General features: G+C 62.0%; 51 protein-coding genes, 1 tRNA gene, 2 pseudogenes and 1 riboswitch (1 of these 55 running past the window's edge). Of the genes and pseudogenes, 12 read left to right on the top strand and 42 right to left on the bottom strand.

The features are described 5' to 3' along the window. The 3 genes in view from paaK to paaG are tightly spaced (at most 15 nt apart) and all read right to left on the bottom strand, a layout consistent with a single transcriptional unit that may run on beyond the window. Positions 1-282, bottom strand: the beginning of a protein-coding gene (gene paaK, locus AQUI_RS0111540) for a phenylacetate--CoA ligase PaaK (RefSeq protein WP_027257657.1). It extends 1029 nt beyond the left edge of the window; the window shows 282 of its 1311 coding nt (coding positions 1-282); it begins with the start codon at positions 280-282; its stop codon lies off the left edge, out of view. A 15-nt stretch (positions 283-297) separates the two neighbouring features. Continuing rightward, positions 298-723: a hydroxyphenylacetyl-CoA thioesterase PaaI gene (paaI, locus tag AQUI_RS0111535; protein ID WP_027257656.1), complete on the bottom strand. Its 426-nt coding sequence runs from the start codon at positions 721-723 to the stop codon at positions 298-300. Positions 724-725: 2 nt separating this feature from the next. Beyond that, positions 726-1511: a 2-(1,2-epoxy-1,2-dihydrophenyl)acetyl-CoA isomerase PaaG gene (gene paaG / locus AQUI_RS0111530; protein WP_027257655.1), complete on the bottom strand. Its 786-nt coding sequence runs from the start codon at positions 1509-1511 to the stop codon at positions 726-728. 126 nt (positions 1512-1637) lie between these two features. On the opposite strand from paaG, the gene paaZ reads away from it, so the two are divergent. From paaZ to AQUI_RS29900, 5 genes and pseudogenes are all read left to right on the top strand, one after another. After that, positions 1638-3668: a phenylacetic acid degradation bifunctional protein PaaZ gene (paaZ, locus tag AQUI_RS0111525; RefSeq protein ID WP_027257654.1), complete on the top strand. Its 2031-nt coding sequence runs from the start codon at positions 1638-1640 to the stop codon at positions 3666-3668. 84 nt (positions 3669-3752) lie between these two features. Then, positions 3753-4553 carry a PaaX family transcriptional regulator C-terminal domain-containing protein gene (locus tag AQUI_RS0111520; RefSeq protein WP_035920291.1) on the top strand — a complete coding sequence of 267 codons (801 nt, stop codon included), beginning with the start codon at positions 3753-3755 and terminating at the stop codon, positions 4551-4553. Positions 4554-4745: 192 nt separating this feature from the next. Further along, positions 4746-4822: transfer RNA gene (locus tag AQUI_RS0111515), tRNA-Met, on the top strand. 343 nt (positions 4823-5165) lie between these two features. Then, positions 5166-6164, top strand: a complete 999-nt coding sequence (locus AQUI_RS30690; protein WP_051371879.1) for a calcium-binding protein — start codon at positions 5166-5168, stop codon at positions 6162-6164. Between the two features lie 173 nt (positions 6165-6337). Beyond that, a pseudogene (locus AQUI_RS29900) lies at positions 6338-7184 on the top strand (IS5 family transposase). A 75-nt stretch (positions 7185-7259) separates the two neighbouring features. On the opposite strand, the gene AQUI_RS27685 reads toward AQUI_RS29900, so the two are convergent. The 3 genes from AQUI_RS27685 to AQUI_RS0111490 form a co-directional block, all read right to left on the bottom strand. Beyond that, positions 7260-8243: a GlxA family transcriptional regulator gene (locus tag AQUI_RS27685; RefSeq protein WP_051371878.1), complete on the bottom strand. Its 984-nt coding sequence runs from the start codon at positions 8241-8243 to the stop codon at positions 7260-7262. A gap of 22 nt (positions 8244-8265) precedes the next feature. Further along, entirely contained in the window at positions 8266-10740 is a 2475-nt protein-coding gene (locus AQUI_RS0111495) for a GcvT family protein (protein ID WP_035919927.1), read from the bottom strand. Positions 10741-10893: 153 nt separating this feature from the next. Beyond that, positions 10894-12414, bottom strand: a complete 1521-nt coding sequence (locus AQUI_RS0111490) for a trimethylamine methyltransferase family protein (protein ID WP_027257650.1) — start codon at positions 12412-12414, stop codon at positions 10894-10896. A gap of 93 nt (positions 12415-12507) precedes the next feature. Between AQUI_RS0111490 and AQUI_RS0111485 the strand changes: the two genes are divergently transcribed. Further along, positions 12508-13422, top strand: coding sequence for a LysR substrate-binding domain-containing protein (locus tag AQUI_RS0111485; RefSeq protein ID WP_027257649.1), 915 nt, complete (start codon positions 12508-12510; stop codon positions 13420-13422). 1 nt (position 13423) lies between these two features. On the opposite strand, the gene AQUI_RS0111480 is transcribed toward AQUI_RS0111485, so the two are convergent. The 4 genes from AQUI_RS0111480 to AQUI_RS0111465 form a co-directional block, all read right to left on the bottom strand. Next, on the bottom strand, positions 13424-14284 hold the full coding sequence (locus AQUI_RS0111480) for a metal ABC transporter permease (protein ID WP_035920288.1): 861 nt from the start codon (positions 14282-14284) through the stop codon (positions 13424-13426). After that, on the bottom strand, positions 14284-15162 hold the full coding sequence (locus AQUI_RS0111475) for a metal ABC transporter permease (protein ID WP_027257647.1): 879 nt from the start codon (positions 15160-15162) through the stop codon (positions 14284-14286). The genes AQUI_RS0111480 and AQUI_RS0111475 overlap by 1 nt, the downstream gene beginning before the upstream one ends. Further along, positions 15162-16067, bottom strand: a complete 906-nt coding sequence (locus AQUI_RS0111470; RefSeq protein ID WP_281172003.1) for a manganese/iron ABC transporter ATP-binding protein — start codon at positions 16065-16067, stop codon at positions 15162-15164. Before AQUI_RS0111470 ends, AQUI_RS0111475 begins: the two co-directional genes overlap by 1 nt. Positions 16068-16164: 97 nt before the next feature. After that, the gene (locus AQUI_RS0111465; protein ID WP_027257645.1) at positions 16165-17067 is read right to left on the bottom strand and encodes a metal ABC transporter substrate-binding protein; all 903 of its coding nucleotides are present in this window, start codon (positions 17065-17067) and stop codon (positions 16165-16167) included. A gap of 280 nt (positions 17068-17347) precedes the next feature. Here AQUI_RS0111465 and AQUI_RS0111460 point away from each other — a divergent pair, with 280 nt between their 5' ends. Both AQUI_RS0111460 and AQUI_RS29245 read left to right on the top strand, forming a co-directional pair. Continuing rightward, a complete protein-coding gene (locus AQUI_RS0111460; protein ID WP_027257644.1) occupies positions 17348-17752 on the top strand; it encodes a hypothetical protein in 405 nt (134 codons plus the stop codon). A gap of 27 nt (positions 17753-17779) precedes the next feature. Continuing rightward, positions 17780-20890, top strand: coding sequence for a M10 family metallopeptidase (locus AQUI_RS29245; RefSeq protein ID WP_051371877.1), 3111 nt, complete (start codon positions 17780-17782; stop codon positions 20888-20890). 83 nt (positions 20891-20973) lie between these two features. Here the strand turns inward: AQUI_RS29245 and AQUI_RS0111450 are convergent, their stop codons facing one another. The 6 genes from AQUI_RS0111450 to AQUI_RS0111425 all read right to left on the bottom strand — a co-directional run bounded on the left by AQUI_RS0111450 (position 20974) and on the right by AQUI_RS0111425 (position 27663). Continuing rightward, positions 20974-22545: an alkaline phosphatase family protein gene (locus AQUI_RS0111450; protein ID WP_051371876.1), complete on the bottom strand. Its 1572-nt coding sequence runs from the start codon at positions 22543-22545 to the stop codon at positions 20974-20976. A gap of 139 nt (positions 22546-22684) precedes the next feature. Beyond that, complete coding sequence (locus AQUI_RS0111445; protein ID WP_027257642.1) at positions 22685-23443, bottom strand: maleate cis-trans isomerase family protein; 759 nt, start codon at positions 23441-23443, stop codon at positions 22685-22687. 13 nt (positions 23444-23456) lie between these two features. Next, positions 23457-24623 (bottom strand): M24 family metallopeptidase, encoded by a 1167-nt coding sequence (locus tag AQUI_RS0111440; protein ID WP_027257641.1) that lies wholly within the window; start codon positions 24621-24623, stop codon positions 23457-23459. Continuing rightward, the gene (locus AQUI_RS0111435; RefSeq protein WP_027257640.1) at positions 24616-25806 is read right to left on the bottom strand and encodes a diaminopropionate ammonia-lyase; all 1191 of its coding nucleotides are present in this window, start codon (positions 25804-25806) and stop codon (positions 24616-24618) included. Before AQUI_RS0111435 ends, AQUI_RS0111440 begins: the two co-directional genes overlap by 8 nt. 2 nt (positions 25807-25808) lie before the next feature. Further along, positions 25809-26954 carry an amidohydrolase gene (locus tag AQUI_RS0111430; RefSeq protein WP_027257639.1) on the bottom strand — a complete coding sequence of 382 codons (1146 nt, stop codon included), beginning with the start codon at positions 26952-26954 and terminating at the stop codon, positions 25809-25811. A 166-nt stretch (positions 26955-27120) separates the two neighbouring features. Next, positions 27121-27663, bottom strand: a complete 543-nt coding sequence (locus tag AQUI_RS0111425) for a polysaccharide deacetylase family protein (RefSeq protein WP_027257638.1) — start codon at positions 27661-27663, stop codon at positions 27121-27123. Between the two features lie 234 nt (positions 27664-27897). Between AQUI_RS0111425 and AQUI_RS0111420 the strand changes: the two genes are divergently transcribed. Beyond that, positions 27898-28377, top strand: a complete 480-nt coding sequence (locus tag AQUI_RS0111420; protein WP_027257637.1) for a YHS domain-containing (seleno)protein — start codon at positions 27898-27900, stop codon at positions 28375-28377. 106 nt (positions 28378-28483) lie between these two features. On the opposite strand, the gene AQUI_RS0111415 is transcribed toward AQUI_RS0111420, so the two are convergent. The 12 genes from AQUI_RS0111415 to miaB all read right to left on the bottom strand — a co-directional run bounded on the left by AQUI_RS0111415 (position 28484) and on the right by miaB (position 40308). Next, positions 28484-29116, bottom strand: coding sequence for a (d)CMP kinase (locus AQUI_RS0111415; protein WP_027257636.1), 633 nt, complete (start codon positions 29114-29116; stop codon positions 28484-28486). Next, positions 29113-30459 carry a 3-phosphoshikimate 1-carboxyvinyltransferase gene (aroA, locus tag AQUI_RS0111410; RefSeq protein ID WP_027257635.1) on the bottom strand — a complete coding sequence of 449 codons (1347 nt, stop codon included), beginning with the start codon at positions 30457-30459 and terminating at the stop codon, positions 29113-29115. The genes AQUI_RS0111415 and aroA overlap by 4 nt, the downstream gene beginning before the upstream one ends. Positions 30460-30559: 100 nt before the next feature. After that, on the bottom strand, positions 30560-31336 hold the full coding sequence (gene trmB, locus AQUI_RS0111405) for a tRNA (guanine(46)-N(7))-methyltransferase TrmB (RefSeq protein WP_027257634.1): 777 nt from the start codon (positions 31334-31336) through the stop codon (positions 30560-30562). A gap of 90 nt (positions 31337-31426) precedes the next feature. Continuing rightward, positions 31427-32071 carry a COG3904 family protein gene (locus AQUI_RS0111400; protein WP_425411814.1) on the bottom strand — a complete coding sequence of 215 codons (645 nt, stop codon included), beginning with the start codon at positions 32069-32071 and terminating at the stop codon, positions 31427-31429. A gap of 280 nt (positions 32072-32351) precedes the next feature. Continuing rightward, positions 32352-33533 carry a methionine adenosyltransferase gene (metK, locus tag AQUI_RS0111395; protein ID WP_027257632.1) on the bottom strand — a complete coding sequence of 394 codons (1182 nt, stop codon included), beginning with the start codon at positions 33531-33533 and terminating at the stop codon, positions 32352-32354. 6 nt (positions 33534-33539) lie between these two features. Beyond that, positions 33540-33589: riboswitch (SAM-SAH riboswitch) on the bottom strand. A 61-nt stretch (positions 33590-33650) separates the two neighbouring features. Beyond that, positions 33651-35150 carry an apolipoprotein N-acyltransferase gene (gene lnt, locus AQUI_RS0111390; RefSeq protein ID WP_027257631.1) on the bottom strand — a complete coding sequence of 500 codons (1500 nt, stop codon included), beginning with the start codon at positions 35148-35150 and terminating at the stop codon, positions 33651-33653. Beyond that, a complete protein-coding gene (locus AQUI_RS0111385) occupies positions 35147-36046 on the bottom strand; it encodes a hemolysin family protein (RefSeq protein ID WP_027257630.1) in 900 nt (299 codons plus the stop codon). Before AQUI_RS0111385 ends, lnt begins: the two co-directional genes overlap by 4 nt. Before the next feature lie 22 nt (positions 36047-36068). After that, the gene (gene ybeY / locus AQUI_RS0111380; RefSeq protein ID WP_027257629.1) at positions 36069-36581 is read right to left on the bottom strand and encodes an rRNA maturation RNase YbeY; all 513 of its coding nucleotides are present in this window, start codon (positions 36579-36581) and stop codon (positions 36069-36071) included. Positions 36582-36661: 80 nt separating this feature from the next. Beyond that, the gene (locus AQUI_RS0111375) at positions 36662-37672 is read right to left on the bottom strand and encodes a PhoH family protein (RefSeq protein WP_027257628.1); all 1011 of its coding nucleotides are present in this window, start codon (positions 37670-37672) and stop codon (positions 36662-36664) included. 141 nt (positions 37673-37813) lie between these two features. After that, the gene (locus tag AQUI_RS0111370) at positions 37814-38119 is read right to left on the bottom strand and encodes a hypothetical protein (protein WP_027257627.1); all 306 of its coding nucleotides are present in this window, start codon (positions 38117-38119) and stop codon (positions 37814-37816) included. A gap of 11 nt (positions 38120-38130) precedes the next feature. Beyond that, on the bottom strand, positions 38131-38703 hold the full coding sequence (locus AQUI_RS0111365) for an OmpA family protein (protein WP_425411813.1): 573 nt from the start codon (positions 38701-38703) through the stop codon (positions 38131-38133). A 282-nt stretch (positions 38704-38985) separates the two neighbouring features. Next, positions 38986-40308, bottom strand: coding sequence for a tRNA (N6-isopentenyl adenosine(37)-C2)-methylthiotransferase MiaB (gene miaB / locus AQUI_RS0111360; protein WP_027257625.1), 1323 nt, complete (start codon positions 40306-40308; stop codon positions 38986-38988). Positions 40309-40436: 128 nt separating this feature from the next. Between miaB and AQUI_RS0111355 the strand changes: the two genes are divergently transcribed. Continuing rightward, positions 40437-41306, top strand: coding sequence for a glycosyltransferase family protein (locus tag AQUI_RS0111355; protein ID WP_027257624.1), 870 nt, complete (start codon positions 40437-40439; stop codon positions 41304-41306). 61 nt (positions 41307-41367) lie between these two features. Here the strand turns inward: AQUI_RS0111355 and AQUI_RS0111350 are convergent, their stop codons facing one another. After that, positions 41368-42702 carry an aminotransferase-like domain-containing protein gene (locus tag AQUI_RS0111350; protein WP_027257623.1) on the bottom strand — a complete coding sequence of 445 codons (1335 nt, stop codon included), beginning with the start codon at positions 42700-42702 and terminating at the stop codon, positions 41368-41370. Between the two features lie 90 nt (positions 42703-42792). Here AQUI_RS0111350 and AQUI_RS27675 point away from each other — a divergent pair, with 90 nt between their 5' ends. Next, on the top strand, positions 42793-43971 hold the full coding sequence (locus AQUI_RS27675; protein ID WP_051371875.1) for an MFS transporter: 1179 nt from the start codon (positions 42793-42795) through the stop codon (positions 43969-43971). Between the two features lie 26 nt (positions 43972-43997). Here the strand turns inward: AQUI_RS27675 and AQUI_RS0111340 are convergent, their stop codons facing one another. From AQUI_RS0111340 to gstA, 13 genes and pseudogenes are all read right to left on the bottom strand, one after another. After that, positions 43998-44792, bottom strand: a complete 795-nt coding sequence (locus AQUI_RS0111340; protein ID WP_035919925.1) for a hypothetical protein — start codon at positions 44790-44792, stop codon at positions 43998-44000. Next, positions 44792-45172, bottom strand: a complete 381-nt coding sequence (locus tag AQUI_RS0111335; RefSeq protein ID WP_027257621.1) for a hypothetical protein — start codon at positions 45170-45172, stop codon at positions 44792-44794. The genes AQUI_RS0111340 and AQUI_RS0111335 overlap by 1 nt, the downstream gene beginning before the upstream one ends. Before the next feature lie 65 nt (positions 45173-45237). Further along, complete coding sequence (locus AQUI_RS0111330) at positions 45238-46197, bottom strand: dynamin family protein (protein ID WP_027257620.1); 960 nt, start codon at positions 46195-46197, stop codon at positions 45238-45240. After that, positions 46194-48239: a dynamin family protein gene (locus AQUI_RS0111325; protein WP_027257619.1), complete on the bottom strand. Its 2046-nt coding sequence runs from the start codon at positions 48237-48239 to the stop codon at positions 46194-46196. The genes AQUI_RS0111330 and AQUI_RS0111325 overlap by 4 nt, the downstream gene beginning before the upstream one ends. Before the next feature lie 88 nt (positions 48240-48327). Then, positions 48328-49521, bottom strand: a complete 1194-nt coding sequence (locus AQUI_RS0111320) for a hypothetical protein (RefSeq protein WP_027257618.1) — start codon at positions 49519-49521, stop codon at positions 48328-48330. Then, complete coding sequence (locus AQUI_RS27670) at positions 49518-50501, bottom strand: PP2C family protein-serine/threonine phosphatase (RefSeq protein WP_035920284.1); 984 nt, start codon at positions 50499-50501, stop codon at positions 49518-49520. Before AQUI_RS27670 ends, AQUI_RS0111320 begins: the two co-directional genes overlap by 4 nt. Next, on the bottom strand, positions 50485-51834 hold the full coding sequence (locus AQUI_RS29240; RefSeq protein WP_245596908.1) for an FHA domain-containing protein: 1350 nt from the start codon (positions 51832-51834) through the stop codon (positions 50485-50487). Before AQUI_RS29240 ends, AQUI_RS27670 begins: the two co-directional genes overlap by 17 nt. An 11-nt stretch (positions 51835-51845) precedes the next feature. After that, a complete protein-coding gene (locus AQUI_RS0111305) occupies positions 51846-53204 on the bottom strand; it encodes a serine/threonine protein kinase (protein WP_027257617.1) in 1359 nt (452 codons plus the stop codon). Positions 53205-53839: 635 nt separating this feature from the next. Next, positions 53840-54178 (bottom strand): TetR family transcriptional regulator C-terminal domain-containing protein, encoded by a 339-nt coding sequence (locus AQUI_RS27660; protein WP_245596997.1) that lies wholly within the window; start codon positions 54176-54178, stop codon positions 53840-53842. Beyond that, positions 54165-54488, bottom strand: a pseudogene (locus AQUI_RS29895) (beta/alpha barrel domain-containing protein); the annotation flags it as partial. The pseudogene AQUI_RS29895 and the gene AQUI_RS27660, both read right to left, overlap by 14 nt. Beyond that, on the bottom strand, positions 54485-54706 hold the full coding sequence (locus AQUI_RS0111285) for a tautomerase family protein (protein ID WP_027257616.1): 222 nt from the start codon (positions 54704-54706) through the stop codon (positions 54485-54487). The gene AQUI_RS0111285 and the pseudogene AQUI_RS29895, both read right to left, overlap by 4 nt. A gap of 3 nt (positions 54707-54709) precedes the next feature. After that, a complete protein-coding gene (locus AQUI_RS0111280; RefSeq protein ID WP_027257615.1) occupies positions 54710-55090 on the bottom strand; it encodes a nuclear transport factor 2 family protein in 381 nt (126 codons plus the stop codon). Further along, positions 55087-55698: a glutathione transferase GstA gene (gene gstA, locus AQUI_RS0111275; RefSeq protein ID WP_027257614.1), complete on the bottom strand. Its 612-nt coding sequence runs from the start codon at positions 55696-55698 to the stop codon at positions 55087-55089. Before gstA ends, AQUI_RS0111280 begins: the two co-directional genes overlap by 4 nt. Positions 55699-55806: 108 nt before the next feature. On the opposite strand from gstA, the gene AQUI_RS0111270 reads away from it, so the two are divergent. Then, positions 55807-56691, top strand: a complete 885-nt coding sequence (locus AQUI_RS0111270) for a LysR family transcriptional regulator (protein WP_027257613.1) — start codon at positions 55807-55809, stop codon at positions 56689-56691. Positions 56692-56797 lie beyond the last annotated feature (106 nt).

Genomic DNA, 56797 nt, shown 5'->3' with positions numbered 1-56797 from the left:
CAGGCGCATGATCTGCTCACGCGGCACCGCGAACAGACCAAAGGGGTAATTGTCGCGCAGGTCATTCTTGTAGGTGAAGGGGAATTTCGCCAGATCCGACAGCTGCTGCAGGTCGTCCGGGTGCACGCCCGCCTCATCGAACCGCTGCTTGTACATCGGCACGTTGTCATAAGCATGCCGCAGCGACCACTTCAGCCGCTCCAGCTGCAGGGCGCGGATTTCGTCGATCGAGGCGATCTCAATCGGATCCAGATCAGCCTTGTTGGGGGTCAGGTCTTTCATGGCATCCTCCACGCCTTATTCGTCAAACAACTGGCCTTTGACCGCCCGGGAAAAGCCCCGGAATTCGGCAATCTGGCGGCCGTCCTGATTGGTCACCGCCACATCATAAATGCCGCTGCGCCCGGTCAGGGAAATCTCGCGGGCCTTGGCAATCAGCCTGTCGCCCAGACGGCCCGGCGCGGTGAAACTGATCACATTGTGCTGCGCCACGGTCGCCTGGTTGCGGCTGTTGCAGGCAAAGGCAAAGGCGCTGTCGGCCAGCATAAACGTGACGCCGCCGTGGCAGATACCGTGGCCGTTGCAATGGTGCTGGGCGATGGTCAGCTCCAGCGCGGCCTCGCCCTCGTCCATATGGGTGATCTCCATCCCCGCCCACTTGGACGCATGATCTTCCGCCCACATGGCGGCAGCGGATTTTTCTGCACGTTCCTTGGGTGTCATGATCATTTGCCTTTGAACGCAGGCGCGCGCTTGTCCAGGAAGCTGGCAACGCCCTCGGCATAATCCGCGCTCTCGCCGCAAGTCTTCATCGCGTCCGCCTCAATCTCCAGCTGCTCCGACAGCGTGTTGACCGCCGCCGCCTGGATGCACTGCTTGGTCAGACCCAGGCCCAAGGTTGGTCCGTTTGCAAATTTCTCTGCCATCGTGCGCGCCTCTGCCATCAGCGCGTCATCCGGCAGCGCCTTCCAGATCAGGCCCCACTCCTCGGCCTTCTTTGCAGGCAGCGGCTCGGCGGTCAGCGCCAGCCCCTTGGCCCGTGCTTCGCCCATGAGCCGCGGCAGATGCCAGCTGCCGCCGGTGTCCGGGATCAGGCCGACCTTCGAGAACGACTGGATGAACTTGGCGCTCTCACCCGCCAGCACCACATCGCAGGCCAGTGCCAGATTGGCCCCGGCCCCGGCCGCCACACCGTTCACAGCGCAGATCACCGGGAAGTTCAGGTCACGGATCAGCCGCACCAACGGTGCATAGAAAGTGCGCACGGTCTGGCTCAGATCCGGCGGGCCGTCCATCTTGCGCGGATCGCGGTCGCCCAGATCCTGGCCGGCGCAAAAGCCTCGGCCTGCCCCGGTCAGCAGCACCGCACGGGCACCGCCATCACGCGCCGCCTCCAATGCGGAACGCAAGGCGTTGTGCATGTCTTCGTTGAAACTGTTCAGCCGGTCCGGGCGGTTCAGAGTGATCTCCACCCAGGTCCCGTGATCCTCCACCAGAATTGTATCGCTCATCGCTCCCTCATCCTGTCAGCGGCGCATTTGACAAACTCCTTGCATAAACCGACCGGACGGTCAATATATCTCAGCATCGGATTCCAGCCAGCCGGCCCCCGCCGGCCTGACGAAAAGGACAGCATGATGAGCCTTCTTGAGATTTCCAGCTTTGCAGCGGGTCAATGGGTCGCACCGGGTGCAGGTGCGCGCAACATCGCCAGCGCCATCACCGGCGAGGTCATGGCCACAGCGGGCAATGACGCGCTCGACGTGCAGGCAATGCTGGACCATGCCCGCACTGCGGGCGGCGCAAACCTGCGCCGGCTGACCTTCCACGACCGCGCCCGGATGCTGAAGGCGCTGGCGGGCCACCTGAACCAGCACAAGCAGGCGCTCTACGATCTCAGCTTTGACACCGGCGCCACCCAAAGCGATCACATGATCGACATCGACGGCGGCATCGGCACCATGTTTGTCTTTGCCTCCAAGGGCCGCCGCGAAATGCCGGACGGGCATGTCTACTTGGACGGCGAGGTTGAGCAGCTCAGCCGCAACGGCACCTTTCTGGGCCAGCACATCTGCACCCCGCTGCGCGGCGTTGCGGTGCATATCAACGCCTTCAACTTCCCGGTCTGGGGCATGCTCGAAAAACTGGCCCCGACCCTGCTGGCCGGTGTACCGGCCATCGTGAAGCCCGCCACCAACAGCTGCTACGTGACCGAACTGGCGGTCAAGTTGATGCTCGGTTCAGGCATCCTGCCCGAAGGCGCGCTGCAGCTGGTTTCCGGCGGCTTGGGCGACATGCTGGACCACCTGACGATGCAGGACGTGGTCAGCTTCACCGGCTCTGCCAATACCGCGCTAAAGCTGCGCGCAAACCCGGTGGTCCTTGAAAACTCGATCCGTTTCGTCGCCGAACAGGACAGCCTCAACGCCTCGATCCTTGGTCCCGACGCGGCCCCCGGCACGCCGGAATTCGACCTGTTCGTCAAGGAGGTCAGCCGCGAGATGACCACCAAGGCAGGCCAGAAATGCACCGCCATCCGCCGCATCATCGCACCGCAAGCGCAAGTGGACGCGGTGATCGAAGCGCTGTCGGGCCGGCTGGCGAAAACCAAAATCGGCGACCCGCGCCTGGAAACCACCCGCATGGGTGCGCTGGTCTCCAACAGCCAGAAACGCGACGTGCTGGAAAAGGCCAAGGTCATCGGCCAGGAAGCCGAACGTGTCTTTGGCAACCCCGACAGCTTCAACGTGGAGGGCGCCGACGCCGAAAAAGGCGCCTTCGTGCCGCCGATGCTGTTCCATTGCGCCGACCCGGACAAGGCGAGCCGCGTGCACGACACCGAGGCCTTTGGCCCTGTCTCCACCATCATGGGCTACCGCGACCTGGGCCATGCGATTGACCTCGCCAACCGCGGCCAGGGTTCACTGGTGGCCTCGGTCATCACCCATGACCCTGCCGTCGCCCGCGAGGTCGCCATCGGCGCCGGCGCCTATCACGGGCGGCTCTATTTCAATAACCGCGACTCTATGAAGGAATCGACCGGCCACGGCTCCCCCCTGCCCCACATGGTGCATGGCGGCCCCGGCCGCGCCGGCGGCGGCGAGGAAATGGGCGGCGTGCGCGGCGTCAAACACTACATGCAGCGCACCGCAATCCAGGGCTCGCCCGACATCCTGTCGGCCATCGGCGAGAAATGGGTCCCCGGCGGTAGTGAGATCAAGGGCCCGGCCCATCCCTTCACCCGCAAGTTCGGCGAATTGTCCATCGGCGAGACGCTCCATACGGCGCCGCGCACCGTCACGCTGGAAGATATCGAGACCTTCGCCCATTTCACCGGCGACACCTTCTATGCCCACATGGACGACGAGGCTGCCAAGCGGAACCCGTTCTTCCCAGGCCGCGTGGCGCATGGCTACCTGCTGCTGTCCTTTGCTGCGGGCATGTTCGTGCAACCGGACGAAGGCCCGGTTCTGGCTAACACCGGCCTCGACTCCTTACGCTTCATGAAGCCCATTTCCGCAGGCGAAAGCATCAAGGTCCGCCTGACCGTTAAGAAGAAAACACCGCGCAACGAGGAATACGGCGAGGTCCGCTGGCACGTCAACCTCACCAATCAGGACGACGAGATTGCAGCAGAGTATGAGCTGCTGACGATGAACGCCTTCTGAACCTGTGCAAAAGTGGTAGGCAGCGGTAACGCTGCCGTGCGCCCGGACTGGTCTAACCGGTCCGGGCGCACTATGTTTATCCCCATGAACGAACAGCAAAACCCCTGGTTTGACACCACCGTCCAGCAGCTGAACGACCCGCAGAACCAGCGGGTCTGGTCGGTAATCGTGTCGCTGTTCGGCGATCTGGCCCAGGACAAAGGCGCCCAAATCAGCGGCAGCGCCCTGACCCGCATCATCACTCCGATGGGGATCAAGCCCGAAGCAATCCGGGTGGCGCTGCACCGGCTGCGTAAGGATGGCTGGATCGAAAGCGCCCGCGCAGGCCGTGCATCTATCCACTATCTGACCGAATACGGCCGCAACCAATCCGCCGCAGTGACACCCCGGATATATGGCCGCAGCGCCGCAGCGCCTGGCGACTGGCATGTGCTCATCGCCGAGGATGGCACCGGCCAAGCCACCCTGGACGAGGCTCTACTGCTACCCAACTACGTGGCCGTGAACCGCACTACTACCCTGGGACATGGGCCGATACCGCACAATCTGGATGACATATTGGCCGCAAAGGTCAGCAGCATCGCCGTTCCAAGCTGGCTGAAGAAACGTCTGTTTCCCCTGCAACTATGTGAAGCCTGTCAGGAATTGCAGCAGGATCTGGAACAAATTGCTCCGCCGCCAACCCGGCTGACTCCGGCTCAAACCGGCACTCTGCGCACCTTAATCGTACACCGCTGGCGCCGCGTCGTTCTGCGCCACCCGGATTTGCCCTCCGGCTTCCATCCTGAAAACTGGACCGGCGAGACCTGCCGCACGCTGGTGTTTGCCCTGCTGGACAAACTGCCCCGCCCGGATCTGGCAGAGTTCGACAGCCTGTCCGAATAAACCGTGCTGCCGGCAGCCCTCGCTCCCGCGACAGTGGTTGTGAAGGGTTCCCCGGACAAAAAAGAACGCGCAAATGTTTGAAGTTACGGCGCTTTTTCACGTGGTTTGAAAAATGTCCGAAGAATCCGTTATTCTCCCCCTTTTCTGCTTGACCCGGCGAGCCGCATTCCGTAAATCGCGTCCACACAGAGCGGCGGAGTAGCTCAGTTGGTTAGAGCAGCGGAATCATAATCCGCGTGTCGGGGGTTCAAGTCCCTCCTCCGCTACCACCCTTCCCCTTATAAATCAGGCTACTGAGTTCAGTGGTCAAAATCCTCCCCGCGGTTTATCCACCGGGACTGCAGTGGGACTGCACCCTGCCGGCAGAGGCATTGTAATTGCCCTCCGAATTGATCTCCATAGACACGCAACAGTTTCTCAACTCCTTTGAAAGATGGACATGACCTCCATCTGCGTGGCGACAGGAGCAAAAGTCATATTGTATTAATCACTTACACCAATCAAAGATCGACAAGGCATGGTTTTCCATACTCACGCAGGCGTCAAACCGCACGCTAAACGTGTGCAGGCGGCACTTAGCCCAAATGCATGATTACTAAACGGAATTTATTGATGCGCGACATCTCAACCCTCCCCGATGAGACCCTCCAGACAGAACTTCAAAACGGGACTTTCAACTTTGTCAAAGAAAACCTGGTGAGCAAACTTGGAGGCGCTGTCCCACCCGGCTCCGATGACCCAGTGATGACCGTTGACGGGACAGCTTATTGGGAGGGCGTCGTTTTCAACTACTACGACGCTTACTCTGCTGGGGACGGACTGGTCAGCAACAGCGGCTGGAATCGCAAGCTTGTGCTGCTGGGAAGCAATATGGAGTTTGACTCTGAAGGTCTGCCGACGTCTGGAAGCATCGAGGTGATTGTCTTCATGAACGTGTTTGAAGAGGTACTGGTTGGCGCTGTCGACATAGAAGGTGTATCGGCCGCAGATTTCTATGCCGCCTGGACCAGTGCCTCGACTGCGGACGACACAGCGTTTCTAAACTCGTTGTTTGAAAATGACGAGCTGGTGATCGACGAACCAGAGGACGAAGTTATCACCGGGACAGACGGCCACGATGTCATCATGGGCACTGCTGACGCTGACATTATCAACGCAGGCGCTGGGAGAGATAGGGCCGAAGGTGGTTCCGGGAATGATACCATTTCCGGTGAAGGCGGTGGCGACAAATTGACCGGCGGGGCCGGCAGGGACGTCCTGAAAGGAGGAGGCGGACGCGACAAACTCTTCGGCGGCAGCGGCAAAGACCTGCTGAAAGGCGGCGGCGGCAACGACAAACTGAATGGCGGCACAGGCAACGACAAGCTGATTGGAAACAGCGGTGCCGATGACTTTATCTTCTCATCAGGGTTTGACCTAGTGGTGGATTTCGGCGGCAGAGATCAAGTGGACTTACGCAAAGCCAGCGGCATCAGCGATTTCGACGATCTCATCTCCAACCACGTCCGCCAAGGCTCGAAAGGCGTTGTGATCACAGACGATGATGGCGATGCAATGCGTTTGAACGGAATCGAAATTTCCGATTTGGACCAAGGCGATTTCATTTTCTAACTCCTGATGCCCTCCGCTTCTCGGCATTAGAAAACACTGAACTCGCGGCGCCAAGCCGCGAGTTCAATTTGTTTGGGCGCACCATGAACGACACTCAACAGATCCAGACTGCTTTGTTGCACAAATGAACTGAGGGGATTCATGTTGTGAATCCAGCGTGATAGCTGGAGCGCATGAGCAGCTGGGCCCCTACGAAGTATAAGACCACGAACTGGCCGTCTTGCAATGACAGCTTGAGGCAGCGTGGATCGCTGTCGATCTGGTTTGATCCTGAGATGATCTGGACACCTCGACCGGCTGGCAAACGCGGCCGGCACCCGCAATTCAGCGATGCGGCGATCCAGGCCTGTCTGACCTTGAAGGTGTTGTTCGGGATGCCGCTTCGGCAGACGAACCGGGTTCGTTGAAAGCCTGCTGCGGCTGGTTGGACTGGACTGGGCCGTGCCGGATTTCAGCACCTTATGCCGGAGGCAAAAGACCCCAAACGTGAGCCTCCCATTTCGTGGCAGCAAAGGCCCGCTGAATCTCCTCATCGATAGCACTGGCATCAAGTCAGAGGGCGAAGGCGAGTGGAACGCCCGTAAGCCCCCTATCGCAATGCGGTGCATGTGCTGCCGGGCAACGGGCGGGGCGTATGACACCTGTAAATGCCATGATGCGATTGCGTCGCGTGGCGCTCACGCCGTCATCCCGCCCCGCAAGAACGCCAAGCCATGGAAGCCAACAAGCCCAGGAGCCATTGCCCGAAACGAGGCCGTAAACGCTTCGCGATATCTGCGTCGCGTCCTTTGGAGGCGGTGGAGCGGAAATCACCGCCGAAGCCGCGCCGAGATTTGAGGAGGGTCAGAAAATGATCGGGGGGATCATTTTCCCGACGAAAGGATGCATTGCGTGAAACTGCTGGGGCAGCGCCTCTCGGCGCGAGACTTCGACAGGCAGGCCGCGGAAATCCAAACCCGTATCGCCGTGCTCAACCGCTACACCGCTCTTGGCATACCCGCAACAGAGGCTATCGGGTAAGTCCTTCAGGGCAAAGGGGAAGTCCGCCCGCCACCCGATTTGTGCAACAAAGCCGGTCTGGGGCATCAGGAGCGTTCAGAATGGCCGTTCCTGATGCGGCGACTTGCCGAAATAGCGGCGGTAGACCTTGGCGAAATGGGTCTGGCTGTTGAACCCCGCGGCCAATGCCACATCGATGATCCGCATGTTGGTCTGCAACAGCAGGCTGCGGGCATAATCCAGCCGCAGTTTGGTGTAATAGACCTTAGGTGTGGTTTGCAGGTATTTCGAGAAGAGCCGCTCCAGCTGGCGCACTGACAGGCCAACCAGGTCTGAGATGCCGCCAGGCGTCAGCGGCTCCTCCAGGTTGCTCCGCATCAGGCTGAGCGCAGCGGCGAGTTTTTCATGCCGAACGCCAGTCCGGCCATATTCGGAAACCGTCTGATCCTGATTCCCCTTGCGCGCCGAGGAACAGACCATCAGATCCGCCGCTCCTGTTGCGACGGCAGCCCCGTGATGATCCGAGATCAGGTTCAGCATCATGTCGATGGTGGCAGTGCCGCCGGCGCAGGTGATCAGTTTACCGTCCATGGTGAACAGCGAATTCTTCACCTCCACATCCGGATGCGCCTCGGCAAGAACGGCCCGCAGCGCCCAATGGGCCGAGACCTGGCGCCCCGTTAGCAGCCCGGAGCGCGCCAGCGCCAGCACACCGCCACCCAACGCTCCAAGGGCCGCCCCCATGCGCTGCGCTTTTCGCAGCCAGCCCAGAACCTTGAGCGATACCCCCGGCTCCTGCCCCTGGCCACCGCAAACAAAAATCATATCGCCGCGCAGCAGGCCCGGCAGGCCGCCGTCTACCGCCACGCCAAGCCCGTTCGGCGCGGTGACGGACAAGCCGTCTTCGCTGACCACGCGCCAGTGATAGCGCGCGGTCCCGTCGTGTTTGTTGGCCGCCTCCAGCGCCGCCACCGCGCTGGACAGATCCAGCGGCGAGAAGGTGGGCAGCAGCAGGAAGATACAGCGGCAGGCCGACTCGGCCTCAGCCGCTTCGGGGAACGTCCGAATGGGGCTGGTCATGATATCCGTTCCCCTGATCCGGTCAGGCGCGCATGTTGGCGCCGTTGGCGTCATAGACCGGCGCGCCCAGCACCTCGGCGTCATACATCTCGCCCAGGATCTCGACCTGCAGCCTGGTGCCCGCCGCGGCGTGTTCCGCCGAGACATAGCCCATCGCCATCGAGGCCTTTGCGTGATGCGCATAGCCGCCGGAAGAGATGTAGCCCACCGCTTCACCGTCTTTGAGGATCGCTTCGTCATTGGACACATCAATGCCGTCCACGCCGATGGTCATGGTGACCAGCTTGCGGCTCGGCCCGGCTTCCTTGGCCGCCAGTGCGGCCTCCTTGCCAACAAAGTCCTTCTTCCAGTTGATGAAGACATCCATGCCGCTCTCCGCCGCATCGAAATCGGGGCGGAAATCCAGCGTCCAGACACCCCAGCCCTTCTCCAGCCGCATCGACATCAGCGCTCGCGCCCCGTACCAGCGGTAGCCGAGATCAGCACCGGCCTCCTCGACCGCTTCCGCCAGGCGCAGCAGGTACTGCGGTTTGCAGTAAAGCTCATAGCCCAGCTCGCCCGAGAAACTGATCCGGTTCAGGATCACCGGCACGCCGCCCACAAATGTCTGGCGCAGATCGCGGAACTTGAACGCCTCGCCCGAGACATCCTCGCGGGTGATCCGCTGCAGCAGCTCGCGCGATTTCGGACCCGACAGCGCGATGCCATGCCAGTCGTCCGAGACATTCTGATAGGTCACATCGGCAGGCAGATCCTTTTCAAACCAGCGGCGATGCGCCTCCTGCATGGCACCGGAGCCGAACAGCATGAAATGCTCCTCCCCGAGACAGGCCACGGTCAGATCGCCATAGAGCTTACCCTTGGGCGTCAGCATCGGCGTCAGGGTCAGGCGGCCCGGTTGCGGCACATAGCCTGCCAGCACGTGATCCAGATATTCCCGCGCGCCCGCGCCCTTGAACTCATGCTTGGCAAAGTTGGCAACCTCGATGCCGCCCACCGCCTCGCGCACCGCCTTCACCTCGCGTGCCACATACTCATGGCTGCGGTTGCGCTCAAACGTCGGCTCCTCATGCGCGTCCTCAGGTCCATCCGCAAACCACAGCGCGCTTTCCAGGCCAAAGCCCTGCCCCATCCGCGCACCCTTGGCGACCAGCCGGTCATAGAGCGCCGTGGTCTTCTGCATCCGCCCCTTCGGCAAGGTCTCATTCGGGAAGGTCATCACAAACCGGCGCTCGTAATTCTCGGTCGACTTCACGGTGCCCCAATCGGGGGTCGCAAAATCGCCGAACCGCGCCACGTCCATCGCCCAGACGTCGATGGACGGCTCGCCGTCGATCATCCACTCGGCCATGGTCAGGCCCACGCCGCCGCCCTGGCAGAAACCAGCCATCACCCCCACGGCGCACCAGTAGTTCTTCATGCCCGGCACCGGGCCGATCATCGGGTTGCCGTCGGGGCCGAAGGTGAAGGGACCGTTGATCATGTCCTTGATGCCCGCCTCGCCAATCGCGGGGATGCGCTCAAACGACATCTCCAGACGGTCGGCAATCCGGTCCAGATCGGGCTGCAACAGCTCATGCCCGAAATCCCACGGCGTGCCATCCACCTTCCACGGCGTGCCTTTGGGTTCATAGGTGCCCAGCAGCATCCCCTGGCGCTCCTGCCGGAAATAGATGTTGGCCTCGTAATCGATCCCGGCCGGCAGGCGGGTCGGGTGGTTCGCCACCGCGTCGATCTTGTCGGTGATCAGATAGTGGTGCTCCATCGGCTGCACCGGCAGGTTGACGCCCTGCATGTGGCCGACTTCCCGCGCCCACAGGCCGCCGCAGTTCACGATATGCTCGGCATTGATCACGCCATTTGGCGTTGTCACGTCCCAGCTGCCATCAGCGCGCTGGGTGGTGCCGGTCACCGGCGTATGGGTGAAATACTTTGCGCCATGCACCTTCGCCGCCTTGGCAAAAGCATAGGTCGCACCCGAGGGATCCAGATCGCCATCCTGATCATCCCACAGGGCGGCATGGTAATGTTTCGGATCAATCAGCGGGTGGCGTTCAGCCACTTCCCTGGGGCTGATGAATTCCTGGTTCAGGCCCATATACCGCGCCTTGGACCGTTCGCGTTTCAGGTAGTCGTACCAAGTCTTGTTCGACGCCAGGTAAAACCCGCCGGTGATGTGCAGGCCGACGGAATGGCCCGACAGTTCCTCAATCTCCTTGTACAGGTCGATAGTGTAGGACTGCAGCCGCGAGATGTTCGGATCAGAGCTGATGGTATGGATCTGCCCCGCCGCGTGCCAGGAGGAGCCGGAGGTCAGCTCGTCACGTTCCAGCAGCACCACGTCCTTCCAGCCGAACTTGGCCAGGTGGAACAAGATCGAGCAGCCAACCACACCGCCGCCGATGATCACCGCCTTGGCGTGGCTCGGCAGTTTCTTGTCGCCGGTGCTCTCCTCCTTGTGGATGTTGAGCGTCGATTGGGCAAAATTGTCTGACATGGGTTTTGTCCTCAGGTCTGCGGCAAAGCGCGGGAATTGCGGCAAATGGCACCTAGGGGGTGCACAGGGGGTATACGGGGGGTGCACAGGGGGTGCCGGAGCAATCCGGCACATCCTGCATCAGCTGAGATTATGCGTGAAGAAAGTGTTAACTCAGTACCACGCATCCGGAATCTCCTCCTTGCGGCGGGCGACATAGGCGGCCAGTTCCTCTTTCACCGCCTCATCCATCGGCGGCGCTTCATACTGGTTCAGCATCTGGTTCCAGCGCTCATAGGCGCGCTGGCGCATGTCCTTGCAGCCGCCCTCCTCCCAGCTTTCAACATTCTCGCTGTCGCTCAGCTTGGGTTCATAAAACGCAGTCTGGTAGTTGCGCATGGTGTGGCCGGAGCCGAGGAAATGGCCGCCCGGCTCCACCTCGGTGTAAGCATCACGGGCAAAGGCTTCGTCGCTGGTGTCCAGACCTTGGCTCAGCACCTTCTGATAAGATCCCAGCCGGTCCGCATCCATGATCAGTTTCTCAAACCCGGTGCACAGACCACCTTCCATCCAACCGGCTGAATGCAGGACAAAATTCGCGCCCGCCAGCATGGTGGAATGCATCGAATCGGCACTCTCATAGGCCGCTTGCGCGTCCTCGATCTTGGATGCGGTCAGCGAGCCGCCGCAGCGCAGCGGCAGGCCCGCACGGCGCGCCAGCTGGCCGATCGCATAGTTCGACACCACCGGCTCCGGCATCCCGAATGTCGGCGCGCCGGATTTCAGCGACATGGAACTCAGGAAGTTGCCTAGGACAAACGGCGCGCCTGGACGCACCAGCTGGGTGAAGGCGCAGACCATCATCGCCTCGGCCATCGCCTGCGCCACAGACGCCGCGGTGGACACCGGCCCCATCGCGCCGGTCAGGATAAACGGCACCACGATCATACCTTGCCCGCGGGCAGAATAGGTGCGCACGGCCTCGGTCACCACCTTGTCCACCAGCAGCGGCGAGTTGGTGTTCACGTTCCCCATGATCACGCAGTTGTTGTCCATGACGTCTTTGCCAAAGACGATCTCGGCCATGTCGACGCTGTCCTGCGCGCGGGACATCTCGGTGATTGCGCCCAGATGCGGTTTGTCGCTCAGCGTCATATGCGCGTACAGCATGTCGAAATGGCGTTTGCTCACCGGCACATCGCAGGGCTCGCAGATCACCAGCCCGCCATGATGCAGATTCGGATGCATGTAGGTGAGCTTCACCAGTTTCTCAAAGCTCTCCATGTCGCCATACCGGCGGCCGCCCTCCAGATCGCGCACAAACGGCGCGCCATAGATCGGGGCAAACACCTGGTTGTTGCCGCCGATAGTGACCGACCGCGCCCGGTTGCGGGCCAGCTGGGTAAACTCCCGCGGGGCCTTGGCACACAGGGACCGGATCCACTGCGCATCCGCACGGACGGTGTCGCCGTCAATCCGCGCGCCGGCCTCTTTCCAGATCCGAAGCGCTTCGGGATCATCGCGGAACGCAATGCCGACGTCTTCAAAAATCCAATCGACCTGGGCCTCCAGTTTGACCAGTTTTTCCTCGTCCAGCACATCGAAGAACGGCAATGTGCGTTGGATAAAGGGCGATGCCGGGGCACCCGCCGGGGCGGTGTTTCTATCGCGGGATGCGCGGGCGCGTCGGGCCATGGGGATCTCCATCTTCAGGCGTTGCGACACAATAAGACCCGGCACAGGCCTTGTGACGGTTGAAAATTCTGATGGTTTGGATAATTCACAGTTATGCAAGAACTTTGGAAGCTCCTCACCAGCCCCCGCCACCTGATCGTCTTCGAGGCCGCCGCCAGGCATGCTTCCTTTACCCGCGCGTCGGAGGAACTAAATGTTCAGCAGCCTGCTGTCAGTGCGGCGATCAAGCAGATGGAATCGTCTTTGGGCGTTGTTTTATTCCGCCGCGGCCATCGAAAAGTGGAGCTGACTGGGGCGGGAATGCGGCTTTACACCGATGTTTCCAAGGCGCTGGAGGACATTCTTTCGTCAGCCAAGGCGGTGCGGCAGTTCGGGCGGAATGACCATGTCACGCTCAATTGCTCCTCTGCTTTTGCATACTACTGGGTGATGCCAAAACTGCCCCGGCTGCACGAGGCTCACCCCGATATCGACCTGCGGCTGCAAAGCTCTGACCGGGAGCCGGACATCAATACCGAGGGCATCTCGCTGGCGGTGCGGCGCGGTGATGGGAACTGGCCGGACTGTCACTCGGCCTTGATCGCGCCCGAGGTAATTTATCCGGTGGCCAGCCCGCTCGTGATGGCCTCGGCCGTCAATCTGGCAACAGTGCCGAATCTGCTGCACGAACGTTTGATCCACTTGGAGGAGCCGATCCGCGAACGCCCCAGCTGGCAGCAGTGGTTTTCCCATTTCGGGGTGACGGGCCGGCTGCCCGCGGCAGGTCTGCGGCTCAACGACTATGCGCTGGTGCTGCAGGCGGCGATTGCCGGCGAAGGCTTCGCCTTCGGCTGGCAGCATGTGACGCAGCCGCTGATCAAACAGGGGCTGCTGGCCGCACGCACGGAATGGTCCTGGACCACCGGGGCGGGGTTTTATCTGGTGTGGTCCAAGAGCCAAGACCTGGTTCCTAACGCCGAACTGGTGCGGCAATGGCTCTTGGAGATGGTGAAGCCCGGCGCCGCGTGACTTATGCGATCCCGGAAGAATCCTTGGCACGCTGCATCGAGGCCTGGCGGGTCAGGTGGAGCCGCCGCACGAAGGCGAGAATAAACAGCGCGGTCAGGATCAGCACAATGGTCGGCGCGGGCGCGCTGTCGAGGAAGAAACTGGCATAGGTGCCCGCCAGCATTGAGAACATACAAACCACGACAGCAACCCACAGCATGGTGCTGAACTTGCGCACCACCAGAAATGCGATTGCCCCCGGCGCAATCAGCAACCCGATGGCCAGGATCAGCCCCGCCGCCGACAGAGTTGCGACGATGGTCAGCGACAGCGCCGCCAGCAGCCCGTAATGCAGCACCGTCACCGGCAGGCCGGAGGCTTGCGCCTGCGCCGGGTCAAAGCTGTGCAGCAGCAGGTCTTTCCATTTCAGCACCAGCGCCGCACCAACGCCCAGCGAAATGATCCCGGCGGTCAACAGCTCATGCCCCTCCACCCCCAGCATGTTGCCGAACAGGATGTGATCCAGATGGGCGTTGGTCTCCACCGAGACATACAGCACGATGCCAAGGCCGAACATGCCAGAGAACACCACTCCCATCACGGTGTCCTGCTTGACCCGGCTGTTGCCGGCCAGAAAGCCGGTGGCAACCGCGCAGAGCATCCCAGCGGCAAAGGCACCAAGGATCAGCGGCAAGCCCACGATATAGGCCAGCACGATGCCGGGCAGCACTGCATGACTGACCGCATCGCCCATCAGTGCCCAGCCCTTCATCACCAGAAAGCAGGAAAGCAAGGCAGTGGGCACAGAAACGATGAGCGAGATCAGAAAGGCGTTCTGCATGAACGCAAACTGAAACGGCATCAGCAAAATATCGAGATCCATCATGCAGCCCCTTCTTGTGCGGCAGGGCCGCGCTTCAGTGCCTCTCGCGCCTTGCGTTTGGCGGCCAGCAGCCCGTGTTTCGGAGCGAAGACAAAGACCGCCAGGAAAATCAGCGTCTGCAGTGTCACGATGATGCCGCCGGTGGCACCGTCCAGGAAGTAGCTGGCATAGGCGCCAAAGAAGCTGGTGAGGGCGCCGATCAGCACCGACACCATGATCAGCCGCGGGAAGCGGTCGCACAGCAGGTACGCCGTCGCGCCGGGCGTCACCACCATGGCGATCACCAGAAAGGCACCGACGGTTTGCATTGCCGCGACCACCGATGCTGACAGCAAAACAAAGAACACTGCCTTCAGCAGCCCCGGACGCAAGCCAATGGTGCGGGCGTGGTTTTCGTCAAAGAAGGTGACCATCAAGTCCTTCCACTTGGCCAGCAGTACGGCCAGCGAGACAAAACCGATGATCGCCAGCTGCAGCGTGTCCTCCGGCGTGATCGCCAGGATATTGCCCATGGTGATGGTCTGGACTGAGACCGACATCGGGCTGATCGAGACGATGAACAGGCCAAGCCCGAAAAAGGAGGTGAAGATCAGGCCGATAATCACATCAACCTTGAGGCCGGAGCGTTCCGACAGGAACAGCATCGCCCCCGCCGCCAAACCGCCGGCAATAAACGCGCCCAGCGCAAACGGCAGGCCCAGAATGTAGGCCCCCGCCACACCCGGCACCACCGAGTGCGAGAGCGCATCGCCGATCAGCGACCAGCCCTTGAGCATCAGGTAAGCCGACAGGAAGGCGCAGACGCCGCCGACCAGGGCTGATACCCACATAGCATTGGTCATATAACCGTAGGAGAACGGCTCCAGCAGGTATTCCATCATTCCTGTTCCCGGCTCTCGCGGGTCTGCGTTCTTTCGCCGTATTGGACAAAGGGCCGCTCGTCGTCGGTCAGGATAGTGACCTCACGGGTGTCGCCGTCGTCATGCAGCGCATCACCGCCCAGGGTGAAATGCCGCAGCACCCCGCCAAAGGCGTGTTCCAGATTGGCGCGGGTAAAGGTGGTCTCGGTCGGGCCGAACCCCAGCACGGTGCCCTTGACCAGCACGGTGCGGTCGCAGAACTCGGGCACGCTGCCCAGATTGTGGGTGGAAACCAGCATCACCCGGCCCTCCTCGCGCAACTCGCGCAGCAGGGCGATGATCTGCTCTTCGGTTTTTACATCGACGCCGGTAAAGGGCTCGTCCAGCAGGATCACCTGCCCGTCCTGCGCCAGCGCACGGGCCAGGAACACCCGCTTGCGCTGGCCGCCGGACAGCTCGCCGATCTGGCGGTGGCGGAAGTCCTGCATGTTGACCCGGCGCAGGGCCTGATCGACGGCTTCGTGATCCGCAGCCTTGGGGCGGCGCAGGAACCCCATATGGCCATAGCGGCCCATCATTACCACATCCTCGACCAGCACCGGAAAGGCCCAATCGACCTCCTCGGACTGCGGCACATAGGCGACCAGGTTTTTGCGCAAAGCTTCCTTTACAGTAATGCCGAGGATACGGATTTCGCCCTGCGCGGCCGGCACAAACCCCATGATCGCCTTGAACAGGGTCGATTTGCCGGCGCCATTCACCCCAACCAGCGCCGCGACGGTGCCGCGGGGAATGGAAAAGCTGGCATTCCACAGCGCCGTATGGCCGTTGCGGTAGGTAACGGTGACATCTTTTGCGGCGATCCCGTCATCGGCGGGCGTGGCGCTGGTATTCATTATGTGGGTCTCGCTGGCATCAAGCATGGGGCTGTCCTGCAGAGTTACACACAGAAAATGTGCTTTGTGAAATGAAACGCCCCGCTACATGTGCTGCGGGGCGGAGATATTTGCCGTGAGAAGCTCAGTTGGTGACCTCGGTCAGACCACGTGCCACAGTTTGCGACGTGACCCTGAGCAGATCCAGATAGGTCGGCACCGGGCCATCCGCTTCGCTGAGCGAGTCGACATACAGCTCGCCGCCATAGGCCACACCGGTTTCACGGGCCACCTGCTCAGCCGGGGCTGTGTTGACGGTGCTTTCGCAGAACACTACCGGGATATCGTTGGCCCGCACCCCGTCAATAACGCCGCGCACCTGCTGCGGGGTGCCGACCTGGTCGGCGTTCATCGGCCACAGATACAGCTCCTTCATGCCGAAATCGCGGGCCAGGTAGCTGAAGGCGCCTTCGCAGGTCACCAGCCAGCGCTGATCTTCGGGGATTGCTGCGATCGCTTGACGCAACGGATCGATCGTGGCGCGCAGCCGGTCTTTGTATTCGCCCGCGTTCTTGACATAAACAGCAGCGTTTTCCGGATCATGCTCAGCAAAGGCTTCGACAATGTTGTCGATATAAATCAGCGCGTTATCCAGACCCATCCAGGCGTGCGGATTGGGCTTGCCCACATAAGATCCGGCGGCGATCGGGATCGGATCGATCCCGTCGGTCAGTGTCACCGAAGGCACGTCCTCCATATTGGACAGGAACTGTTCGAACCACAGCTCCAGGTTCATCCCGTTCCACAGGATCAGGTCGGCATCGGACGCCCGCACGATATCACGCGGGGTCGGCTCATAGCCGTGAATCTCTGCCCCCGGCTTGGTGACCGAGACAACTTCGGCGGCGTCCCCTGCCACATTTGCTGCCATATCGGCCAGCACAGTAAAGGTTGTGACAACCTTCATCTTGTCTTCAGCCATGGCAGCGCTGGCAGCAACGGCTGCAACAGCGGCGGCGGAAACTGTCTTGAGCAGGTTTGGGAACATCCGATTCTCCGTTTTGAACGATGTCTTTGACGCATCGTTATTGCAAATCATTCGCAACTGTCAATGAAAATGAGAATGATTTGCAAAAGCAGGGCAGCCCGCAGAACAGGCTGCCCTGTAACCGCTCCCTGCCAAAGGGTTAACGGCAGTTAATGACGTCTTAATGTTGCCCGGATCGCAACCGGCATTTTGCCCCAATCACCGCCTAAACCTGAAGCTGCAGCCAGAACGGTGCGGGACTGAACCTGATCCCTCGACCTACTGAGCGAGCACATTTCCCATGACTTTACCTGGACATCTCTCCAGCTGTTCCGATGCTATCCGGCTGCTGATCACTGGCACTGCTGAGTCCGGCAGCCCGGAGCAGATTGTTCAGCTGCAATGCAGCAGATCCCTGCAGCAACCGCTTTGCGAAGCGCTGGCCAACGGCTTGCGCCAGAAATTCCCTGGCGCTGCGGTTGCCGCTGCAGACGAGCAGCGGGCCAGTCCAGACCTGACCTTGCGTTTCGTCGAACAAACTCAGTCGGTTGATTGGATCTCAGGCAGTTTGGCCTGGCAGCATAGCGACGGCCGCAGCGGCCAAGGCCCGGTCATCGAACAGTCGGTCATGGATGGGCAGCTGACCGCAGACAGTCTTGCGGATTATGCCCGCCAATTGGTCCAGCACACTGAATTCCCTTTGTAATTTAACGATCTTGGATGGAACACGGACATGTGTGAATATTGCGGTCAAGCCAATCACAGAATTCCCGAAAGCACCGATGGCAGCGGCTCCGGCTCGGGCGGCCAGTCTGCCGGCAGCAAGCCCACCTACACCGTCGATCAGGTGGCAGAATATCTTTACAAGGGATATTGGCAGTCGACTGGCCGCACGGAGCGGTCCTTTAATGTCGAAACCGGAGGTCAGCTCACCGTCAACCTCAGCGGGCTTAACGGCACCGGCAAGGAAACCGCACGCAAGGCGCTTGAGAGCTGGACCGCGCTGAGCGGGATCGAATTTGTCGAAACCAATGGCAGCGCCAAGATCACTTTCGACGACAACCAGTCCGGCGCCTATGCCAGCTCCTCGGTCAGCAACGGCACAATTCTAAGCTCCAGCATCAATGTTGATGATGCCTGGGCCCAATACGGCAATTACTATCTGCAAACCTACATCCACGAAATCGGCCATGCCCTGGGCCTGGGCCATACCGGCAGCTACAACGGCAGCGCCAGCTACGGCTCGGACGCGCATTTTGCCAATGACAGCTGGCAAATGTCGATCATGTCCTATTTCAGCCAGTCCGAGAACACCGCGGTGGATGCGTCCTTTGCCTATCTGGCGACTGCACAGCTTGCTGACATCGCGGCTGTTCACCATCTCTATGGCACGCCGGCAAACATCGAAACCGGCAACACCACTTACGGCGACGGGCAAACCACCGGCCGCTTCGGCATGGACCTGAACGGCGGCTTCGGCGTGGCGATTGTCGATAACGGCGGCATTGACCTGGTGGACCTTGGTTCGCGCAGTTACAATCAGGTATTGAACCTCAATGAAGAAACCTTTTCCAGCCTGAACGGAAAGAACGGCAATTTCGCCATTGCCCGCGGCACTGTGATCGAAAACGCCATTACCGGCTCAGGTGTTGACCATATCACAGGCAACGCAGCGGATAACCAGCTGGAGAGCGGTGCCGGCAATGACCAGATCGAGGGCGGTGACGGAAGCGACACCTTGATCGGCGGCGATGGTGCTGACTTGCTCACCGGCGGCAATGGCGCGGACCGTTTCGTATACACAAGCCTCAGCGAAGCCGGCGATTCCATTGCTGATTTTGACCTGGCATCAGGCGACAGGATCAATATCGCGCAGCTGCTGCAAGCGATTGGCTATGAAGGGGATGATCCGGCAGGCGACGGCGTTGCAACGCTGCAGGCCGGCAGCGGCGGATCCTGGCTCAAGGTTTCGCACGGTGGCAACAATGCCCTTTTGGTCTTTCTTGTCGGCGTGAATGAGGACGCCAGCCTGGCAGAGATCATCAACATCTCCGGCACCCCGGGGCCGGCACCGGACCCAACACCCGATCCCGAACCCACACCAGATCCTGATCCAACGCCCGATCCTGACCCGACACCCGACCCGGACCCGACACCTGATCCGGATCCGACACCCGACCCAGATCCGACACCCGACCCAGATCCGACACCCGACCCGGATCCGACCCCGGGAACCATTGATAACGATTATGTATTCGATGACACTTTCGTGACGCAATGGACCGTTCAGCTTGGCACCGTCACGGACACAAATGGCGGGATTGATACCCTGGATCTAAGCGCGGTCACGCGGGCTTCTACGATCGACCTGGCAAGCGGAGGTTCCGGAAGGATCGGTTCCAAGCGCCTGACAATCAGTGAAGGCACCGAGATCGAAAATGCCATCCTGGGCAGCGGCAATGACAAGGCCTATGGCAACGACCTTGCCAATCTGATCGAAGGCCGTGCCGGCAACGATCTTCTGGAAGGGCGCGGCGGCAATGACACGCTGGACGGCGGTACCGGAAACAACAAGATCTATGGCGGCGACGGGGATGACGCGCTCCATGGCGGCGGCGGGAGAAACTTCCTGACCGGCGAAGAGGGTGACGACACCGTGACAGCCGGCTCCGGCGCGGACCGGATATACGGTGGCCTGGGCAATGACAATTTGGACGGCGGCGATGGCAAGAACCGGATTGCAGGCGGCGAAGGTGACGACACCCTTACCGGCGGTATTGACAAAGACCAGCTGTCAGGCGGCGATGGCAACGATACGATGTCTGCCGGCGATGGTGACAACAAGCTGGATGGCGGCGAAGGCGATGACAGCATGTCCGGCGGCAGCGGCAATGACAAAATGTCAGGCGGCGATGGCGACGACACCATGTCTGCCGGTGATGGCAACAACAAGCTGGATGGCGGCAGCGGTGATGATGTCCTCACCTCAGGCAGCGGCAAAGACAAGCTGTCAGGCGGCGAAGGCAACGATACGATGTCTGCCGGCGATGGAGACAATAGGCTGGACGGCGGTGCCGGCGATGACAGCTTGTCCGGCGGCAGCGAACAGGACAACATTAAAGGCGGCGGGGGCGACGACACGATTTACGCCGGCGATGGAAACAATAAGCTGGATGGCGGTGACGGGAACGACCAGATCACCAGCGGCGCAGGCACCGATAAACTGAAGGGCGGCCTCGGGGATGACACGCTTTCGGCTGGCAACGGCAATAACAAGGCTGATGGCGGCGATGGCAATGACATGCTCAGCAGCGGCAGCGGCAGCGACCAGCTGAAAGGCGGCAATGGCGATGACACGCTGTCGGCCGGCGCAGGAAATGACAAGCTGGATGGCGGCAAAGGGGATGACAGCCTCAGCGGCGGCAACGGCTCCGATAAGATCAGGGGCGGTTCGGAAGACGATGCGCTTTTGGGCGGTGCTGGAATTGACACGCTCGATGGCGGATCCGGCCTGGACCGGCTGCAAGGCGGCGCCGGGGCGGACCTCCTCAAAGGCGGCAAGGATGCCGATGTGTTTGTCTTTACCGCGGCCGAGGACGCAGGGGACACCATCAGCGATTTCAAGCTGAGCGATGGGGACTTGCTGGACATCGACGGGCTGCTTCAGGATCTGGGCACCAATCTTGACGACGCCTTGTCCACCGGCAGCCTGAGCCTCAGCGACAGCCGTGCGGTTTGGCTGGAGTATGATGCTGACGGTGCGGGCGGCGAGGACGCGTTTCAGATCACCTATCTGAAAGGGGTGAGGTCAAGTGCCGAGCTGACCGAAGACTGGTTCATCTAAGGCCCGCGTGGCAACAGACGCCCGGTCTCCGGCAAGGGGGCGGGCGTCTGTTTTTTCTCGTTGCAACCTGCAGAAGGCTGCGATCAGGATTTCCGCTGCGGAAACCGGGCCACGCCGCGCGCGCCATCCGGGGTGATCGACATCAGCGACAGCGTGTGATCCATGTTTTTCATCCGGTGCCGCAGCATCCTCCGGGTCAGCCGGTTGAGATCCGCGGCATACTCCGGCTGCCCGGCCACATTCTCCAGCTCCCCCTGCCCTTCATTGTCAAACAGCATCGGCGGCAGATCAGCGGCGAACTCGACCAGGGTGAACCGCTCGTCCCGCAGGATACCCAGGCAGCTCTCGCTTGGCGATGTGCCCAGCGCCTGCTGCCATAGCGTCGGCTTCAGCGGCTCCGAAAAATCCAGCTCCGAAAAGGAATATTGCCGCCAATCCTGCGGAGTCTCTCCTTGCAACAGCGGCAGCAAAGACCGCCCGTCCATTGAATTCGGGATCTCTTGTCCGGCCCAGTCCAGAATGGTCGGCGTCACATCAATGGATTCAGTAATGTGGGTGAGACAGGCCCCTGCGTTGCCTTCATTGCCTGGCATCCGGATGATCAGCGGCGTGTGATAGGCGGCGTCATAGACCGTCATCTTTCCCCAGGAGTGCCGGTCGCCCAGCATTTCGCCATGGTCAGCAGTGATCACCACCATGGTGTTGTCATACTGGCCCGTGTCTTTCAGGAATTGGATCACCCGCCCGACATGATGGTCCACTTCGCTCGCGAGCCCCAGATAGACCGCGCGCAGGGTGCGGATGTTGTCATCCGTCGGCTCAAGATCCGGGAAACCTTCGACGAACCCCGCAATCGCGCTCTTGCGCAGTACCGGATCAAAGAACGGATGCTGTTCGCATTCCGCATCCGGTGTCGCCAGCCGCTCCGGCAGCGGCAGCGAGGCGGAGTCATACATGGTGTTGTAGGGGGCCGGCGCCACCAGCGGCGGATGCGGGCGGATATAGGTCAGATGCGCGAACCAGCTTTGCTTGTGGTAGGCGGTCATCTTGCCCAGAAACGAGTTGGTCAGGAACGCTGTATCGCTGTCTTCAGCGGCGTATAGCGCCGGATCGTTCAGCCTGGGCGCACTGCCATCGGGGGACACCGGTTTGTAAACATCCCAATAGTTTTCGAATTCATAGCCCCGATTCATCAGATGCGACTGCCAAGGATAGGACATTTCCATCCGCATTTCGGTCATCTCATGAAACCCGTTCATCGGGAATTCATAGGTCCTGAGCGCCGGGTCATTGGCGTTGAATGCCCGCGGGTCCTGCGAGGTATCGGTATAGCCGAACAGCATCGGCATATAGCCTGCCTTGCGCATTTCAGTGGCGACATTCGGCGTGTCATGACGCAACGGCGTGCCATTGCGGACCGACCGGTGATTCATCGCGTACTGCCCGGTCAGGATTGACGCCCGCGACGGCCCGCAGGGATTGGTGACCGAGAAATGCCGTTTGAACGACACCGCATCCTTCATGAAAGCGCGGATGTTCGGCAGCTCCACATGTTCCGCCATAGCGCCGAACACGCAGTCCGCGCGCAGCTGGTCAATGATGATGAACAGGACATTGCGGGTCGCGGGGCGGGTCTGGGGACGGGTGGCAGGCATCCGGGCATCCTTGCAGGCACAAAACAGATCACGACTGGCAATCTGTCGCGATCTGCGCGCGGATTACAAGCGCCGATCGCGCCGCGCTGCAGGATGCAAACAGCAAAATTGTCAGCTGACAAATCCCACACAATTGCATCTATCGGGCGGTCAGACCCCGGGTGAACAACCTGCCGAATTGCGGCTGAGAATCCGTAACGCCAGCGAGGCGCAGCATGTGCCAGGCCAGCGCCTGATTGCTGGAGATCACCGGCACCCCGGCCTGCGCTTCGATTTCCGGAATGATCTGCAGGCAGCGCAGATTGGTGCAGGAAATCACGATGGCATCGCAATCTTCTGCCTTGGCAACCTGTTTGGCGGCGTCCGCAATGGCCGCCTCGGTGATCCGCGCCACCACCCGGTCGTCCATTTCCTCAAACGAGCCAAAGCCTGCAATTGCAAACCCCGCCTCTTCCAGCTTCGCCCGCATCTGTGCGGAAACCTCAGGCAGGTACGGCGTGACAAACCCCAGCCGGGACACGCCCAATGCCTTGCCAGCCACGATGATCGCCGCCAGCGGGTCTGTCACCTTGGCCTTGGGTAAGACCGTTTGCACCGCTTCCGCAACCTTGGCCGAGCCGATCACGGTCGAGGCCGAGGTGCAGCCATAGCCGACCACATCAAAGTCCAGCGAAGACGGAAACAGCCGCGCCGAGACCGGCAGATCAGCCTGCATCTGCGCCAGCGTCTCGGGACGGATTTCCGGCACCATCGGGATCCGGCTGTGATAAAGCGCGATGTCCTCTTGCGCCATCATCCGGGAGAATTCCGGTTCCAGCGTCTCGTCGGTTTCCAGCACGATCACACCAAGGGTCGCGCGGGTGCCAATGCCGGCGTCCGTATCATAGGGAAGTTTCATCGCGGGTCCTCCTTCAGATCACCGGCAGTTCAGGCGCGGCGCGGGTTGTAAGCAGTTCGGCACCACCAGCGCGCACTACGATGTTTTCCTCATGCACCATGATCTTGCCGTCACCGTACCCCAGCGAAGGCTCCAGCGTCAGCACCATGTTCTCTTCAATCACCGTCCCGTCAAAACCCGCGTGCGAGGGCCATTCGGTCAGCTGCATTCCCAGCCCATGGCCCAGCCGCCCTACATCGCCACCCTGATCGTCCATCTCGGCAATCACCGTCTGCATCGCCTGGAACAGGCCGCGGCAGGTGGCGCCGGGTTTGGCAGCTGCAATCCCGGCCTCGGTCGCCCGCCACAGCACGTCATAGGCGCGGCGCGACAGATCGTCGGCGCGGCCGATGGCAAAGTTGCGGTCAAAATCGCAGAAGTACCCATCCCAGGTAGAGCCGGTATCCAGCATCACGATGTCGCCGGCCTGCAACGGCCGCCCGGTCGGCGGAGAAATCACGTCGCTATAGCCGCCCTGATCAGCGCCGCCGACCAGATAGGGCACATCGTCCGCGCCCTGCGCCAGCGCTTCGCGGCGGAATGCGCGGAACAGATCCTCGAGCGGCTGGCCCGCATTGGCGATCTGCGGCACCTGCGCGAAGCTGCGCGAGCCGATGCCGCAGATATGCGCCAGTTTTTCGATCTCTGCCGCGGATTTCACCATCCGCAGGTTGCGCACCAGCGGCGTCGCGTCTGCGACCTTCAACCCCGGCAGGCCATCCATCAGGCGTTCATAATCACCCAGCGGCATCCGCAGCGCGGTTTCATGCCCCTTCATGATGCCAATGCTGCCGCCGCGCCCGGCAATCGGCGACAGCAGCTCTGTCAGCAGGCTGATGCCGTCATCCTCGGGAGCAGGTGCGCTCCAGGTGCGGATATCCTCGATCCAGGTGCGGCGCATCAGATCGGCGCCGATCTCCGGGATGATGGCAATGGGTTTGCCTGCAGGCGGCACAAACAGGAACCAGGGCCGGGTCGGGCTTTGCCAGAACAGCGTGTGAAAACCGCTGAAATAGCGCACCTCGGGTTCTGTCAGCAGCAGGAGCCCGTCAAGCCCCTGCTGTGCCATCAGCGCCTGCGCCTTTTGGGTCCGGGCCGCGAACTCTGCCTCCGGAAAGCCGCGCACGGGCGCCTTAGACATTGTCTTGCCCTGCCATGATCGCCGCATAAATCGCCGGGTCGGTGACACCTTCGGAGCCGATCAGCAGGACGCGGGCCTTTGGCCCCAGCCCCAGTTGTTCGGCAAGGTCCGGCGCCTGGCAAGCCGCAATCAAGGCGGCAAGGCCTGCAACTGCGCTTTCGCCGGCTTCAACCGCCGGATCGCCGGTTTCCGCATTGGCCAGCAGCCGCACGGCCGGCGCCACGATGCTGTCCGGGATGGTCAGAAAATCCGAGGCTTCCTCGGCCAGGATTTCCCAGGCCATTTCCGACGGCTCGCCACAGGACAGGCCGGCCATGATGGTCTCTTGCTGGATTGCGAAATTGGTCGCCTTGCCGTTGCGCGCGCTGTCAAACAGGCAGGCGGCCAGCTCCGGCTCGACGATGACAACCCGCGGTGCCTCGGCGCCGTAATACTGCCGCAGCGCCGCCGCGACCGAGGCCGCCAGCCCGCCGACACCGCCCTGCAGGAACACATGGGTCGGCGCCTGTTCCAGCGTCTCACAAGCCTCGCGCGTCATCACGCAATAGCCGGCCATCACATCGCGCGGCGGCTCGGTGTAGCCCTCCCAGGAGGTATCCGAGACCACAAACCAGCCGTTCTCCGCGGCCTCTTTCTTGGCCAGCAGCACCGAGTCGTCATAGTCGCCCGTGATGCGGATCACCTCGGCGCCCAGCTCGCGCATGGCCACGGCACGGCCTTCGCTGACCTCGGCATGGATATAGATCCGGCACGGCGCGCCAAAGCGCTGACAGCCCCAGGCCAGCGAGCGGCCATGGTTGCCGTCGGTGGCAGAGACCAGAGTGATGCCGGCGCAGGCTTCCTTGTGCGCACCTTTGCGGATATCTTCCAGGCTGACGTCCTGACCCAATTGGCGGCTCATCTCGCGCTGCAGCACCCGCAGCGCCGCATAGGATCCGCCCAGCGCCTTGAAGCTGCCCAAGCCGAACCGCGGCCCTTCGTGTTTGTAGTCGATCCTGTCAACGCCCATTTTATCCGCCAGTCCTGCCAGCGAGACCAGCGGCGTCTCTTCATAGCCGTCCCACGCAGTGATTTCTGCGCAGGCATTGCCAAAGTCCTGCTCAGACAGAACGGTATAAGCGGCATCGCCGGATTTCGGGCTGCCTGCCGTGTGGCGCATGGCAACAGTGAATTTTTCAAACATGATCAGTCCTTTCCCGCTGGCAGCCGGTCACGCACCAGTTGCACCCAGAACTCCGCACCGATGGGCAGCAGAGCGTCGTTGAAGTCATAGTCTGCCGAATGCAGCGGCTGGCCGTTAGGCCCGTCCTCGCCATTGCCCAACAGCAGAAAGCACCCCGGCACAGCGGCGGCGAAATGGGCGAAATCTTCGGAAAAGCTCATTGGCGGGCGGTTGCGGATCACCTCGCACCCAGCAGCTTCGCCCGCACGGCAAGCGGCTTCGGCCGGGCCTTCCGCATTGATGGTTTCGACAAATTCGGTGTTGAAGCTCATCTCAACCTCCACCGCATGGGCGGCGGCGACACCGGCAGCAATCTGGCGCATGAAACGTTCAACCGCCTCGCGGTCCGCAGGCACCCGTGCGCGCACGTCGCCCTTCAGCACCGCATGTCCCGGCAGCACATTGCGCTGGCCGTCAGTCAGAAACTCGGTCACCGAGACCACCGCGCCAGCCCCCGGCGCCAGCTTGCGCGAGACGATGGTTTGCAGTGCCAGAACCATTTCCGCCCCGACCGTGATGGCATCGACACCCGCCTGCGGCATCGAAGCATGACCGCCCTGCCCCTTGATCGCGATTTCAAACAGGCTTTCGCTTCCGCAAATCTGCCCCGCGCGGGTCGAGACCTGCCCGACAGGCGCGCCTGGCAGGTTGTGAATGGCATAGACTTCTTCGATCGGGAACCGCTCCAGCAGCCCTTCGGAAATCATCGCCTGGGCGCCCAGCCCGTGCTCCTCGTTGGGCTGGAAGATGAACACAACAGTGCCGTCAAACCCCTGTTCCTGCACCAGCCGTTCCGCAGCACCCAGCAACATGGCCATATGGCCGTCATGACCGCAGGCATGCATCTTGCCGGGTGTTTCAGAAACATAACCGTGGGTGGAGATTTCAGTGATCGGCAGCGCGTCCATATCGGCCCGCAGCCCAATGGCCCGGTTGCCGGTGCCCGCCCGCAGAAGGCCGACAACGCCCGCGCCTTCATGCACCTCCAGCCCGAGGCTGCGCAGATGCTCCGCCACTTTGGCCCTGGTCCGGTCTTCCTGAAAGCCAAGCTCCGGACGCCGATGGAAATCCCGGCGCAGCGCGGTCAGGCGGTCCTGAAAGCAGTTCATATGCGTTCCCCAAGCTGTTTGCAGCGACCATATTCTGCAAAACGGGACGTGGCGCGTATTTATCCAGAGGCGCTGTGACGAAATTTATTGCTGCAGCCGGGTTACAGGCTGAAATTCGTATCTGTCAAAATACAGGCCGCGCGGGCTGCGGTCCGGGATCAAGGGCCTAGATTTCCTCACCCTTTTCCAGCAGTTCTTCGATCAGCTGCCGCTGGATGCCCGGGCTGTCGCCGCCGCCGAATTGCAGCGCTCCACCGGTGTAAAGCGTGCCATAGGTGCGGGCGATATTGACGGTCTGGCCAAGCGAGGAAATCAGCTGGTCTTTTTCCAATGACGACAGCGGATGAATGAACACCGCCCAAAGCCGCCCCTTGGCCACGGCATAGCGCGCATCCAGGGCGGTGTCGAAATTGGCCTGCATCATCCGCATCATGTCTTCCGCTGTCAGCCCCTCGGCCCGGCGCAGCGGCACCATCGCCCGCATCCGGTCCGCTGCCTGGTCCGTCACGATCAGCATCGGCACGCCTGAAATAGTCAGCTGAAACCCGGCGCCCGCGGGCTGCGCGTTTTCGTCCAATGCAAAAAGTATCCGCCCCAGCCGCTCATAGGTCATCGGCGGCTCCGGGGATTCAGGGGCCTTCGGCGCGTCCTGCGCCAAGGCAGGCACAGCAAGAACACACGCTGTCACTATCGTCCGCAGCCAGGCCATAACGGCACCTCCTCATTGACACCTGCCCACAGGCTACTGCGCCGCGGCGCGAGGCTCCATGCACAGATGAGTGAGGCGCCGTGACTAAGCCCAAACGAAGATCTGGACGATCTGCAATGCCAGGCGGACGAACGGGAATTAAACGTCCATGGTTTCGGACATAAGTTCAACTCATCGGGCTGCACAGCCTGAACTGAACAGAAAAACCCGCAACTGAACCTGATGAGGACAACCATGAAATTTCTTCTAACAACTGCCCTGATTTCGCTGTCTGCGGCACTCGCCGCCCCGGCCTTTGCCGCCGATGAACTCAATGTCTCCACCGGTATCTCTGCCGGCGGTGCGCCGCTGGCCGCGCATGGTGTTGACCTTGTGTCGCTGCTGGACAGCCGCAACCCGGTGGAAGGTGTGGCAAACTACTCCGCAACCGTGGATGGCGCCTCTTATTACTTCACTTCTGAGGAGAACAAGACCGCGTTCGAGGCCGATCCGGCCAAGTACCTGCCGCAGCACGGCGGCTTCTGCTCCTATGGAGTGTCGGTCGGCAAGAAGTTCGATGGCGACCCGGACCAGTATCTGGTACACGACGGCAAGCTGTTCCTGTTCCTGAACGCCGCAACCCGCGCGGCCTTCCAGGAGGACGTGCCCGGCACTGCCAAGACCGCCGACACCCAGTGGGGCCAGATCAAGCACACCGCCGTCAGCGAGCTCTGATCGCGCACTCCCGTGTCCCGGAGGGCCAAGCGGTTCCGCTCCGTCCCGCTTGCCCTTGCACCCGCGGTTGATGCGTCAGCTGCGGGTGTATTTGGTTGATTGATGTTTATGCCAGTGTTTCGCCGGCCTCGCGGCGGGCTTCAATCACCGTGATCGCCTTAGCCAGGGCTTCTTCGATACTCAGATCGCTGGTGTCGATCAGAATCGCATCGGCCGCCGGGCGCAGCGGTGCTTCGGCGCGGTTCATGTCACGCTCGTCCCGGGCCTTCACATCGCCCAGCACCTCGTCCAGCGTGATCACCTTGCCGGCCGCGGCGAGTTCCAGAAACCGGCGCCGGGCGCGGACTTCGGCGCTGGCGGTCACAAAGAACTTCACCTGCGCATAAGGACAGATCACGGTGCCGATGTCGCGCCCGTCCAGCACCGCGCCCCCGGCCCGGCGGGCAAAGGCACGCTGGAAATCCACCAGTGCAGCACGCACTTCGGCGATCACCGCCACCTTGGAGGCCGCCTGCGCCACTTCCGGCCCGCGCAGGTCGTCGCGCGCCAAATCTTCCGGCGTCAGGTTTTGCGCAGCTTCAACCGGGGTCACACCATCCAGCATCTTGGCCCCTACCGCACGGTACAAGAGGCCGGTATCCAGATGGCTGAAGCCGTAATGGGCCGCCAGCGCCTTGGACAGCGTGCCCTTGCCAGCCGCCGCGGGGCCGTCGACAGCTATCGTGTAACTTTCGCTCATGTGCGCTCCAGCTTGGCGCCCAGATTGCCCATCAGGCTCTCGAAAATCGGGAAGGAAGTGGCAATCGGGCCGCCATCATCGACCGAAACAGAATTCTGCGCCCCCATGCCCATCACCATGAAAGACATGGCGATGCGGTGATCCAGGACGCTTTCGCAGGTTCCGCCGCCGGGCACGCCATTGATGCCCAGGCCGGTGACTTCCCACCAGTCCTCGCCCTCTTCGACCGTCACGCCATTTGCGCGCAGACCCTTGGCCATCGCGTCGATCCGGTCGCTTTCCTTCACGCGCAGTTCCTTGACCCCGGCCATCATGGTCTTGCCTTCCGCAAAGGAGGCCACCACCGACAGCACCGGGTATTCATCGATCATCGACGCGGCGCGTGCCGGCGGCACCTCAATGCCCTTCATACCGGGCGAGAACTTCGCACGCAGGTCGGCAACGGGTTCGCCGCCCTCTTCGCGCATGTTCTCAAACGTCAGATCGGCGCCCATGTCCTGCAGGGTGTAGTAGAGGCCCGCACGGGTGGGATTCAGGCCGATGTTCGGCACCAGCACGTCGGATCCGGGGGTGATCAGCGCCGCGCAGACCGGAAAAGCGGCAGAGGACGGATCACGCGGCACCGCGATCACCTGCGGTTTCAGCTCGGGACGGCCGGTCAGGGTTATGACGCGGCCCTCTTCGGTTTCCTCGGTGGTGATTTCGGCACCGAAACCGGCCAGCATCCGCTCGGTGTGGTCGCGGGTGGCTTCCTTCTCGATCACAACGGTCTTGCCCGGCGCGTTGAGGCCGGCAAACAGCACCGCGGATTTCACCTGCGCAGACGGCACCGGCACTTCATAACGGACTGGCACCGGGTCAGCGGCACCGACGATGGTCATCGGCAGACGCCCGCCGCTGCGGCCAACAGATTGCGTCCCGAACAATGCCAGCGGGTCAGTGACCCGCGCCATCGGACGTTTGTTCAGTGAGGCATCGCCGGTGAAAGTCGCGATGATCGGAGATGTTGCCATCACCCCCATTATCAGCCGCACCCCGGTGCCGGAGTTGCCGCAGTCGATCACGTTTCCCGGTTCGGCAAAGCCGCCGACGCCAACCCCGAACACCGACCAGCTGCCGCCGCCGTGGTTCACCACCTCGGCACCAAAGGCCTTCATCGCCTTGGCGGTGTCCAGAACGTCTTCGCCCTCCAAGAGGCCGGAGATCTTGGTCTCCCCTACTGACAGCGCACCCAGGATCAGCGAGCGGTGCGAGATCGACTTGTCGCCGGGCACCTCTGCCACGCCTTTGAGCGGGTCCGCACGGTGGGAGGTCATCGGGATGGGCGTGCCGTGTCCGGACATGGGGCTTCCTTCGTCTGTCGGTACTTACTTTCGTTGGCGCTATCGGTAGCGGATTGGCGCTGGACGGTCCAGAGCCTTTGCCCGCCGCCCGCCTGCACCCTCAGCCAAGGCGGCGGAAGGTCAGGTAGTGCGGCGTGCGGCCTTCGCGCAGGGCTTTCTGCTCATATCGTGTGGAAATCCAGTCATCCCAGGACTGGCGCCAATCGGATGGGCCTTCGGCCAGCCATTCAAAACCGGCCTTTGGCACCTCCTCCAGGGTCTGGCGCACATAGTCGGGAATGTCGGTTGCCACGCGAAAAATCGCGCCCGGCTTCAGACAGCGGGCCAGCGGCGCCAGATGTTCTTGCGTCACGAAACGGCGGCGGTGGTGGCGGGCCTTGGGCCAGGGATCGGGATACAGCAGAAACGCGCGTGAGATGGACGCCGCCGGCAGCACATCCATCAGATCGCGCGCATCACCGGGATGCACCGCAATATTGTCCGCACCGGCCCTGCGGATCTTGCCCAGCAGCATGGCCACGCCGTTGATAAAGGGTTCGGCACCGATTATGCCCGCATCCGGATTGCTGGCGGCCTGATGCACCAGATGCTCGCCGCCGCCAAAGCCGACCTCAAGCCAGACATCCTTGCCGCCGAACAGCGCCTCCAGATCCAGCGGAGTGCGGTCGGGGTTCACATCCCAATCCACGGCGCCGGGGCTGAGGCTGGCCAGATCCTCGTCCAGATACCGCTTTTGGCTGTCCTTCAGGGTCTTGCCCTTGAAGCGGCCATAGAAGTTGCGCCAGGGCGCGCCGCTGGCGTGTTTATCGGCCGCATTGGCAACAGCGGTCCGGGCAGTCTTGGTCTGGTCGTCGCGGGGCTTTTGATCGCCGGACATGCGTCTGGGCTCCTGTTCAGGGCATATTTTGAAAGGCTGGACGCTCCTCTGCCGCAAGCGGGCCTCCTGGTCAAGCCTGTGTCAAGCCGGCTAGCGGGTTTGCCCCTCCCGGACCTCCCGCAGAACGCCCGCTGCAATCAGCCGCAAGCGGCTGGGATACCATTCGCCGTCCGGGTCCGTGCGCAGCGTCTCAATCGCAAAGCCGGGATCGACGCCGCGCGCCACCATATAGCTGAGATGGTCATAAACCTCGCGCTGAGTGTCCTCGTATATCCAGGAACCGAAATCATACGGTGTTGCCCAGCGGTGGCGTTTGCGTTCGCTGCGATAGTATTTATGCACCGCATCCGCAGGCCAGTTGCGCTGATGGAAGCCGATGCTGGACCCGATTGTCATCCGCCGCCGGCCGCCGGCCAGAAAGACATCGACACAGGCGCTGATACAGGTGCCATCAACCAAAGTGTCGAGCCCGTATTCCAGCACCAATCCGGCGATTTCTTCCCCGGCATAGACGCTGCCACCAATGCTGTTGAGTTGCAGCTCCGAGATTTCCGGGCTTTTATTCAGGATATCCCGCAGCGCTAAGACATCGTCATCGGTGATTTCTGACGGTTCCCCTTCCACCTCTGTTTCGGTGTCATAGATCAGCGTTTTGCCTTGCAGGCTGAACTTTTGCGGCAGCACCTCTTTGGCGGCCACGGCAGACGCCAATGCCAGGCAGGAAAGTACAGTCATCACTCGCAGCATCGCGGTCCCGGCAGCTGAAGTTACCCTTCACGGCACTATGGCGCAGCCCGGCGGCGCACTCCAGCCTCAAAAGGTCAGAATTTCTGTCCCAATGTTTCGCGTGCGAAACATCCGGTCAGCAATGCTGACCGGTCCGCCGCGCTGCAGCGCGGCGCCCGGCCCAACGGCAGAGGCGCATTCCCTGAATGCACCGATACGGGCGGGAGCAGCGGCTCGAACAAAAAAAGCGGGCCCTTCGGCCCGCTCTCCTGTCTCAACCAATCCGGCTTCAGACGGCGTTCTTCAGCGCCTCGGCCAGATCTGTGCGCTCCCAGCTAAAACCGCCATCGGCTTCCGGGTCGCGTCCAAAATGGCCATAGGCAGCGGTGCGCTGATAAATCGGCCTGTTCAGGCCCAGATGTGAACGGATGCCGCGCGGGGTCAGGTCCATCACCTGATCAATCGCCTTTTCAATCGCTGCAGCGTCCACTTCGCCGGTGCCATGTGTGTCTGCATAGATCGACAGCGGCTTGGACACGCCGATGGCATAAGACAGCTGAATGGTGCATTTATCCGCCATACCGGCGGCCACCACGTTTTTGGCCAGATAGCGCGCGGCATAGGCTGCCGAGCGGTCCACCTTGGTCGGGTCCTTGCCGGAAAACGCACCACCGCCATGCGGGGCCGCACCGCCATAGGTGTCCACGATGATTTTACGGCCGGTAAGGCCTGCATCGCCATCCGGGCCGCCGATCACAAACTTGCCGGTCGGATTCACGTGCCATTCGGTGGCATCAGTCAGCCAGCCTTCGGGCAGGGTTTCACGGATGTAGGGCTCAACCAGGGCGCGGATGTCGGCCGAGGTCAGGCTTTCGTCCAGGTGCTGGGTCGACAGCACCAGCGAGCTGACGCCCACCGGCTTGCCGCCTTCATAGACCACCGACAGCTGCGATTTCGCATCCGGACCCAGCGCAGGCTCAGTGCCGTTTTTGCGCACTTCCGCCAAGCGGCGCAAGATCGCGTGGGAATACTGGATCGGCGCAGGCATCAGCGCATCGGTTTCATTGGTGGCAAAACCGAACATGATGCCCTGATCGCCGGCGCCTTCGTCCTTGTCGTCGGACGCATCCACGCCCTGTGCGATATGGGCGGACTGTTCGTGCAGCAGGTTGGTCACTTCCACGGTTTCATGGTGGAACTTGTCCTGCTCGTAGCCGATGTCCTTGATGCAGGCACGGGTGATCTCATCGATCTTGCCCATGTAGTCGTGCAGCTTGTCCTGATCGGACAGGCCGACTTCGCCCCCGATGACAACACGGTTGGTGGTGGCGAAAGTCTCAGCTGCCACGCGTGCTTCGGGTTCTTCCGCCAGAAAAGCATCCAGCACCGCATCTGAAATGCGGTCGCAGACCTTGTCCGGGTGGCCTTCGGAGACAGATTCCGAAGTGAAAGTGTAGTTCATACGGGTCATGAAAAGTGCTCCATTGGTTCCATCCTTGCCACGCCAGGAAGCCGTTGTGGCAGGTATTAAGCCGCAGTACGCGGCTCGTCCGCGCGGGTCAATCTATATTCCAATAGAGTTAAGCAGCTATGACCGCGGCACAAGGGCGCGGGAGCGCAGGAATACCGCGGCAGCAGCGACTAGGCACAGCAGGAACACCGGCCAATCCCCGGTGCGGCTGTAGAGGGTCGGCGGCAACGGCGCAGGCAGGGCCGCATCGATAAAACCCGTTTCGCCCAGCGGCAGGCTGTCCAGCAGGGTTCCGTCCGCACCGATCATTGCAGAAACCCCGGTATTAGCAGCCCGGATCATTGGCAGGCCTTGTTCGATGGCCCGCATCCTGGCCTGCACCAGATGCTGATAGGGGCCGGAGCGAGTGCCGAACCAGGCGTCGTTGGTGACCTGCACCAACATGTCCGGCCGGGTCTCTGCTGCACTCACATCCTGTGGAAAAACAGCCTCGTAGCAGATCAGCGGCAAGGCGCGGCCAATAGGAAGGTCCATGACCTGGGGCCCAGGCCCGGCGGCATATCCCGCACCTGCCCGCGACGCAAAACCATAGATCCCGAAACGGGCCATGACATCGCCAAACGGCACAAATTCCCCGAACGGCACCAGATGCGCTTTGTCATAGACGGCAGCGGGCTGGCCATCCATGTCCAGCAGCACCGCAGAATTGTAATAGGCGCCCGCTTCTTCCCGCTGGATGCCCACAAGCACCGGAACCCCGCCCGCGCTTTCGGAAATGACCCGCAGGGTGTCATCCGCATAATTCAGCAGCTGCGGCACCGCGGTTTCCGGCCAGACAATCAGATCCGGACGCGGCGCTTCGGCAGAAAAAGCAACAGCGCGGCGGACAAATTCCCAGCGGTGATCCGGATGCCACTTCAAATCCTGCGGTGCGTTGGGTTGGACGATTCGCACGATCTTGCCAGTTGGATTTGCCTGCGGCGGGGCGGGAGCTGCAAAGGCAGCGGCTGCCGCCAGTCCCAATGGCACCAAGGCTGCCGCCGGGGTCCGCCGCAGCAAGGCCAGCGGCAGGAAGGCCGCAAGCGTCAGCAGCGCCAGCCCTTGCGGCCCGATCCAGGGCAGCAGGTTTGCGGCAGGCGTATCAATCCAGAATTGTCCGAAAGCCGCCCAGGGAAAGCCGGTCAGCAGATAAGCGCGGCCAAATTCCGCCAGGGACCAGGCAGCAACCAGCATCGGGATCCTCCAGGCGCCGGCGCTGAACCGGACGGCCAGCCCAAACGCAGCGCCCCAAAACAAGGCAAGCCCGCCTGCCAGAAACACCAGCGCAAACGGGGCCATCCAGGCATGGCGTTCCGGATCGATCTGAAAGGGTTCAAGAATCCAGGACAGGCCAAAGGCAAAATACCCCAGCCCGAACAGCCAGCCGGCCAGCATTGCCGTTCGCGCCGTGGCGGCCTGCAGAACCAGCCAGCCTGCGGCCCCCAAGGCAGCAGGCAGACCGAACCAAAAGCTCCAGGGGGCAAGTGCCAGGGACGCCAGCGCGCCGCCGCCAAAGGCCAGGCCAGCCCCGGCCGGCCGGAGCTGCCGCACCGCCTGCCGCAGCCCGATTGTTATCATGCGGCGGCGTCCGGCAGCCGCACCCGCAGCCGCTTGATCCGGCGGGGGTCGGCATCCATCACTTCAAACTCGGCGCCTTCGGGGTGTTCAATCACCTCGCCGCGGGCTGGCACCCGTCCCGACAGCATGAAAACAAGTCCGCCCAAGGTCTCGATCTCCTCCTCGTCCACGTCGTCGTGGCTGGTCAGGGATTGGCCGATCTCGGTCTCGAATTCCGGCAGCGGGGTCCGGGCAAGCGCAATGTAGCATCCGGGTTTTTCCTCAAACCAGGTCTGCAGCTCGTCGGCATCATGCTCGTCCTCGATCTCGCCGACAACCTGCTCGATCAGATCCTCGATGGTGACAAGCCCGTCCACACCGCCGTATTCGTCGATCACCAGCGCCATGTGGCGGCGCTCGGCCTGCATTTTGGTCAGCAGCACGCCGATCGGCATCGACGGCGGCACAAACAGCAGCGGGCGCAGCATTTGGGACAGCTCGAAATCCGAGGTGCCGCCGTTGAAGCCGTGGGTCAGCGAGAAATCCTTGAGGTGGACAAAACCCAGCGGCGTGTCCAGCGTCCCCTCATACACCGGGATCCGGGTAAAGCCGCTTTCGCGGAAAATGCCGACAAGATCGTCCTTGGCGATGGAAACCGGCACAGCAGCGATTTCTGCAGACGGGATCGCAACATCCTCAACCCGCAGCCGGCGCAGGTTCATCATGCCGCGCGGTTCCGTCCCGGCAGCGGGCTGTGCGCTGCCACTGTCTTCTTCAGACTGCGGCGCCGCGCTGAAAGCCCCGAAGAGCCGTGCCCAGAAACCGGTTTTCCCGGAGGCCGGCGCATCCGCTGCCGTGCCATTGATGTTCTGCAGCGCGCCCTGCGCCGCGTTAGAACTGCCTTCTATGTCGCCCATCGATCCTATCCAAATGCCCCGCTTAAGGGGCGTCCTCACTCATATATGGGTTCGCGATACCCATTTTGCCAAGTAGCAGCACCTCAATCCCTTCCATCAATGCGGCATCACGGTCACGAATGTGATCATAACCGAAAAGATGCAACATTCCGTGAACGATCAAATGGCGGGTGTGATCGCCCAGCGGCTTGCCTGCATCCGCCGCTTCACGGGCGCAAGTGTCATAAGAAATCGCAATGTCACCCAGCGGGTATTCGCCGGTGAAATCGGCCTCGGGCCGCGCCGGGGTGCCGCCGTCTTCCTCCGCTGCCAGTTCTTCGGCAGGCCAGCTCAAAACGTTTGTCGGCTTGGCCTTTTCGCGGAATTCGGCGTTGAGATCCGCAATGCGCGGATCATCACAGGCCAGAAGCGAGATTTCGCAGTCCTCCGGGTCCAATGCAAAATGCGCCAGAACCGCTGAGACAGCCTGTTCGGCCAGTGCCTCAAGCCCGGCTTTTTGCCAGCGGCTGTCTTCGATAGTGATGTCGAGCGTCATGGAGCCGTTGCACATGCGGGGGCCAGCCCCCGCACCCCCGGAGTATTTTCACAAAGATGAAACCGGGCAGAGCTTTCGCATCAGGCCGGTTCAGCATCCGCGTCATAGGCTTCGATGATCGCCGCCACAAGGGGGTGGCGCACCACATCGCGGGCAGTGAAGTAATTGAAGCTGATCTTGGGGATGGTTTTCAGCAGGCGTTCGGCGTCTGCCAGGCCGGATTGCACCCCGCGCGGCAGATCGACCTGAGAGCGGTCGCCAGTGATCACCATGCGCGAGCCTTCGCCCAGGCGGGTCAGGAACATTTTCATCTGCATGGTGGTCGCGTTCTGCGCCTCATCCAGCACCACAAAGGCGTTGGACAGCGTGCGGCCGCGCATGAAAGCAAGCGGCGCGATCTCGATGCGCTTTTCCTCAATCAGCTTGGCCGCCTGTTTCTCCGGCAGGAAGTCGTTCAGCGCGTCGTACAAGGGCTGCATGTAGGGATCGACCTTGTCCTTCATGTCGCCAGGCAGGTAGCCGAGCTTTTCGCCCGCCTCCACCGCCGGGCGGGACAGGATGATACGGTCCACATGACCGGTGATAAACATGGAAACGCCCACCGCAACGGCGAGATAAGTCTTGCCCGTGCCTGCCGGGCCGATCCCGAATGCCAGTTCATTTTCGAACAGCGAATGCACATAGGCCTTCTGCGCTTCGGTGCGCGGTTCCACCAGCTTTTTGCGGGTCTTGATTTCCACTCGGCCGCCGCGGAACATTTGCAATTGGCCGTCCGGTTCGGCCTCCTGACTGTCGGAACCCATGCGCAGCTCGCGGTCGATATCGCCGGTTTCGACGCTGCGGCCGGTTTCCAGCCGGTCATAGAGCGCCGTCAGCACGCCTGCCGCCTGGTCGCGCGCCGTCGCCTCGCCCATCACCGACAACTGGTTGCCGCGGCGGACGATCTGCACGCCCAGTTTCTGTTCGATGTCAGCCAGGTTGCGGTCATATTCGCCGCACAGGTCGATCAGCAATCGGTTGTCGGGAAATTCCAGAAGCACTTCATGGGTTGCGGACTGGTCTTGCGCGTCATTCAGGGCACTGATGGCCAAGCTGATCTCCTCAATCTGGCGTTGCCCTTTCAGTTTGCCGCCCTTGTTCCGTTTGCGCAAGCATGAGCAGCGGAAAATCACTCAATTGAAACAAAAGAACCGCCCCGGAGGGCGGCTGTCTTGTGTGTCATTCTGCGCGTACTACAGCGGGTCGCCAAAATCCGAGCCCGCCTTGAACGGACCGGTCGCGACATTGCGCGGCAGGTTGCTGTTGCAAACGGGTTTGCCGTCCGGGGTGCGGCGCAGGTCGGCATAGCCTTCCAGGCCATCATCGATGATCCAGTGCTCGCAGCCCTGCGGATCGACCCAGATACCTGCTGTCAGGTTCGACAGGTCCAGTGATTTGCCGTCAGCAACGTGCTGGTCGGTTGTTTTGTCAAAGGTTTCCGAGCAGGCCGAAACCGTTGCAGCGGCTGCAAGGAGCAAAACAGTCTTGCGGATGAACATGGTTTTTCTCCTCAGCGCAGGCAGTAGATTTCGACGCGGCGGTTCTGCGACATATTTGCAGCGCTGGTGTTGGGCACCCGCGGGTCGCGTTCACCATAAGCGCGCACGTCGTTGATCCGCGCACCCACCGAGCGGCCCACCTGGGCCACCGCGCCGGCGCGGCGCTCGGACAGGCGGATATTGTATTCATCCGAGGCCCGGCTGTCGGTGTGGCCGGCGATTATAAAGGCGCGGGCGCCATTGGATTTTGCCTGCTGGAAAAACTCCCCCAGGCGTTGGCGGCCTGCAGCATTGATGTAATGTTTGTCGGTGGCAAAAAACTGGTCTGTCGGCATCACGCCGCAAATGTTGCCGCGGCGGCAGACCGGCTTGCCGTCCGGTGTGACATGCGGTGTCATGAAGCCCTCGGCTCCGTCATCCATCACCCAATGCTCGCAGCCGTCCGGGTCAACCCAGATGGTGGGAACATAGCGTTCGCCTTTGATGGTCCGCTGAGTTTGCGCGCTGGCAGGCGCGGCAGCGATGCTGAGCGCGGCCGCAGCAGCGGTGGCCAGCGCAACCGCCTTGTTAGTATTGAGTGTCAACACAACCAGATTTCCTTCACCTAAGTTCCCCCAGCGTGCTTGCCGCTTACGTGCCCACCGCTCAGGCCTTAAGAGTCAAACTACCTGAAATTGATGCAGTATACCTGCTAGATTGATTGTTATTCCGCGCAGATTAATCGCATTTCCCGGGACACTCAAAGCTCCCAAAAGAAATTGTCGCCGGAACCGATGCAATCGGGACTCACCTGCGCAATCCGGAAAAACGGAAATAGAACCGCCCGGAGAGAAGCGGTTGGGAAGATTCGCACTGTCGCGAGGGCTTTAGCCGATCAATTCCCCTGCCAGGGAATTGGCACCAGAGGAAATAATGCGCACCCGGGCCAGGTCACCCGCCACGCGGTCGCATTCAGCGACATGAACAGCGTGGAGGTAGTCGGATTTGCCGACCATCTGACCCGGCCGGCGGCCAGGCTTTTCAAACAGAACGCCAACTTCGCGTCCAACCATGCTGTCCTGGACCTCGCGTTGCTGCCGGGTCAGAAGGGCCTGAAGGCGCTGCAGCCGGCCGTCGGCTGCGGCCGGGTCGACCTGGGCGCGTTCGGCTGCCGGGGTGCCGGGGCGGGTCGAGTATTTGAAGGAATAGGCGGTGCCGTATTTCACCTCTTCCACCAGATCCATGGTGGCTTGGAAATCTTCCTCGGTCTCTTCCGGGAAACCAACGATGAAGTCGCCGGAAATCAGGATATCGGGTCGCGCGGCGCGGATGCGCTCGATCAGGCGCAGATAGCTTTCGGCGGTGTGGGCGCGGTTCATCCGCTTCAGGATCTTGTCCGATCCCGCCTGCACCGGCAGATGCAGATAGGGCATCAGCTTGGCACAAGTGCCATGCGCCTCGATCAGGTCATCCTTCATGTCGTTGGGATGCGAAGTGGTGAAGCGGATACGCTCCAGCCCGTCGACCTTGTCCAGCTCCCAGATCAGCTGCGCCAGGGTCAAGTCGCCATTAGGACCGGCGCCGTGATAGGCATTCACATTCTGGCCCAGAAGGGTGATTTCGCGCACGCCGCGCTCCACCAGATCGCGGGCTTCGGTCAGGATGCGGTCAGCGGGGCGCGAAACCTCGGCGCCGCGGGTGTAGGGCACCACGCAGAAGGCGCAGAATTTGTCGCAGCCTTCCTGCACGGTCAGGAACGCCGTCGGGCCGCGCTTGGCCTTGGGGCGGTTTTTGAGCTTCTCGAACTTATCTTCCTCGGGGAAATCGGTGTCCAGCACCTTCTCCCCGTCCCGCGTCTTGGCTTCCATTTCGGGCAGACGGTGATAGCTTTGCGGGCCGACCACCAGATCCACCAGCGGCTGGCGGCGCATGATCTCTTCACCCTCGGCCTGGGCGACGCAACCGGCCACGCCGATCTTGAGGTCCGGCTTCTCTGCCTTCAGCCCTTTGAAACGGCCCAGCTCGGAATAAACCTTTTCCGCCGCCTTTTCCCGGATGTGGCAGGTATTCAGCAGGATCATGTCGGCGTCATCTGCTGATTTGGTCTCGACATACCCCTCGCCGCCCAGCGCTTCGGCCATGCGTTCGCTGTCATAAACATTCATCTGACAGCCATAGGTCTTGATAAACAGCTTCTTCGGGGCACTCATGCGGGTCAGCCTTCCAGCCAGGGTGGGTAAACAGCGGCCTGCCTTACAGACAAATGCCGCCGCTTGCAATGAGGCGGGATTTACCCGATTTTGGCCGCAAAGGCCAGAAAGGCAAAAGGCAGACGGGCATGATGTATTCTTCGCTGCAGGATTTCCTGAAAGAGGGCAAGCCGCTGCTGGCCAAAGGACCGGTTGCGCTGGTCTTCGTCGAGGATGAGGTAGAGATCGCCACCACCCTGCGTCATCACCTGCAAAGCGGATTCAAGGCCGTTGTGGCCCTGATGCCGGATGCCTTTGACCTGCCGCAGGATGTGCGCACCAAGGTGCACCGGGTGCCATTTGACTGCAGCCCCGATGGCGCGCTGACAGGCGCCGTCAATGCGGTAATCGCCGCGGCACAACCCGGTTGCTGGCTTTATTACTGCTACAATGCGGAATATCTGTTCTACCCGTTCTGTGAGACCCGCAGCATTGGTGAAATGCTGACCTTCCATACCGAAGAGCGGCGTGAGGCGGTGCTCAGCTATGTGATCGATCTTTATGCCGGCGATCTGGGGGACTGCCCCGGCGCTGTCTCTTTGGAGGCGGCCTATCTCGACAAATCCGGTTACTATGCCCAGTCGCGCAAGGACCCCGAAACCGGCCACCCGCGCGAAAGGCAACTGGATTTCTTTGGCGGGGTGCGGTGGCGGTTCGAAGAGCATATCCCTGACAAGAGCCGTAAAATCGACCGGATTTCACTGTTCAAGGCCAAACCGGGACTGGTGCTGCAGCGGGATCACACTTTCAATGTCCAGGAATACAACACCTATGCCTGCCCCTGGCATCACAACCTGACCGCTGCGGTCTGTTCTTTCCGCACCGCCAAGGCGCTGAAACGCAATCCCGGCTCCACTTTCGACATTGAAACCTTCCGGTGGCATAACTCTGCGCCGTTTGAATGGCATTCGCGTCAACTATTGGATCTGGGGCTGATGGAGCCGGGGCAGTGGTTCTAGGCACAGCCGGCGGTATCTGCGGAGACTCCAGGGCTGCAAGCTGCGCAATGGCAGGCCTGCCCTATCCTGAGCTCTCAGCGTGAACCGCTTCGCGCACCGTCGTCAGCGTGCCGCGCAGCTCTGCCACCGGCAAACCGCCAAACGCCAACCTCAGGGCCTGCGGAGCTGCGGCGGCAGTTGCAAACGGTTCTGCGCCGGACACTGAAATGCGCTGATCCTTCAGTCGCGTCACGATGGGTTCCGCACGCGCGCCTTTTCCAAGCGGCAACCAGGCAAACCCCGCGTTGCGATGCGAAACTACCGAAGCCGCGCCAAAGACCTCCCGGCACACCGATTGGCGCACGGCGCCATCCTGCCTGCGGGTTTCTTCGGAATTTTCCAGCGTCCCGTCTTCGATCCATCCCGTGACCAACGCGGAGATCAACGCGGGTGTGTTCCAGGTCGTCGCGCGGATCGCTTCCAGCAAAGCCGCGGTGCGGTCTGCGGGCGGGATCACATATCCCAGCCGCAAACCGGTTGCGAGGCTTTTGGAGAAGCTGCTGATATGCACCGTCCGGTCCGGCGCCAGCGACAGGAAAGCGGGCGGCGGGTCCGGTTCCAAAAACGCATAAGCCGCGTCCTCGATGATAAGGAGGTTATGCCGCTGGGCCACATCAAGCAAACGCAGACGTATGGTTTCATCCATGACGGTTCCCAGCGGGCTTTGGACCGTTGGCATCAGATAAACAGCACGGATGTTCCGCAAGCGGCATAGCCGGTCCAGATCATCCGGGGCCATGACACCCTGCTGCGTCCCGACCGGGGCAAGTTCCAGACCGTTCAATGCGGCAGCGGATTTGAACCCTGGATATGTGAGGGCATCAGCAGCGATCACATCGCCGGGCTGAAACAGACCCAAACAGGTGATCGCCAGCCCGTGCTGGCTGCCCGAGGTGACCAGCAAACATTCCGGATCAATCCGCCCCAAAGCCGGTCCAAGGCTTTCGGCGATGATCCGGCGTTCGTGCATGCGGCCGCCGTGAGGCTGATAGCGCAGCATCGCATCCAGATCGCCAGCCGCCGCAAGCCGCCGCAAGCCGGCCCGCAAAATGTCTGCGTCCGCACGCCCGCCAGGCATATTGAAGACCAGATCCGTGACCCCCTCAGCCGCTGTTTGATGCACCCCCAATGTCATGGGCAAACCAGGATCGCGCACAAAGGTCCCGCGCCCGGCCTCGCCGCGGACAAGACCCCTGCGCTCCAGTTCCTTGTAAACACGGGTTGCAGTCGCCAGCGCGACGCCGGATTTCTCCGCAAAGGTCCGGTGCGTCGGCAGTCTGGCCCCCGGCGCCAGTTTGCCCTCGCGAATTGCATTAGAGAGCATATCGGCAAGGCGGATGTATCTGGCTTTCTTCATCTGCTCACTGTCATTAGGACAATAGAAAAATTGTCATACGTCGAAACTTCATGGCATTGCGGAGGCAAGTCAACCTGCGAGGCCCGCCCAATGCTCCGATTCCTGTCTGCTGCTTTGCTTGCCGTGATTCTGTTCACTGTGACCTTTGCCGTTAACCTGCAGGCGCCGCTGTATGACGCCTACGCCGCGCAGAACAATGCCGGCGCCACCGCTGTTACAATTGCCTTCGCCGCCTATGCGGGCGGTCTGATGCCAACGCTGCTGCTGCTTGGCGGGCTGTCAGACCGGATCGGGCGGCGTATTCCCATTGCACTGGCGCTGATCCTTGGCGCGGTTGCAACAGCGGTGCTGGTACAGTTCCCGAACTGGACAAGCCTGGTCGCGGCGCGGGTTTTGCTGGGTATCGGGACCGGGCTGGCGACCACTGCGGGCACGGCGTATATGGCCGAAATCCTGGGCGCCGGCCGGGCACGCACTGCGGCCTTGATTGTGACATCGGCAACGTCGCTTGGTTTCGGCGGCGGCGCTCTGGCAACCGGGCTTAGCCTTGGCCTGCAAGGGCCGACATTCCTGCCATTCAGCTATCTGGCGCTTCTTGCAGCAGCGCCGGTTCTGGCTGCAGCTGCATTGGCCCTGCCCAAGGCGGACAGTCCGAAACCCGTCACACCGCTGCGGCTGCCGGTCTTTCCGTCCGGCACCTGGGTGTTCGGTGCGGCAATGGCGCTGGCCTGGTCGACAACCGGCATGACCATTGCCGTCGTGCCGTTGCAATTGGCCGCCAATGGGCTTGGCGGCTGGACCGGGCTTGTCATCTTTCTGGCGATCTTCGCGGGGTTCATCTGCCAGCCTGTCGCCCGGCGCATGTCCAACGGCCAGGCACTTGCCCTGGGATTTGTGCTGATCCCGCTGGGCTTCCTTGTTCTTTTGGCAGGCGTCTGGCTGAAATCACTGGTGCTGGTCCTTGCAGGAACCTGCATCACCAGCGCGGCAAGCTATGGCTTTACCTATCTTGCCTCCCTGGCAGAGGTGTCGCTGCGCGCACCTGACGACAGGGCGCGGGCAACGGCGGGGCTGTTTGTCTATGCCTATTGCGGGTTTTCTCTGCCGGTCATTGCCAGCGGCGCATTGGCCGACACCTATGGCCTGCTGGTTGCAATGGCTCTTTTTGCCGCCGCGCAGATATCCGTTACGGGGGGCATCGTCATGTTTTGGAAACGCAGCCTGCGCCCGACCCGAACAGGCCCAGAGCAGGATTTGAGAGTTGTTTGATTCGGCCTGATCGCCGCGAGCACTGATCAAGAACCGGAAAACAACTCCGCCCAAATACCCAGTGCCGCTTCTGCCGCGTCAGCACGCAGGGTCAAAAGCAACTGTTCGCCGCAGACTGAGGCCACAACGATGTGCCTCTGAGGCGAGACCGGCAGCAGCATGCATTCCGGCTTGGGCGCAGGCATTCTGGCCGTGGAGGGGCAAGCACCCTTGGCCGCGAGGACGGTACGCACTGCCTCCAACTGGCAAAGCAGATCCTCCGGCCCGCCGCTGCCGGACAGATTTCCACCCCGCCCGCATGAAATCCAAGCCTCTGCCTGAGGGGTAGCGCGAGCATGGAACCGGTCCAACGGGCTGCTGCTTTCGGCTGCACCCATGGCGTCGCTCAGCATCTTGGCGGTACAGCTGCCCGCTCCATCGGTTGCCTTGCAAGGGCGGCGTTTGATTGTGAAGCCTGCGCCATTGGCAGCGGCGTCCAGAGTGTGCAGCCGCGCGGCAAAGATCCGGGCGGCTGCATCTGGATCCTCAGTCTCATCAGTAGGGCCTGCGGATCGGCCCAGGGTCAGCCCCGTAAGCCTGCGCTGCGCAATCGTGAGCACAGCGGCAGACTGCTGGCGGACACAGATGGTCAGTTCCCGCGGCAATACGGTTTCGCTGATTTCGCGCAGCACTGCAGCGGCAAGCGGTTCCTTCCCGGCCGCAGCCTGCTGCACGCGGGCACGGATTGCAGTTGGCGTATCTGCAAGCCGGATCAGCGCCTCATGCAGAGCCTCGGCTGTTCCGGGCCGTTGCGGCAGGAAATGAGCAGCCGCGTCTGCCATCATGCCTCCCCGGCCATTGCTGCCAGCAGGCCCCGCGCCGGGGCAGCAAGCCGCCCAGCGCTCGCCGCATCGGAACAGACACACAGCACCGCATCACCCGAACCATCCGCGGCGCGAACGAAAATACGTGCTTCGCCTGGGGTCAGAACCAGAACATCATCGGCTGGAACAGCAGCTTGCGTATCACCGGCCGCCACAGCTGCATCAAGCAGCAGAAACCCCAGCCGGGCCTGCTGGCAGAGGCCGTCAAGATATTCCTGCGGATGGCTGGCTGCGCTGCTGCTGCGCAAGACTATGCTGGTGCCGAGATCACCAAAAGCCGCCAAACGACAGCCCTTGGCGGTCTGCCGCAGCGCATCAAGCTGCAGGGAAAGCGTCACTGGTTGCCCCCGTTCCCGGCAAGGGCCGGTGTGCCTTCTGGTGCGGGACGTTTGGGTATCATCCGTTACTCACCAATAGGATGGATTTCGGGCCGGGTCCGGGCCGGCCGTTTGCTGCGCTTGGCCGGGATGACCCGGCGTGGCGTCACACGGTCGCCGGTATCCGCGCAGGCAGGGTTTTCTTGCAATTGCGGCTGTCCGCCGCTGTCGCGCTTGCCGCCAAAGTCGAGCACGTCAGCCCTTAGCGGCTGCACCGTTTGCGGATTTGGTGCAGAAGCCGCAGGATTGGGTTGTGCAGGCGCAAGGTGGTTTGGCTGTGCCCAAGTCACAAGCATGTCCACCAGATATTCAATGAAACTGTCAGCGCCACTGGTCTTCCAAACTTCCATATCCTCGCCCGCAGCCAGCGCCTGGCTGAGCGACAGCGGAAAGATTGCGCCGAAGGCTTCGCCGGTTTCCTTGCGGACACGCCGGACCACGCGGTCCTGATCCCGGCAGCTTCGCAGCTTGTCAAAATGTGTGATCAGCAATGTGTTCGGACCTTCAAGGCGCTCTGAAATCTCCTCCCACACAGCGGCTTCGGACTGGCGCCAAGCCTGGGTGGCATGGGTGCACCAGATCACGCCGTCAACCTCGGGCAGCAGGTTTTGCCAGACACTGGACGGCATGTTGGGGTCCGAAATGCCCGGCATGTCAATAAGATCGCACAGCTCCAGCGCCTCTGCCGGGAGTGTCAGGCGGATCAGCGCAGTGGTGTCCATCGGCACGTTAGCAAGGTCTTCAAGCGGCAGCGGTGTTTCGCTGCCATCGGTGCCGGTGATGCTGGCCCCTTCCGGCCCGTGTGATATCCAGACGGGCGGCAACCGGGTGGCTGTCACGCGGGTGGGCAGCGGCTGACGCCCCACAAGCAGGTTGGTGAGGGTGCTTTTACCGGCGCTGAATTCACCCATCAGTGCCAAGCGCGGCTTGCGCTGCGGTGCGGCAGCCGGGGAGACGGGAGTTTGCATGGCGATTTCCTGTGTCATTCGGTAAAGCTCCTGAGCGTTTGCAAGGCGTCGTCGGCCTGTGTCCGGCGGCTGTCATCGGCAATCAGTCCCCGAACATCGCCGCCGCGGCGGCTGTGGTCCGCGATTTCCATCAGGATGTCGCGCTGGTCGTCGAAGAAACTCTGCAGCGGGGCAAGGACGGCAGCCCCGGCATCTGCTGTTTGCACGAATTTAAGCTGGGTCATGAAGTCTTCGGTTTCCCCGGCAATCAGGCTGCGGAAACGTTTGGCAAAGGCCTGATAGCCGCGGGTGCGGCGCCACCAGGCCGCCCACCAGCTGTCATTGAAATCCAGTGCAATGGCCTGCCCCAGCGCAATCGGAGAGCTGGCCGGGGGCACCTCGGGGACTGACAGCTGAATACCCTCGACCGCCGCGCCGAAACCGTCATAGAGCAGCTCCGCGACGTCCTGCACCGCGGTCTTATACCGGGCTTGGGCGGCAGCCTGCAGGCGGCTGGTCATCACCGAATAGGCAGAGCGCAACAGCATCCGCAGCCCGGCGGGATCATACTCCCAGTGGCAGTCCTCGCCCCATTTCTCCAAGTGCTCGATCAGCGCGTGGGTGGCGCGGTCGGTGAATGTGGCATGGGCCCGGTCGGCGCGGTCGCGGAAGGAGACGAGGATCTGCGCGGTCTCGGCTTCCAGTGCGTTCAGATGGGATTTGCAGATGTTCTCAAATGCGGTGCAGGTGTCATGGAGACCGGCCTGCGCGCCGCCTTCGCCCTGCACCCTGACTGCATGTGCCGCCTGCTGGCCGGTGGCAGCGGTAACAGCAGAGCCGGCAACGCGGGCCAGCAGCGGTGTGCCAAGGTCGGTCACGATCCGCTCAGCCACCACCCGGTTCAGTGCAGGCAGTCCGGACAGCTCCCAAACCATGTTCTGGGCCGACAATTCGGCATGGGAACTGTTGACCGAGGCTTCGGCCCAATTGAGCAGCGCGGCAGAACTTGCCTTGTCCATGTTCTCCAGCCCGCCGGTCAGCACCTTGTTGGCCCAATAAGCGCTGCCGAATAGGACGGTTGCGTCCTGGGGGCCGTGATGCGTGTCCAGTGTCTGGCGAATGCTGGCCTTGATCTCGGGGATCTGGGCGGCGGGGTCGGCGAGTTCGTCGATGCGGTTGACGAAGATCACAACCTCACGGGACTTGAGATTGGAGATCATCCGGATCAGCCCCATGTCGACCGAGGTCAGCGCCTGGCCTGCAGACAGCACCACCACGCAAAGGCGGCTGTCGCGGATTGCCTGGATGGTGATCTGCTCGCGCATCATGAAGGTGTCGTTGACGCCGGGCGTGTCGCGCAGGCACAGGCGGTGGGGCACGCTCTGGCAGTTCAGGTACAGATCGGCCGCGCGGGTGATATCGGCAAAACGGCCTTGTTCGCCGGCACCGCCCTCATCCTCGCCAAAGTCGTCGCCCAGGCAGATGTAGCGTTCGATCAGGTTTTTATCGAAATAGCCGTACTCGTGTTTCTGCCCCATCAGCAGTTCGAATTTACGGCCCAGCCGCAGGCGCGAGCGTTCCCGCATCTCTTCAATCTGGGAGCGGATTTTTTGCAGCTCGCTGCTGGCGCCGGCACGGCCCGCCATTTCACCGATGCGCCCGCCCTTGGTCAGCAGCCGGTCCCATTCATCTTCGGTCATGAACTGGAAACAGGCCTTGTTCTCAATCCGGGCATCCCCCGGCGTCAGGTGCAAGGAGGTGACGACCGAGGTCCAGGGGTTCACGTCCGAAGGCAGAAGGTCGGCCCAGCCCGCCATCGCATTGACCAAGGATGTCTTGCCGGATTTCACCTGCCCCAACAAGGTGACACTGGGTTCAAAGGTGCCTAGTTCCGCCTGCAGCCGCGCAAAGCTGCGCTGGACACGCATCCCCGAAACACCGGACAGGACGGACAGGGCGGCATCAAGCCGCTGCGCTTTGCGGGCGAATTTCGAGAGCGGTTCCAGCCCCGCATTCAAATTGGTCGGGCGCGCGGATGCGTGGATGTCGGTGGCACTCTCGATCTGAGCTTCCATGTTCATGGCTGAACCTTGCTGTGTCTTGCTTTGGCGTGTGTTTCTGCCCTGCCGGGCCGCGGTGAGGCAGCGGGAAAGGAAGTGCGGCGGGTCATCACCCCGAGGGGTCTTCGGACAGTTCCTTCTTCAGCTGGATGAGCAGCGTCACCGCGTCGATGGCCGCGTCTTCGTCCTGTTCCAGTTGGCAGAGCATCAGCATTTCCTCTCCGTCCTGCGCCGCTTCGCGGGCAGCCTCCACTGCTGTGCTGCCTGGCATTGCCTCCAATGTCTGCGACAAGCCGCGGATCATCTCCATGCATTGCGCCAGCACCGGACCGGCTTGGGGGCCGCCTGCGGCTTCGGCTTCTGCCAGCATCTCCTCTGCCCGGGCTTGCATCTGGTCCAATGCGCTGCTGAGGTCGGCAGCAGCGGTCAGCGGCGGGTCAGCGGCAGGAAATGCCGGCTGTCGGCCGGTCGGACCAGTTGTTTCGCCGCCAAACTGGCGGATCAGCAATTCAGCCTGATCCACGTCCGAGGCACGGCCCGTTTCAACCTGCCGCATCACGCCATCCGCCAATTGCTTGCCGCCGCTGGAACGCCAGAGATCATGCGCCGGTGCGGCCGCTGTCCGGGCTGTCAGCCCCTGGATCGCGGCGACCGGATAAACGCCCAGGAACTCTTCTGCGGCAACCGGTTCCAGCGTCTTGATCAACCCGGCCAAAGTTCCCCGCATGATCTGCCGGTCGGCCATGGTCAGCACCAGGAAACTGTGATCCTTGGTACCGTCAGGAATTTCGGCCCACAGGGCCTGCTCCGTGTCCGGAAACGCCTGGCTGCACCACAGGATAATATCCGCCGCGCCCGAGGCCTGCTGCAGCAGATTTTGCTGGCGGGCCTGCGGGCCTGCCAGCGGAAGTTCAGTATAAATGTGGGTGCGCAGCCGCGGGTCAGGCAGAAACTGGCGGATCCGCAGGGTGCCTGCCGGCACCTCAAGATCTGCCAGAACACCCGCCTGTTGCAGGCGCGCGCCCTTGGCGGTTTCAAAAACCGCACATTCCTGATCGCCATGGCAAATGTCGACGACAACGCTGCCGGCATTGCGGCCAATGACTACCCGCCCCAGCAGCATATCAATCAGCGCCGACTTGCCAGAACCAATGCCGCCGGTGACAATGATCTGCACCGGCTGGCGCAACCTCTGCAGCAGATGGCTGCCCCAGCCTGAAAACTCAGCCGGCAGCTGCCCTGTGCTGAGCGTGTGTTCCAGCCGGCCCGCCAGCGGGCTGATATCTGTCTGAGGAAGGCTCAAGCCGATGCATCCGTTTTGTTGCGGCCGGCGGCGGGCGCAGAACGCCACGTCGCTGACGCCAAGAAGGTGATCACCCGGCGGCCAGTGCGCTGACGCGACGGCGCAGGCGGCTGTTCCGGCGGTGGCGGGGCCAGAACCGGCGAGTCCATCGGCGGCGGGGCTGGCTGGTTCAGGGCAGGAATGGCGGCCTGCGGGTCAATGGGTTTGATCACACAGAACGCGGCATTGTCCTGTTCCGGAGCGTTCAACACCTCCAGCTGCTGCATCAGCGCCGCACCGATGCGGGCACTGGAACTGCCGCATTCTGCAGTGAGGACGGCGGCGATCTCTTCCTCCTCCAGAAATTGAAGCCCGTCGCTGGCGGCCAGCACGATATCGCCATGCTGCAGCCGGACAGGTGTGCTGCGGCAGTCGATGCGGGGGATTTCCGCCCCGGTCAGCACTGACGTAACGCAATGCCGGTCCGGATGGCTGGCGGCCTCGGCCGGGTCCATGCGGCCTTGGGCGACCAGCCTGTCGATCTCTGCTGCCATCGAGTGGTCGGCGTTGAGCCGGATCAGAGCGCCGTCGCGGAACAGGAACAGCGGCGAGTCACCGACCGAGATCCAGTAGAGCCGGTCACTGAACAGCACCGGAGCCAGCAGCGTCGCGCCCATGCCGCGCGCCTGGGGCTGATGGCTGGCGTATTCGCCAAGACAGGCATTGGCGCCGCTGGCAGCCTGCTGCAGCACCGCACCGATCGCCTGCTCCAGCGCGCCCGGGTCGTCCGCGCGCAGTTTCAGATCGCTGAACACCTCGGTGACCACAATCTTGCTGGCGACATCACCGGCGGCATGGCCGCCCATGCCATCGGCCAGCACCGCAAAACCGGTGCCGGTGCCGACCAGGAAATCGGCGGCAACCGCGTCCTCTTGGCGCTCGCGGCGGCCCTTGCTGATGGCCGTCGCAGCATCATATTCGAACTCAGCGGTGCACAGCATGGGCAGCATCGTCGGGTTGCGGCTGGTCCCAGCCGAAATCGGCGCCGCACAGCGGCACAAAGCGCAGGGTGGTCTCGCCAATGCGGATCAGGTCGCCCGCCGTCAGGGTTTCGGTGCTGAGCACAGGGCGGTCGTTGCGGCGCACCAGGTTCGCCTTGCCGCCGTGGCCGACATAGAAGGCTTTCTGTTCGGGGTCATAGGCGATGGCAGCGTGATTGTCGCGCGAGATGCTGTTGTCACCGAAGTCCAGCCTTACGGTCTGGTCGGCGCCGCGGCCGATCACAGTGACGCCGCTGAACAAAGTAAAGGCAGCACCCCGGCCCGGTCCCTGCACAATAGCAAGCCAGCCGACAGGAAACCGGGTGTAACCGGGTGCGGTTTCTTTCTGGCTGCGGGCAAAGGGGTCGCTGTCTTCGGCTTGAGCCGGGCTGAAACCCAGCAGGCGGGTCTTGACCCGTCCCGCCCGGCTGGCGCCGCGGCCTATCGATGGTGCGGGCACATCAATTGGCGCGGCTGCCGGGCTGTCCATGGAGACCGCGGGTTGAGGAGTTTCGGGCGCCGGTTGCGGGGCGGAAACAGAAGCCGCCTGCGGTGCAGGAGCAGCCGGCTGGGAAACACCGCTCAGGATACTGGCAGGCCGTGCTTCGCCGGCGGGCGGGCTGGTTTCAGGCTGTTGTCCAGGCTGAAGTACCGGAGCAAGGGCCGCGGCAAGGACATCCTCAGCACCTGGCTCGCAGCCTTGATCATGTATGCCGGCTTGAGTTCGCTTAAAGGCCCGGTAAGGTTCGCCGCTGTCTGCTGCTGGTTCAGCCGGTTCCGGGTTGCGGAACCCGTCCTCTGCGCCAGCACGCGCGGGCGCTTCGGCACCAGGCGCGAAGGAATCGTCTGATGCGGCGCCTGCGGGGCTGCCAAAGTTACCGGCATCGCCAGGGTTCGCGCCGGCCGCAGGCATTGCCGCGGTTTCTTGCTCGCGGGCGAAAAAGGCCGCGATGGCCGGGTCCTGCGGCTCCTCTGCAGCAAAGCCAGGCAAGCCGTTTCCTTCTGCCAAAGCGTCTTCAGGCCCAGCGTCATCAGTCCAGAAGCCATCCGCCAGGTCGCCAGCCAGCGGAGCAGCGGTCTCCGCCGGGGATGCCGCCTGAGCGGGTTCCGGCACCGCATCCAGCAGGAAACCCCGGTCGAGGCTGAGAGGCGGACGGGCTGCCCCGGGTTCGACGACGTCAGGAGCAACCGCATCCTGCACAGGCGCCGGGGCCGGGTCTGCTTCTTGTGCGGCATGACCGTCCAAGCGGACCCTCTCCCGCTTTTCGCCGATGATATCCTTAATGAATTTCATACCCATTCCCTTCAGCTCTTAACCGTTTCCGGATTGCTTTGCCGGCGCCCGAAGATATTGCGCAGCCGGCCAGCGAAACTTGGCTTTTCCCAGCGCAGTTCCAAAACCGGCTCTGCCGGGAGGGCCGCAGCGGATACGGCGACGGGCGGCTGTTCCGCAGCGGGCGCGTTTTTCTTCCGCCGCGGGATTGCATCCTGTTCTTCCAGCCAGGCTTCCACGTCGCTGACCGGCTCGCCGAAGATATTCACCAGTTGGCCGAGCGGCTTGGAGGGTTTGCTGGCAGGCGGGGCCTGCTTTTGCCTGACCGAACGCGGTTGCCCAGGTGTCAGACTGCCGTTGGTTGTCGCGACCAGATCGGAAATGACGGCATCCAGGTTGGCACTGTTTGCCGGCGCTGGCGCATCGGTGCCGGGCAGCTGAATGGCTACTTCCGCAGCGTTCTGCATTTCGTAATCGTCTTCGGCCAGCGTACCTGCCCAGTCGCGCGCCGACTGGAACCGCTCCGCTGGAAGCACGGACATTGCCATATCCACAGTGGCCAGCACCGCAGGATCCGCGTTCCACGGTCTGCCCAGCAGCGGTTGGCAAGGATCCGGGTCTCCCGCCATCACTGCGGTCAGCCGCTGCTGGCTGCCTGCCGGCACTTCTCCGGTAATCAGGTAATAAAGCGTCGCGCCCAGCGCATAGAGGTCACAGGCCGGACGCTGAGGCAACTCGGGCCTGTACAACTCATGCGCGGAATAGCCATCCTTGACCGCCAGCAGCAACGGCAGCGCGGTATCGTCATTGGGAAGACTGCCGCAAGCGGCCCCGAAGTCGATCAGCGTGAGGCTTCCATCTTTACCGAGGATGAAGTTGTCCGGTGAGATGTCACGGTGCAAAATACCTTGCCCGTGCAGGCAGTCGAGCGCTTCCAGCGCCTGTCCCAGAACGTGCCTCAGAAGCGACCCGGTCAGCCGTTCAGGCTGGTCCTCACGCACGGTCAGCAAGTCCAGACCGTCAACGAACTCCATTGCGATGTAAGCAGTTTGGTTTTCTTTGAACACCTGATGCACGCCAACGATGCCGCGATGCCGGGCGCGGGCCAGAAGATGCGCCTCGCGCAGGAAGTTGCGCAAAACATTGCGGCAGGATTTGGCGTGTTCTGCCGTGCTGGGTTCAACATCCGTGCCACTGCGGCGGCAAATGCCAGCCGGAAAGCACTCCTTGATGACGACGCGGCGTTCCAGGCTGTCCCGGGCCAGATAGGTGATCCCAAAGCCACCGCTCAGCAGCGGCCGCTCGATCTGGTACTGGCCTTGCAGCAGTTTGAAGCCGCAGGGCAGTTCACAGGAGAGAGCCGGGTCAGCAGAGGATGTGTCGTCAGGCACAGCGTCAGTTTCCTTGTGGCAGCCGGAGCTTTGGCCGGAGCGGGGCAGTTGAACCCCAACGCTGGAAGCAGAATGCGGAAGGATCGCGGCGCCATTCGGGCAATCAAGGCAGATGCGCCCAATTCCCGCCGCAATTGGCGCAAGACACCAGGAATGACTGCGTTAACGGGCTCCTAACTACTTGTGTTGAAGTTAGTTAAACTGAGTGTGCAACTGATCATTGTGCGCCGCCCAGGTGAGAAAAGCGTTGGATCTGGCTGGAAACGTGTTGGTTGCGCGATTTGAGAGAGGGTTTCCGAAGCCTTGTTTCAGCCAATGACACGGCTGCGTTTTCAGTTACTGCAGCGCCGCACGCCAGCGGCTCAGGCTGCGCCTCTCAGAGAGCCAGAGGTAACTTTGGGGTTTGATGTTTTCCAGGACTGAAAAAACTCCACGGAAAACAAACCTGCGCTCAAGAACAGGGCCGGGCCTTGAAACAGGTCTGCAGGGGAGTTTTTTGAAGCTGCTGAACATATTCCGGATGCGGCAGCAGTTGAGCATGTTCCCGGGATTTGAAAGAAAAGGCCAGCAGACGGCATCCTTGTCTCCTAGGGCAATACCGCAACTTGACCCAGCGCCAGTTCAGCCACGCTGTGCTAAGCATCAGCTGTGGCGCCATCGCGGGCTTGCGCGGCAAGTCCCTGAATCAGAACTGCAAAGTATTTCGCCAAAAGATCCGGATCACTTGCTGGCGGCATGTCTCCGTCTTCGATACCGCGCTGGATGCAGGCGGCGATCAATGCCTCGCTGGCCTGCCTGTATCCAGCGAGCAGTTTCTGCGCACCGGTGCTGGCGGCACCGCAATTGGTTGCGGCACTGACCAGCAAGCAGCCTCTGGATCTCTCTTTACAAGAAAACGCCTCGATGGCCTCAAACACATAGCGGTGCAGGGCTTTCGCAGCCGTTGCTTCTTCTTCCAAAGCGCGCTTCGCCATGGCCACCGGCGTCCGCCCCTTGGGCGACTATGATGTCTGCGCCGCAGCCCAGCGCCTGCCGGGCATCGCGCAGTGTCTGGACCTGGCAGATCAGCGGCACACCGGCGTCCCGTATCGCTGGCGCAAAGGGCGCCGGATTGCCAAAGGACAGGAACAGAGCCGCCGGATCGCACGCTAGCACCCGGTCGCTGTTCCGCAAGCTTCCAGGTGATCAGCCCGCAACCCACGCGCGCGCACCCGCAGCGATGGCCATCGGCGCCTGGATCACCGGGCAGGTGATCCCCAGCGCCTCTGTCAGCCGCGTCTTCATTGCGCCTGCTTCCGGTACTCCTGCACCGGCAGGCCGCCAACACCCCAATCCTCCAGCGGGACTTCGTTGATCACCACGAATGTGGTCGCCGGGGACTTGCCCAGAACGTCCTGCAACAGGCCGGTAACCCCGGTGATCAACTGCGCCTTTTGGTCTGCACTCGGTCCAGTGCCGTCAGGGCCGCCTTCGCGGGTCACCTTGATATTCACATAAGGCATCGCTCAGTCCTTTCGCGGAACATAGGAGAACACTTTTGCGACGATGCGCCATTCGGCACCGTGGCGGACAAGGGTCAAGAGATCATGAAAGTCCCGGCCCATCATGGTCATGCGGGCGCTGACACGGGCCAGCCTGTCGCTGGCAAAGGCGATCTCCTGGATCTCCTCCTCGCGCGGGTCGCCGCGCTTGGCCGGCGGCTCCCGTCCGTCCACCCGGCGCATGTAGGTTTCAAGATCCAAGTACAGTTCATCATCTTCGGTGGCGCAGACATAGGCCAATTGCGGGTGAAACACCTTGCGCAGCATTGTACTGTCGGCGTGATGGAGGCCATCGAAATAGGTCTCCATCACTGCGCCGACCTGTTTGTGGCCGGCGGGCGTCATTGGATCAACCCCTCGGCGCGCATTGCAGCCTGAGCGGACGGGCGGGCGGCAATGCGGCTCACGAACGCGGCCAGCCGGGGCCAACGGGCCAGGTCGATGCCGGTGAAATTCGCCCAGTTCGAAACCACGAACAGATAGGCATCAGCCACCGAGAACCGGTCTGCGACCAGCCACTCCCGGCCATCCTCCAGCTGCGCCTCGATCAGATCGAACTTGCCTGCAACAGCTGTGCGCGCCGCGTCTTTGCCGGCCTCGGAGGTGCCGTCGCGGAACAGCGGGCCAAAGGCCTTGTGCAGCTCCGTCCCGATCCAGTTGAGCTGTTCCTGCATCCGGGCGCGGGCCAGGGTGCCGGCTTCCGGCGCCAGGCCTGCCTTCGGATTGCTGTCCGCGATATACTGCAAAACAGCGGCCCCTTCGGTGAGAACGCTTCCGTCGTCCAGGCCCAGGGCCGGAACATAGCCTTTGGGGTTGATCGCGCGGTAGTCCGCGCCGCTTGCGGTCCGGCCCGCCGCGGTATCGACGGCTTCGATTTCAAACGATTGGCCTGTTTCATACAGGGCGATATGGCTGGCCAGCGGGCAAGCGCCGGGTTTGTAGTAGAGTTTCATCACTATCTCCTGTGCTTGGTGATGCTCTTGACTACCCCTTGACATGATTTATTGATAATATTGTGTTCTCACAATCATGATTATCAAAACAGATCATATAGCAAAAAAATGAAACACGACCAGCTTGTTGCCCTGGAGGCGATCGTCTCAACCGGCACTTTCCGCGGTGCGGCTGAACGGCTGAACAAATCGCAATCAGCCATCAGCCACACAATCCGCCAGCTGGAAGAGGAACTGGAACTGGAGCTGTTCAGCCGCGCGGCCTACCGGCCGGCACTCACACCGGCGGGTGAGATTTTCTACCGCGAAGCCTCCCGTGTGCTGCGGCAGATGCAAGGTCTGAGAACCACTGCGGCCCGGCTGCGCGCCCGGGAAGAGCCGGAATTGAACATTGCCGTCAGCGCCACAATGGATCTGGACCCTCTGCTGCCGGCGCTTGCCGAAACCGGACGGCGTCACCCGGCCACCCATCTCCGGCTGCGGATGGAGATGATGGGCGGCCCGATTGCCCGGCTGATGGAGGGCAAGGCGGATATCGCCCTTGCTTCGTTGGATGGGGCACCGCTGGATGAAGTGGAAGCTGAGCTAGTCGCAGAGGTGACAATACGGCCAGTGGCCGGCCCCGGGCTAAACCTGCCGGCCGGTTCCGGCGCATTGTCGGCATCCCAAATGCAAAGCTATGTGCAGGTGGTCGCCGCCGGCACTGGCGGCTCCGCGCATGAACAAAGCCGCGACCTGCTGCCGGGCGGGCTGAAGTGGACCGTTTCCGATCTCACAGCCAAGAAAAAGGTGATCCTCGCCGGTCTCGGCTGGGGTGGCCTGCCGGACCATATGACCGAAGAGGAGCGGCAGTCCGGTGCATTGCTTCCTCTCAACTTGGAACGATTTCCTGTACGCCGAACGATGATTTTCAAGATGAGACGCAGAGACCGCCCCCCCGGCGTCGTTGCAAGTGAGCTTTGGAGCAGGATTAGGGCAGCCGAACCGGCCTAGGGTCAGGATGCATTGATTTCCGATTTGCCGTGTGATTCAGAGCTCGAAAACGAGCGGTGTACATGTCTGATCTTTTCCGGCTGGGCGACGCGCAGATGGCGCGTCT

Origin of the sequence: Leisingera aquimarina DSM 24565 (assembly GCF_000473165.1) — a bacterium.
Lineage (GTDB): Bacteria > Pseudomonadota > Alphaproteobacteria > Rhodobacterales > Rhodobacteraceae > Leisingera > Leisingera aquimarina.
This window is presented reverse-complemented; position numbering and strand designations above follow the sequence as displayed.

Coding starts and splice junctions, on each gene's coding strand:
- paaI (WP_027257656.1), bottom strand. CDS start 723: ATGACACCCAAGGAACGTGCAGAAAAATCCGCTGCCGCCATGTGGGCG.
- paaG (WP_027257655.1), bottom strand. CDS start 1,511: ATGAGCGATACAATTCTGGTGGAGGATCACGGGACCTGGGTGGAGATC.
- paaZ (WP_027257654.1), top strand. CDS start 1,638: ATGAGCCTTCTTGAGATTTCCAGCTTTGCAGCGGGTCAATGGGTCGCA.
- AQUI_RS0111520 (WP_035920291.1), top strand. CDS start 3,753: ATGAACGAACAGCAAAACCCCTGGTTTGACACCACCGTCCAGCAGCTG.
- AQUI_RS30690 (WP_051371879.1), top strand. CDS start 5,166: ATGCGCGACATCTCAACCCTCCCCGATGAGACCCTCCAGACAGAACTT.
- AQUI_RS27685 (WP_051371878.1), bottom strand. CDS start 8,243: ATGACCAGCCCCATTCGGACGTTCCCCGAAGCGGCTGAGGCCGAGTCG.
- AQUI_RS0111495 (WP_035919927.1), bottom strand. CDS start 10,740: ATGTCAGACAATTTTGCCCAATCGACGCTCAACATCCACAAGGAGGAG.
- AQUI_RS0111490 (WP_027257650.1), bottom strand. CDS start 12,414: ATGGCCCGACGCGCCCGCGCATCCCGCGATAGAAACACCGCCCCGGCG.
- AQUI_RS0111485 (WP_027257649.1), top strand. CDS start 12,508: ATGCAAGAACTTTGGAAGCTCCTCACCAGCCCCCGCCACCTGATCGTC.
- AQUI_RS0111480 (WP_035920288.1), bottom strand. CDS start 14,284: ATGGATCTCGATATTTTGCTGATGCCGTTTCAGTTTGCGTTCATGCAG.
- AQUI_RS0111475 (WP_027257647.1), bottom strand. CDS start 15,162: ATGGAATACCTGCTGGAGCCGTTCTCCTACGGTTATATGACCAATGCT.
- AQUI_RS0111470 (WP_281172003.1), bottom strand. CDS start 16,067: ATGCTTGATGCCAGCGAGACCCACATAATGAATACCAGCGCCACGCCC.
- AQUI_RS0111465 (WP_027257645.1), bottom strand. CDS start 17,067: ATGTTCCCAAACCTGCTCAAGACAGTTTCCGCCGCCGCTGTTGCAGCC.
- AQUI_RS0111460 (WP_027257644.1), top strand. CDS start 17,348: ATGACTTTACCTGGACATCTCTCCAGCTGTTCCGATGCTATCCGGCTG.
- AQUI_RS29245 (WP_051371877.1), top strand. CDS start 17,780: ATGTGTGAATATTGCGGTCAAGCCAATCACAGAATTCCCGAAAGCACC.
- AQUI_RS0111450 (WP_051371876.1), bottom strand. CDS start 22,545: ATGCCTGCCACCCGTCCCCAGACCCGCCCCGCGACCCGCAATGTCCTG.
- AQUI_RS0111445 (WP_027257642.1), bottom strand. CDS start 23,443: ATGAAACTTCCCTATGATACGGACGCCGGCATTGGCACCCGCGCGACC.
- AQUI_RS0111440 (WP_027257641.1), bottom strand. CDS start 24,623: ATGTCTAAGGCGCCCGTGCGCGGCTTTCCGGAGGCAGAGTTCGCGGCC.
- AQUI_RS0111435 (WP_027257640.1), bottom strand. CDS start 25,806: ATGTTTGAAAAATTCACTGTTGCCATGCGCCACACGGCAGGCAGCCCG.
- AQUI_RS0111430 (WP_027257639.1), bottom strand. CDS start 26,954: ATGAACTGCTTTCAGGACCGCCTGACCGCGCTGCGCCGGGATTTCCAT.
- AQUI_RS0111425 (WP_027257638.1), bottom strand. CDS start 27,663: ATGGCCTGGCTGCGGACGATAGTGACAGCGTGTGTTCTTGCTGTGCCT.
- AQUI_RS0111420 (WP_027257637.1), top strand. CDS start 27,898: ATGAAATTTCTTCTAACAACTGCCCTGATTTCGCTGTCTGCGGCACTC.
- AQUI_RS0111415 (WP_027257636.1), bottom strand. CDS start 29,116: ATGAGCGAAAGTTACACGATAGCTGTCGACGGCCCCGCGGCGGCTGGC.
- aroA (WP_027257635.1), bottom strand. CDS start 30,459: ATGTCCGGACACGGCACGCCCATCCCGATGACCTCCCACCGTGCGGAC.
- trmB (WP_027257634.1), bottom strand. CDS start 31,336: ATGTCCGGCGATCAAAAGCCCCGCGACGACCAGACCAAGACTGCCCGG.
- AQUI_RS0111400 (WP_425411814.1), bottom strand. CDS start 32,071: ATGACTGTACTTTCCTGCCTGGCATTGGCGTCTGCCGTGGCCGCCAAA.
- metK (WP_027257632.1), bottom strand. CDS start 33,533: ATGACCCGTATGAACTACACTTTCACTTCGGAATCTGTCTCCGAAGGC.
- lnt (WP_027257631.1), bottom strand. CDS start 35,150: ATGATAACAATCGGGCTGCGGCAGGCGGTGCGGCAGCTCCGGCCGGCC.
- AQUI_RS0111385 (WP_027257630.1), bottom strand. CDS start 36,046: ATGGGCGACATAGAAGGCAGTTCTAACGCGGCGCAGGGCGCGCTGCAG.
- ybeY (WP_027257629.1), bottom strand. CDS start 36,581: ATGACGCTCGACATCACTATCGAAGACAGCCGCTGGCAAAAAGCCGGG.
- AQUI_RS0111370 (WP_027257627.1), bottom strand. CDS start 38,119: ATGTTCATCCGCAAGACTGTTTTGCTCCTTGCAGCCGCTGCAACGGTT.
- miaB (WP_027257625.1), bottom strand. CDS start 40,308: ATGAGTGCCCCGAAGAAGCTGTTTATCAAGACCTATGGCTGTCAGATG.
- AQUI_RS0111355 (WP_027257624.1), top strand. CDS start 40,437: ATGATGTATTCTTCGCTGCAGGATTTCCTGAAAGAGGGCAAGCCGCTG.
- AQUI_RS0111350 (WP_027257623.1), bottom strand. CDS start 42,702: ATGAAGAAAGCCAGATACATCCGCCTTGCCGATATGCTCTCTAATGCA.
- AQUI_RS27675 (WP_051371875.1), top strand. CDS start 42,793: ATGCTCCGATTCCTGTCTGCTGCTTTGCTTGCCGTGATTCTGTTCACT.
- AQUI_RS0111340 (WP_035919925.1), bottom strand. CDS start 44,792: ATGGCAGACGCGGCTGCTCATTTCCTGCCGCAACGGCCCGGAACAGCC.
- AQUI_RS0111330 (WP_027257620.1), bottom strand. CDS start 46,197: ATGACACAGGAAATCGCCATGCAAACTCCCGTCTCCCCGGCTGCCGCA.
- AQUI_RS0111325 (WP_027257619.1), bottom strand. CDS start 48,239: ATGAACATGGAAGCTCAGATCGAGAGTGCCACCGACATCCACGCATCC.
- AQUI_RS27670 (WP_035920284.1), bottom strand. CDS start 50,501: ATGCTGTGCACCGCTGAGTTCGAATATGATGCTGCGACGGCCATCAGC.
- AQUI_RS29240 (WP_245596908.1), bottom strand. CDS start 51,834: ATGAAATTCATTAAGGATATCATCGGCGAAAAGCGGGAGAGGGTCCGC.
- AQUI_RS27660 (WP_245596997.1), bottom strand. CDS start 54,178: ATGGCGAAGCGCGCTTTGGAAGAAGAAGCAACGGCTGCGAAAGCCCTG.
- AQUI_RS0111285 (WP_027257616.1), bottom strand. CDS start 54,706: ATGCCTTATGTGAATATCAAGGTGACCCGCGAAGGCGGCCCTGACGGC.
- AQUI_RS0111280 (WP_027257615.1), bottom strand. CDS start 55,090: ATGACGCCCGCCGGCCACAAACAGGTCGGCGCAGTGATGGAGACCTAT.
- gstA (WP_027257614.1), bottom strand. CDS start 55,698: ATGAAACTCTACTACAAACCCGGCGCTTGCCCGCTGGCCAGCCATATC.
- AQUI_RS0111270 (WP_027257613.1), top strand. CDS start 55,807: ATGAAACACGACCAGCTTGTTGCCCTGGAGGCGATCGTCTCAACCGGC.